Here is a 56,371-nt window from a genome sequence, read left to right on the forward strand (position 1 = left end):
TGCGAGATAGGAAGTCATGGCCGGACACAGCAAATGGGCGAACATTCAGCACCGCAAGGGCCGCCAGGACGAGAAGCGCGGCAAGCTCTGGACCCGCGCCATTCGCGAGATCATGGTCGCCGCGCGCGCTGGTGGCGGTGACCTCAGCGCCAACCCGCGGCTGCGGCTCGCGGTCGAGAAGGCCAAGGCCGTCAACCTGCCCGCCGACACCGTCAAGCGCAACATCGACAAGGCCACCGGCAACCTCGAAGGCGTGAACTACGAGGAAATCCGTTACGAGGGCTACGGCATCGGCGGCGCCGCGATCATCGTCGACACCATGACCGACAACCGCGTGCGCACCGTGGCCGAGGTGCGCCACGCGTTCGCCAAGCACGGCGGCAACATGGGCACCGAAGGCTCTGTGGCCTTCCAGTTCAAGCACTGCGGCCAGATCATCTTCGCGCCGGGCACCGAGGAGGACAAGGTCATGGAAGTGGCGCTCGAGGCCGGCGCGGAAGACGTCGTCACCGACGACGACGGCGCCATCGAGGTGCTCACCGCAGTGGGCGACTTCGAGGCCGTCAAGGCGGCGCTCGAGGCCGCGGGCCTGGCGCCCGGGGTGGCCGAGGTCACCATGCGCGCCGAGAACACCGTCGAAGTCGCCGGCGAGGACGCCGCCCGCATGCAGAAGCTGCTCGACGTGCTCGAGGACCTGGACGACGTCCAGGAGGTCTATCACAACGCGGCGCTTTCCGAATGACAGACAGGCAACAGCAACGAACGAAGGCGCGCGCATGAAGGTACTGGTCATCGGGGGAGGGGGCCGCGAGCACGCGCTCGCATGGCGGCTCGCGCAGTCCACCCGCGTGAGCCGCATCTACGTGGCGCCCGGCAACGGCGGCACCGCGAGCGACACGCGCTACGACTGCATCGACATCATCGAGCCTGCCGCGCTGCGCGAGTGGGCCATCAAGGAAAAGATCGCACTCACCGTGGTCGGCCCCGAGGCGCCGCTCGCGGCTGGCGTGGTCGATGAATTCCGCGCGCACGGCTTGCGGATCTTCGGCCCCACGCAGGCGGCCGCGCAGCTCGAGAGCTCGAAGGCCTTTTCCAAGGCCTTCATGAAGCGCCACAAGATCCCCACGGCCGAGTACGAAGCCTTCACCGATGCCGCCGCGGCGCATGCCTACATCGACGCCAAGGGCGCGCCGATCGTCGTCAAGGCCGACGGACTCGCGGCCGGCAAGGGCGTGGTCGTGGCCATGACCGCCGAGGAAGCGCACGAGGCGGTCGACTTCATGCTGGTCGACAACAAGTTCGGCGTGTCGCACAACGAAGGCGGCGCGCGCGTCGTCATCGAAGAATTCCTGCAGGGCGAAGAAGCCAGCTTCATCGTCCTGTGCGACGGCAAGAACGTCACTGCGCTGGCCACCAGCCAGGACCACAAGCGCCTGCTCGACGGCGACGAAGGCCCGAACACGGGCGGAATGGGCGCGTACTCGCCCGCGCCGGTGGTCACCGCCGAAATCCATGCGCGCGCCATGCGCGAGATCATCCTGCCGACCATCCGCGGCATGGAAAAAGACGGCATTCCGTACACGGGGTTCCTGTACGCCGGCCTGATGATCGACGCCAATGGCCAGCCCAAGACGCTCGAATTCAACTGCCGCATGGGCGACCCCGAGACGCAGCCGATCATGATGCGGCTCAAGTCCGACCTGTTCGAGGTGTTCTGGCATGCCACCGACGGCACGCTCGACCAGGTCGAGCTGCAGTGGGACCGGCGCGTGGCGCTCGGCGTGGTGATGGCCGCGCACGGCTACCCGCTCTCGCCGCGCAAGGGCGACCGCATCACCGGCATCCCGGCCGAGGCGCCCGATGCCGTGGTGTTCCACGCCGGCACGGCGCTGAACGACGGCGAGCTCAAGACCAGCGGCGGCCGCGTGCTCTGCGTGACCGTGCTGGCCGACAGCGTCAAGCAGGCGCAGCAGCGGGTCTACGAGGTCGCTGCGCGCATCAACTTCGACGGTGCGCAATACCGCAGAGACATCGGCCACCGCGCGGTGCAGCCGCGCAACCCGCCGCAGGCCTGATGCAGCAGACAGACCCGGCAGCAGTCGGCGACTACCTGCGCAAGCTCCAGCAGGAGATCGTCGCGGCGGTCGAGGCCGCCGATGGCGGCACCTGCACGCGTGACGCCTGGCAGAAGGCGCCCGGCGAAGCGCTGCAGGGCAGCGGCCTGACCTGCATCCTCGAAGGCGGCGATCTGTTCGAGCGCGCCGGCTGTGGCTTCTCGCAGGTGCGCGGGCCGAAGCTGCCGCCATCGGCCACGCAGAACCGGCCCGAACTCGCGGGCGCGCCCTTCGAGGCCATGGGGGTCTCGCTGGTGTTCCATCCGCGCAATCCGTACGTGCCGATCGTGCACATGAACGTGCGCATGCTGGCCGCGCTGCCCGAAGGCAACGACCCCGTGTGCTGGTTCGGCGGCGGCATGGACCTGACGCCCTGCTACGGCTTCGAGGACGATGCGGTGCATTTCCACACCGCCTGCCGCGATGCGCTTGCGGCCTTCGGCGACGACAAGTACCCGCGCTTCAAGACCTGGTGCGACGAGTATTTCTTTCTCAAGCACCGCAACGAGCAGCGCGGCGTGGGCGGCATCTTCTTCGACGATTTCGCCGAAGGCGGATTCGAGAACGGCTTCGCGCTGCTGCGCGCCGTTGGCAACGCCTTTGTGCCGGCCTACCTGCCGATCGTCGAGCGCCGCCGCGCAATGCCCTGGGGCGAGCGCGAGCGCGCGTTCCAGCTGTACCGGCGTGGCCGCTATGTCGAATTCAACCTCGTGTGGGACCGCGGCACGCACTTCGGCCTGCAGTCGGGCGGGCGCACCGAGTCGATCCTGCTGTCGATGCCGCCGCTGGCGAGCTGGGCCTATCGCCAAGAGCCCGAGCCCGGCAGCCCCGAAGCGGCGCTGTACAGCGACTTCATCGTGCGGCGCGACTGGCTGTGAGCACGAGCGCACCGGCCGAAGGCAGGGCGCCGCGCATCGGCGTCTTCGGCGGCGCCTTCGATCCGCCGCACAACGCCCACGTGGCGCTGGCCGGGGCCGCGCTGTCGCAGCTCGGCCTGGCCGAACTGCACGTCGTCCCGACGGGGCAGGCCTGGCACAAGACGCGCGCGTTGACGCCGGCGCAAGACCGCCTCGCAATGGCGCAACTGGCGTTCTCGGGATTGGAGGGCACCGTGGTGGTCGACAGCCGTGAAGTGTTGCGCGATGGCCCCACCTACACGCTCGACACCTTGCATGAGTTGCAGCAGGAGCAGCCCGACGCCCAGCTGGTGCTGATCATGGGCGCCGACCAGGCGCATGCGCTGCCGACCTGGCATGGCTGGCAGGCTATACTCGGCATTGCTATTGTTTCTGTAGCGTATCGCGCATTGTCGACGGGCAGCACCGCCCGTTTCGACCCGAAGATGCTGCCAGGCCTGCCGGCCGGCGCGCGTTTCGAGGCGCTCGAATTGCCCGCCATGGACACCAGCGCCACCGACATCCGGCGGCGAGCCGCGCTCGGCGAGGACATTTCCTCGCTGGTTCCGCCCGCCGTTGCACGCTATATTGACCAACACCACCTCTACCGCTCTGCCTGATGACCACTGAAGCCGCCGCCAAGAAAGACACCCAGAAACTCCAACGGGCCATCATCGATGGGCTCGAAGACGTCAAGGCGCAGGACATCCAGGTTTTCGACACCGAGCATCTCTCGCCGCTGTTCGAGCGCGTGATCGTGGCGTCGGGTTCCTCGAACCGCCAGACCAAGGCGCTCGCCTCGAGCGTTCGCGATGCGGTGCGCGAGGCCGGCTTCCCCAAGCCGCGCATCGAGGGCGAGGACAACGGCGAGTGGATCATCGTGGACTGCGGCGCCGCGGTCGCGCACATCATGCAGCCCGCCATCCGCCAGTACTACCACCTGGAAGAGATCTGGGGCGACAAGCCGGTGCGCGCCAAGCTGGGCGGCAGCAAGCCCGTGGTCGCGAAGGCTTCGGCACCGAGCGAAGACGAGACGAAGAAGCCCGCCGCCAAGCAGCCGAGCCTGCGCCGCGCGAGCGCGGCCAAGACCGCGGTCCGCGCCGCCGAGCAGGAAGCCAAGGCCGAGAAGGCCGCCCGCGCCCCCGCGAAGAAGATGGCCGCAAGGAAGTCGCCCGCGAGGAAGACTGGCACCGCCAGCGCGCGCGTGCCGGTCAAGGTGGTCGGCAAGCCGGCCGCCAAGAAGACCGCGGCCAAGAAGGCGCCTGCCAAGAAGGCGCCAGCCCGCCGCGCATGAAGCTGCTGGTGGTCGCCGTCGGGCAGCGCATGCCCGACTGGGCGCAGACTGCCTGGGACGACTACGCGAAGCGCTTCCCACCAGAACTCAAGCTCGAACTGCGGGCTGTCAAGACCGAACCTCGTGGCTCCAAGTCGCTCGAGACGCTGTATGCGGCCGAGCGCGAGCGCATCGAGGGGGCGATCGCCCGCGGCATGCGCATCGTCGTCCTCGATGAGCGCGGCACCGCACTCACCACCAAGGCGATGGCCGCGCGGCTCTCGGCCTGGCAGGGCGAGGGCGACGACGTGGCGCTCGTCATCGGCGGCCCCGACGGGCTCGATCCGGCTTTCAAGGCTGCGGCGCACGAACGCATCCGCCTGTCCGACCTGACGCTGCCGCACGCGATGGCGCGCGTGCTGCTCGTCGAGCAGCTCTACCGCGCCTGGTCGGTCAACGCGGGGCACCCCTACCACCGGGAATGACCGACGTTGTCTGCTGAATTCATCTATCTCGCATCGCAAAGCCCGCGCCGGGCGCAACTGCTCGGACAGTTCGGCGTGCGCCACGAACTGCTGTTGCCCGGACCCGACGAAGACGCGGAATCGCTCGAGGCGGTGCTGCCCGGCGAATCGCCGACGGCCTATGTGCAGCGCGTGACCGCGTTGAAGCTCGATGCCGCCGTCGCGCGACAGAAGCGACTTGCACTCGCCGACGCGCCCGTGCTCTGCGCCGACACCACGGTGGCACTCGGGCGCCGCATCCTCGGCAAGCCCGAGGGCGTGCGCGATGCCGAGCGCATGCTCGCGCTGCTGTCCGGCACCACCCACCGCGTGCTCACCGCGGTGGCGCTGCAGCAAGGCCGCCGGCGCCATGCGGCGCTCAGCGTGTCGCGCGTGCGCTTCGCTCCCATGACGAAGGCGCAGATCGCACGCTATGCCGCGAGCGGCGAGCCGCTCGGCAAGGCCGGTGCGTATGCGATCCAGGGGGCGGCGACCGCCTTCGTCGAGCACATCAGCGGGTCCTATTCGGGCATCATGGGACTCCCCATGTTCGAGACGGCGCAGCTGTTGCGGCGCGCCGGCTTCATCGTTTAAAGGTCTCATGCAAGACATCCTGATCAACTGGTCCCCGCAGGAGACCCGCGTGGCGCTGGTCGAGCACGGCGCGGTGCAGGAGCTGCACGTCGAGCGCACGCTCGAGCGCGGCCTCGTCGGCAACGTCTACCTGGGCAAGGTCTCGCGCGTGCTGCCGGGCATGCAGTCGGCCTTCATCGACGTGGGCCTCGAGCGCACGGCCTTCCTGCACGTCGCCGACATCGTGGCGCCGTTCACGCCCGGCTCGCGCCCGAGCGCGCCCGCGCCCGAGCGCGACCACCGCAACGGCGCTCCGATGGTGCCGATCGAGAAGCAGGTGTTCGAAGGCCAGTCGCTATTGGTGCAGGTCATCAAGGACCCGATCGGCACCAAGGGTGCGCGGCTGTCGACGCAGATCAGCATCGCCGGGCGGCTCTTGGTCTTCCTGCCGCAGGACAACCACATCGGCGTGTCGCAGAAGATCCCCGCCGACCAGCGCGAGTCGCTGCGCACGCGCATGCTCGCGCTGATCGAGGCCGCCGCGGCGGCCGACAGCGGCGGCGTGGTGCCGGCCAACACCGGCGGCTTCATCCTGCGCACCAATGGCGAGGACGCGTCGGACGCCGAGCTGGCCGAAGACATCGCGTACCTGCGAAAGACCTGGTCGCGCATCCGCGAAGCCTCGAGCAAGACGCCGCCGATGTCGCTGCTGCACCAGGACCTGAGCCTGCTGCAGCGCGTGCTGCGCGACATGACCAGCGAGGACACGCAGACCATCCGCATCGATTCGCGCGAGCAGTTCGAAGTGCTGCTCAAGTTCGGCCTCGAATACATGCCGCAGGCTGCCGGCAAGCTGCAGCACTACAAGGGCGAGCGGCCGATCTTCGACCTGTATTCGGTGGACGAGGAAATCGCCAAGGCGCTGGGCCGCCGCGTCGATCTCAAGTCGGGCGGCTACCTCGTGGTGGACCAGACCGAGGCGCTCACCACGGTCGACGTGAACACCGGCGGCTTCGTCGGCGCGCGCAATTTCGACGACACGATCTTCAAGACCAACCTCGAGGCCGCGCAGGCCATTGCGCGCCAGCTGCGGCTGCGCAACCTGGGCGGCATCGTCATCGTCGACTTCATCGACATGGCGCGCGACGACCATCGCGAGCAGGTGCTGGCCGAGTTCCGCAAGCAACTCGCGCGTGATCGCGTCAAGACCACGGCCGGCGGTTTCTCGCAGCTCGGCCTGGTCGAGATGACGCGCAAGCGCACCCGCGAATCGCTGGCGCACATGCTCTGCGAGCCGTGCGCGGCCTGCGGCGGCCAGGGCATCGTGAAGACCGCGCGCAGCGTCGCCTACGACGCGATGCGCGAGATCCTGCGCGAGGCGCGGCAGTTCACGCCGCGCGAGTTCCGCATCGTGGCCGCGCCGCAGGTGATCGAACTGTTCCTCGACGAAGAGAGCCAGCACCTGGCCGGGCTCAGCGACTTCATCGGCAAGCCGATCTCGCTGCAGTCGGAGCAGGCGATCGGGCAGGGGCAGTACGACATCGTGCTGCTTTGAGGCGTTGAGCGAAAGGCGGCGCGTGCCGCCGCGCCACCAGAGCGGTCAGAGCGTCGGGGCCTGGCCCGCCGGCGTCGTGCGCATCGCCGTGGTCTGCAGGCGGGCGTAGAGCCCGTCGAGCGCCATGAGCTGCGCATGGCTGCCTTGTTCGACCACGCGGCCATGTTCCATCACGACGATGCGGTCCGCATGCTGGACCGTCGAGAGGCGGTGCGCGACGATCAGCGTGGTGCGGTTCTGCATCAGGCGCTGCAGAGCGTCCTGCACCAGCCGCTCCGATTCGGTGTCGAGCGCCGAGGTGGCCTCGTCGAGCAGCAGGATCGGGGCGTTCTTGTAGAGAGCGCGCGCGATCGCCAGGCGTTGGCGCTGGCCGCCAGAGAGCTGGGTCGCGTTGTGGCCGAGCACGGTGTCGATGCCCTGCGGCAACCCCTCGACATGGCTCGCCAGGTTGGCGGCGTCCACGCACGCCTGAACGCGCGCGCGGTCGATCTCCGCATCGGCGCCGAGCGCCACGTTGGCCGCCAATGTGTCGTTGAGCATCACTACGTCCTGGCTCACCATGGCGAACTGCGAGCGCAGGCTTCCGAGCGACCAGTCGGCGATGTCGTGGCCGTCGAGCAGCACCTGCCCGCCGCTCGGCAGCACGAAGCGCGGCAGCAGGTTCATCAGCGTGGTCTTGCCCGAGCCAGACGGCCCGACGAAGGCCACGCTCTGGCCCGGCTCGATTGCCAGGATCACACCGTCGAGCGCCGGGCGCTCGTCGTCGCCGCGGTAGTTCACGCGTGCGTCCTTGAACTCGATGCGGCCCTGGGCGCGGTCCACGGCGAAACGGCCCTGCGGCTCGGTTGGCACCTCGTCGACCAGTGCGAGGCCGCGCTCAAGCGCCGCCAGGCCCCGCGTGATCGGACCGGCTACTTCGGCCAGCCTCCGGATCGGTGCGATCAGCATCAGCATGGCCGTGATGTAGGCGACGAAGCCGCCGACCGTGAAGCCCTGCTCGCCGCTCTGCCAGAGCGCGATCATCACCACCACCGACAGCGCAAGCGCGGCCATCATCTGCGTGAGCGGCGTGGTCGCGGCCTGGGCAATGGTCGACTTGACCGCGAGCCGGTTGAGCCGCTGGCTCAGCTGTTCGAAGCGCCGGGCCTGCGCCGCCTCGGCGCCATGCAGGCGCACCATGCGGTGCGCGAGCACGTTCTCCTCGACCACATAGGCCAGCTCGTCGGTGGCCTGCTGGCCCTGCTGCGTGAGCTTGTAGAGCCGCTTCGAGAACACCTTCATGATCCAGGAGATGCTCGGCACGAGGAAGGCCACGATGAGCGTGAGCTTCCAGTTGAGATAGACAAGGTAGCCCAGCAGCGCCACCAGCGTGAAGCCGTCGCGCGACAGCCCGAGCAGCGCCTGCACCAGCAGCAGCGCGCCGGTCTGCACCTCGTAGACCACCGTGTTCGACAGCGTGCTGGCCGACTGGCGCGCGAACAGCGCGAGCTCGGCGCCGAGCAGCCGCTCGAACAGCACGCGACGCAGGCGCTGCATGCCTTCGTTCGCGATGCGCGAGAGCGCGTACTGCGAGATGAATTGCGCGACGCCGCGCACCGCGAACAGCAGCAGCACCGCCGCGGGTATGAACCACAGCGGCATCTGGCCCTTGGTGAAGCCGCGGTCGAGCAGCGGCTTGAGCAGCGCGGCCATCAAGGGCTCGGTGAGCGCCGCGAGCATCGCACCGATCAGGCCCAGCGCCCACCATTGGCGCGAGCCGCCGAACCAGGTCATGAGACGCGCCAGCCGTCGGATCAGGGGAGGGCGTGCGGGGGTCTCGCTGCCGGGGGATGCTTGCATGGCCGGGAATTCTACGGGGCGCCTGTCGGCGCCCAGGATGGCCGCCGTGTAGGACCGCTTCGCCCGATACACGTTTTGTGACGGCAACGTCGAGCCAGTGTGTAACATGTGGGTCGTTGCACCGGGGAGAACTTTCTTACCCCGAAACATCTCCGAACCGCATGAACAAGCCGTTGTCAGTTTCCATTCCAACTCCTTCTTCATCGCTTTTTGCGCGCCGCTCGCTGATCGCGGCATTGGCTGCGACGCCCGTGCTGCCCGCGCTCGCCCAGTTCCGGGTCGAGGTCTCGGGCGTCGGGCTCACGCAGCTCCCGATTGCGCTGGTTCCCTTCAAGGGCCAGGACGCCTCGCCGCAGAAGATTTCCGAAATCGTCCAGGCCGACCTCGAACGCAGCGGCCAGTTCCGTGGCGTCGATGCTTCGGGCCAGGCGCTCGACGAGGCCTCGCGCCCGGATCTGTCGCTGTGGCGCCAGCGCACCGCGGATTCGCTCGTCGTCGGCAGCGTGGCGCGGCTTGGCGACGGCCGCTACGACGTTCGCTTCCGTCTCTGGGACGTGGTGCGCGGACAGGACCTCGGTGGCCAGAGCTACACCGTGCCGCAGGGCGACCTGCGGCTCGCGTCGCACCGCATCGCCGACTACGTCTACGAGAAGCTCACGGGCGACAAGGGCATCTTCTCCACCCGCATCGCATACGTCACCAAGGGCGGCAGCCGCTACTCACTCTGGGTGGCCGATGCCGACGGCGAGAACGCGCAGGCCGCGCTCGCGAGCCCCGAGCCGATCATCTCGCCGGTCTGGTCGTCCAACGGACAGCAGCTCGCGTACGTTTCGTTCGAATCCCGCAAGCCCGTGGTGTACGTCCACAACGTGGCCAATGGCCAGCGCCGTCTGCTCGCGAACTTCCGCGGCTCCAACAGCGCGCCGGCCTGGGCGCCCAACGGAAGCTCGCTGGCCGTCACGCTCAGCCGCGACGGTGGCTCGCAGCTCTATACGATTCCCGCGGGCGGCGGCGAGCCGCGCCGGCTCACGCAGAGCGCCAGCATCGACACCGAGCCGGTCTACTCAGCCGACGGCAGCACGATCTACTTCGTCAGCGACCGCGGCGGTGCGCCGCAGATATACCGGATGGGCGCCAGCGGCGGTGCCCCCACCCGGGTCACCTTCAGCGGAACCTACAACATTTCTCCTTCTGTCAGCGGCGATGGCCGGTGGTTGGCCTACATCTCACGCGTAGGCGGTGCCTTCAAACTCCACGTGATGGAATTGGCGACCGGCAATGTCACGGCCATCACCGACACGTCCGCAGACGAAAGCCCGAGTTTTGCGCCCAACAGCAAGCTCATCGTCTACGCAACGAACCTGCAAGGTCGCGAAGCGCTCATGACGACGACGCTGGACGGAAAGATCAAGGCACGGTTGGCGGGACGGGCGGGAGACATAAGAGAACCGGACTGGGGTCCGTTTCAAAAGCAATGACCAAGAGTTTTTTTGAGGAGTTCCAATGTTGAAACGTACGATTTATTCGCTGGCGATCGTGGCCCTGATTGCCGGTTGCTCGTCGGGCACCAAGCTCAACGACACGCCCGTCACTGACAGCTCCGGCATGGCCGGCGGCGCCGGCCAGCAGGGCAGCGCGAGCGCAGTGGCACCCGTCACCATCGACCCCAATGCCAGCACCGCGCAAGGTCCGATGGGCGTCGAACGGATCGTGTATTTCGATTACGACAGCTACACCGTCAAGCCCGAATTCCAGTCGGTGGTCGACGGCCATGCCCGCTTCCTGCGCGCCAACAACCAGCGCCGCATCTCGATCGAAGGCCACACCGACGATCGCGGCGGCCGCGAGTACAACCTCGCGCTCGGCCAGAAGCGTTCTGAAGCCGTTCGCCGCGCGCTCACGCTGCTGGGCGTGAACGATGCGCAGATCGAAGCTGTGAGCTTTGGCAAGGAAAAGCCGGCGGTGCAGGGTTCGGGTGAAGACGCCTGGGCGCAGAACCGTCGCGCTGAAATCCGCTACACCCGGTGATGCAGCCATCCTTGTGGCGTGGTGCGGCCCTGGCGGCCGCCTTGCTCTGCGCATCGGCAGGGTCGCAGGCTGCCTTGTTCGAGGATGACGAGGCGCGCCGCGCCATCCTCGACCTGCGCCAGCGTGTCGAGGCCATGCGCCAGCAGACCGACCAGCGCCTTGCCGACGAGAACGGTCAGCTGCGGCGCAGCTTGCTCGACCTGCAGACCCAGATCGAGCAGATGCGCGGCGACCTCGCACGCATGACTGGCCAGAACGAGCAGCTCCAGCGCACCGTCAGCGAACTCCAGTCGCGCCAGACCACCATCGACGACCGGCTCAAGCAGACCGAACCGACCAAGGTCTCGGTCGACGGCCGCGAGTTCAATGCCGATCCGAGCGAGAAGGCGGATTTCGACGCCGCACTCGGCATCTTCCGCGCCGGCCAGTTCGCGCAGGCGCAGACCGCCTTCGCCGAATTCGTCAAACGCTATCCGCAAAGCGGCTACAACGCCTCGGCGCTGTTCTGGCTCGGCAACGCGCAGTACGCCACTCGCAACTACAACGAGGCCATCGCGAACTTCCGTTCCATGCTCTCGCTCGCGCCCGACCACGCCAAAGCCCCTGAGGCCGTGCTGTCGATCGCCAACTGCCAGATCGAACTCAAGGACACGCGCGCCGCCCGGCGCACGCTGGAAGACCTGACCAAGGCCTATCCGCAGTCCGAAGCCGCACAGGCCGGCCGCGAGCGTCTCTCGCGCCTGCGCTGATCCACGGCGGAGCCCTCCGCTTGAGCGCAGCAGCAGCAAGCCTTCCCGAAGAAACCTCGCGCGCCGCCGCGGCTGTCGTCACCCACGACACCGCAGCGGCGCCTGATTTCGCGCGACGCTTCGGCGGGCTCGAGCGGCTTTACGGCGTGGCGGGCGCCGCGCGCATCCGCGGTGCGCACGTGCTCGTCGCGGGCATCGGCGGCGTTGGCTCGTGGGCCGTCGAGGCGCTGGCGCGCAGTGGCGTAGGGCGCCTGACGCTGATCGATCTCGACCATGTGTCGGAGTCGAACATCAACCGCCAGATCCATGCGCTTGAGTCCACCGTCGGCCAGGCCAAGGTCGAGGCCATGAGCGAGCGCATTGCGCAGATCAACCCCGAATGCCAGGTGCTTGCGCTCGACGAATTCGTCGAGCCGGACAACTGGCAGGCGCTGCTCGAGGCATCGCAAGCGGCCAACGGGCCCGTCACCGCTGTCGTCGACGCTTGCGACCAGGTGAAGGCCAAGCTTGCGATGGCCGCATGGGCGCGCGCCGCGCGCACGGCCACGTTCGTCACTGTCGGCGCGGCGGGCGGCAAGCGGCAGGCGCACAAGGTCGACGTCGACGATCTCTCGCTCGTCACACACGACCCGCTGCTGGCACAGCTGCGGCAGCGCCTTCGCAAGCAGCACGGCGCCCCGCGCGAGGGCCGCAAGATCGGCGTGACCTGTGTCTTCAGCCGCGAGAGCGTCGCGCCGCCCGATGCCTCTTGCGCCATCGAGGGCGACGGCTCGCTCAACTGCCGCGGCTACGGTTCGGTGGTCAGCGTGACCGCGACCTTCGGCCAATGCGCGGCAGGTTGGGTGCTCGACAAAATAGCGAGCCACGCCGCGCTATAATCTTTGGCTTTGCCGGATCGGATCCGGCAAGAGCGAAAAAAGAAGAAGTGAAAAAGAAGAAGTGAAGAGTGAGTGAATGGTTTCGGGACGTTAGCTCAGTTGGTAGAGCAGCGGACTTTTAATCCGTTGGTCACAAGTTCGAATCTTGTACGTCCTACCAGACCCACTCCAAGGTCGCCAATTGCAGCATGCAGTTGGCGATTTTTTTGGGCTTGCGTGGTGAGGCAACTTGCTGGCCCTCGATGCGTCGGCAGTTCGACACCGGCCCTCAATCCTCGTCTTCCCACTTCCCCACCACGGTGCCAAGCACCGAGAACGCCACCCGGATCGGCTCGTGCTTGGGGTTCAGCGGTAGGAGCCAGCGGCGGCCGTCTTCGTTCTTGAAGGACTTGAAGGTGATGTCGCCGGTTTCGTCGAGCCTGGCGATGATGCGGTCGCCGTCCTCGGGCGTGGTCAGTCGGGTGTCGACGAAGACGATCGACCCCGCGGGGTAGCTTTTCAGGTGCCCGCTCGGCGCGGTCATGCTGTCGCCTCGCACGCGCAGCGCGTAGGTGTGGCCGGGGCTGTGGTAGGCGATGCAGGGCATCCAGCGCTCGACAGGCACGTTGATGGGTAGGGTGCCGTTCCACGACGCAATGTCAGTCCAAGCGATGAGCGGCACGGTTCCCGGTGTGCCCGGCTCGAAGGCGGGGCCGGCGGGCGGTGTGCGTGCAATTCTGTAGGGGGCTGGCGGCTCGTTAGCGTGGTCGCGCGCGCGGCGTGACTGCTGCACTTCGTCCCACGGCGCAGGGCCGTCGCCTGTGTCGAGCCAGTGGGGGTCGACGCGGTAGGCGCGCGCCAATGCCAGCAGGCCCATCGAGCGGCCGGTGTCACCGCGCTCGATCTTGGAGATATTGGACTGTTTGACGCCTGACGCCGCTTCGGCCTGCTTTTGCGTCATCTTCGCGAACTTGCGTGCGGCCTTCGCGCGAGCGGCAATAGTCTCCATTTGGAGGATTTAATCCCACGCGAATATTCAAGTTGGCCTCTAGAATAGTTTCAGGGGAGTAAAAGCCATGAAACCACGTCAGTTGGTGCGGGCGCGCGGGACCCGCGCGCTCTGGCTGGACCGCACGTTGTGCGCGCTCGTGGCATTGCTGGCCGCTGCTGCGCTGGGCTATGGGCTGCGCAGCGGCCTGGACGGGCTGGCAGGCATGGCGCTGTCGGCGCTGGTGGCGGTCGGATGGGCCGCGAAAGTGCTGTTCGGCACGACGGCGCTCACGCGGGCGCGAGCGGTGCGGGCGGCGATAGTGCGAGCGTCGTGCGTACACGAACGCAATCCTTGATGTGCTGCTCGCCGAGCGCGCGCAGGGCGGCGTAGCCCAAAGCCGCCGAGACCAGTTGCCCGGCAATCGGTACGTACTTGGTGGCCTGCTTGGTCGTTAGCCTGATGCCGGCATGCCGCGCGAGCCGGATCAGCAGGTCGCGCGTGACGAGCCGCCCGACAAGCAGCGCGCCCACGGTGGTGGCTGCCTTCTGAATGCGCTCGCGCTGGTGCGGCGCGAGCTTTTCGACCTGCGTGGCCGAAAGCCCGAATTCGGCGCTGATCTGCGGCACGAGCCGCGAGAGCAGGGCAGCGTCGGCGGCCCAGTCGACGCCGGGGAGCGGAACGGCGCTGGCTGCTGCGGACATCAGCGCCTTGCGCCCGATGAGGCGGCGGCTGCGCTGGATGGCGGCAATCAGCGCCTCGTCACCCTGGGCCAGTTCGATCGCAGAAGGCATGCGGCAAATCTCTCCTTGGCGCGATTCTCACCCAGCCGTCAGGCAGCTGCCAGCGCCTCGAGCTGGTCCGACAGCGCCAGCCAGCGCTCTTCGAGCCGGCCGATCTCGTCGTTGAGGGCCTTGAGCCGCTTGCCGGCTTCGGCGATCTCTGCCGCCGGCAGCGGCTCGGCGAGCCGCGCCTCGAGCGCGCTGCGCTCGGTGCCGGCGGCCGCGAGGCGTTCGTCGACCTGCGCCAGCTCGCGCTTGAGCGGCCGGGCCTGATCGGTGCGCTGCTGGCGCTCCTGCGCGTCCTGCTTTCGCTGCTGCGAACTCGCCGGTGGTGCGGCGGCCGGAACTGCTGCTGCTGCTGCGGGCGGCGGCGCTGCTTCGGCTGCAGCGCTGCTGGCGGCCGCCTCCCGCACCGCCAGCCTGGCTTCTTCGCGCAGGCGCTTGGCCTCGTCGAGCAGGTAGCGCTGGTAGTCGTCGAGGTCGCCGTCGAAATCGCCGATGACGCCGCGCCCCACGAGCCAGAATTCGTCGCAAACCGAGCGCAGCAGCGCGCGATCGTGGCTCACGAGCATGAGCGTGCCCTCGAACTCATTGAGGGCCACGGCGAGCGCCTCGCGCGTGGCGAGGTCGAGGTGGTTGGTGGGCTCGTCGAGCAACAGCAGGTTGGGGCGCTGCCACACCATCATGGCGAGCACGAGGCGTGCCTTCTCGCCGCCGCTCATGGTGCCCACGGGCTGCCTGACCATGTCGCCGCTGAAATTGAAGCTGCCGAGAAAACCGCGCAGCGCCTGCTCGCCGGTCGCTTCCTTGACGCTGCTGCCGAGGTCGCGCGCCAGCCGCACCATGTGTTCGAGCGGGTTGCTCTCGGGGTGCAGCACGTCGAGCTCCTGCTGCGCGAAGTAGCCGATGTTCAGGCCCTTGCCCTCGGTGACCTGGCCCGCGAGCGCGCCCATTTCGCGCGCGATGGTCTTCACCAGCGTCGACTTGCCCTGGCCGTTGGCACCCAGGATGCCGATGCGCTGGCCTGCGAGCACGGAGCGGCTGACGCCGCGCAGGATGGTCTTGGGTTCGGCGCCCTCGATGCGGTAGCCGAAGCTCGCATTGCTGATCGAGAGCATCGGGTTCGGAATGTTGCCCGGCTCCTTGAACTCGAAGGTGAAGTCGGCCTCGGCCAGGAGCGGCGCAACCTTTTCCATGCGCTCGAGCGCTTTGACCCGGCTCTGCGCCTGCTTGGCCTTGCTGGCCTTGGCCTTGAACCGGTCGATGAACTTCTGCAGGTGCGCGATCTTGTCCTGCTGCTTGGAGAAGGCGACCTGCTGCTGCTCCATCTGCAGCGCGCGCATATCCTCGAACTTGCTGTAGTTGCCGCCGTAGCGCGTGAGCTGCGCGTTGGCGATGTGCAGGGTCACGTCGGTCACGGCATCGAGGAACTCGCGGTCGTGGCTGATGACGATCATGGTGCCGGCGTACTTCTGCAGCCAGGCTTCGAGCCAGACCAGGGCATCAAGGTCCAGGTGGTTGGTCGGCTCGTCGAGCAGCAGCAGGTCGCTTGGGCACATCAGCGCGCGTGCGAGCTGCAGGCGCATGCGCCAGCCGCCCGAGAAGCTGTTCACGGGCTGGTCGAGCTCGTGCGTCTTGAAGCCCAGGCCGAGGATCAACGCCTGCGCGCGCGGCACCGCGTCGTGCTCGCCGGCGTCGGCCAGGTGGGTGTAGGCGTGGGCCAGTTCCATGCCGAGGTCGCCATCGTCGGGGTTGGCCTCGTAGGCGGCCTCGGTGGCGGCAAGGGCCTGGCGCAGCTCGACCAACTGGGTGTCGCCGCCGACGACGAAATCGGTGGCCGACTCGTCGGTTTCGGGCATGTTCTGCGCCACCTGGGCCAGGCGCCAGTGCCGGGGCACCGAGAAGTCGCCGCCGTCCTCGTGCAGCGTGCCGTTGAGCAGCGCGAACAGGGTCGACTTGCCGGCGCCGTTGCGGCCGACCAGGCCGACCTTTTCGCCGGGATTGAGGGTGACGGTTGCGCCGTCGAGCAGAACCTTGGCGCTGCGGCGAAGAATGACGTTCTTGAGAGTGATCATGAAATAGGGGGGCCTGAACCGGGGATTATCCCGGGTGGGCGAAATGGGGCCGCCCCATGCGGGTACAGAACGCAGGGGGCGCGGAAGGTTCGCGAAAGCCGCAGAAAAAAGGCCAGGAACGGGCGCTTCTGCGGTTTCTGCGTCGTTTTTGTCTTATTTCTGCGTTCGGCTGTCCGATGCCAGCAGCGCCTCTCGCGTGAGGAGCAGCACCTGGTCTTCGCCGGCAGAGGTTTCGAGCCAGACCACTTCGAGCCGCGGGAAGGCGGCTTCGAAGTGGTCACGCTCGTTGCCGATCTCGAGCACCAGCACGCCGCGCGCGTTCAGCCGCGAAGGCGCCTCTGACAGCAACCGGCGCACGAAGTCCATGCCGTCGGTGCCGCCGGCCAGCGCCAGACCGGGCTCGGCGCGGTATTCGGCAGGCAGGGCGGCCATGCTCGCGCTGTTCACATAGGGCGGGTTGCACAGCACCAGGTCGTAGGGGTCGGGCAGGTTCTCGAGGCCGTCGGATTCGACCAGCCGGACGCGATCGTCGAGCTGGTGGCGGGTGAGGTTGATCGCCGCCACCTCGAGCGCCTCACGCGAGAGGTCGGCGGCGTCCACCGCGATGTCGGGGTAGGTCAGGGCCGCGATCACCGCGAGGCTGCCGTTGCCCGTGCACAGGTCGAGCACGCGCCGGGTGTGTTCGCCCAGCCAGTAGTCGATGCTGCCGTCGACGATCAGTTCGGCAATGAAGCTGCGCGGCACGATGGCGCGCTCGTCGACGTAGAACGGGACGCCCTGCAGCCAGGCTTCCTTCGTGAGGTAGGCGGCGGGCTTGCGCGTGGCGATGCGCTCGTCGAGCAGGGCGGCCACCTTCGCGGCGTCGGCCGGCGAAACGGTGCGTTCGGCCGCCGCGTCGATGTCGTCGAGCGGCAGCTTCAGGCGCCAAAGCACGAGCCAGGCTGCTTCGTCGAAAGCGTTGGCCGTGCCGTGGCCGAAGGCGACGCCGGCCTCTTCGAGCCGCCTGGCGCCGGCCTCGATGAGCGCGATGACCGTGCGAACTGGTGCACCCTTGGCGCTGCGCGCCTTCCCGCCAGGCGGGAGCGAGCTTGCTTGGCGGCGGTCCGGCGCGGCGCTCACTGGTGCACCCTTGGCGCTGCGCGCCTTCCCGCCAGGCGGGAGCGAGCTTGCTTGGCGGCGGTCCGGCGCGGCGCTCACTGGTGCACCCTTGGCGCTGCGCGCCTTCCCGCCAGGCGGGAGCGAGCTTGCTTGGGGCGGCCCGGCGCGGCGCTCATGGTGCCTGCGACTCGTCGAGCCGCTCCAGGGTGCGCTTGTAGATGTTCTTGAGCGTCTCGATCGCGGCGACCTCGATGTGCTCGTCGATCTTGTGGATGCTCGCGTTCACGGGGCCGAGCTCGACCACCTGCTTGCAGATCTTGGCGATGAAGCGTGCGTCGCTCGTGCCGCCGCTGGTCGACAGCTCGGTGGCGATGCCGGTCTCGTCGGCGATCGCGGCCTGCACGGCGCTGACGAGTTCGCCCGGCGGCGTGAGAAAGGGCAAGCCGCCGACGGTCCAGGCCAGCGTGCAGTCGACGCCGTGCGCATCGAGCACCGCGCGCACCCGCTGCTGAAGCGATTCGGGCGTCGATTCGGTCGAGAAGCGAAAGTTGAAGTCGATCACGGCACTGCCCGGGATGACGTTGCTTGCACCAGTTCCCGCGTGGAAGTTGCTGATCTGCCAGCTCGTGGGCTGAAACCATTGGTTGCCGGCGTCCCAGCCGCCGGCCGCATTGATGGCCACCAGTTCGGCCAGTGCGGGCGCCACGGCATGCACCGGGTTCTTCGCAAGGTGCGGATAGGCGATGTGGCCCTGCACGCCTTTCACCGTGAGCCTGCCGCTCATGGTGCCGCGGCGGCCGTTCTTGATCATGTCGCCGCAGCGCTCGACGGCCGTGGGCTCGCCGACGATGCAGTAGTCGATGGTCTCGCCGCGCGCGGTCAGCGCATTGCAGACGACCACGGTGCCGTCGACCGCCGGGCCTTCCTCGTCGCTCGTGAGCAGCAGCGCGAGCGCGAGCTTCGGCTCGGGCGTGACCTGCAGGAATTCCTCGATGGCCACGACGAATGCGGCGACCGAGGTCTTCATGTCGCAGGCGCCGCGGCCGTAGAGCTGGCCGCCGCGGTGCGTGGGCGTGAACGGATGGCTGGTCCATTGCTCGAGCGGACCGGTCGGCACCACGTCGGTGTGGCCGGCAAAGACGAGCGTCCGGGTGGCAGCCGACGCATGGCCGGGGCGGCGCACCGCCCACAGGTTGGTCACGCGGAAGTCGGCCGGCCCGCTCTCGATGGTCTCGAGCGTGAAGCCCAGCGCGGCCAGCCGCTCGCCGACGATCCGTTGGCAGCCCGCATCGTCGGGCGTGACGGAAGGGCGCGAGATGAGTTGTTCGGCAAGCTGTAGGGTGCGGGACATCGGGGCGGTTCTTCTTCTCTATCGGTTCAGAATTTCACGTCGAGCGTGATGTCGGTGAAAGTGGGTTCCTCGACCTGGTCCATGAGGCTGCGCTCGTCGGCCTGCGCCTTGGGCGCGGCGCGGTTCTGCAGGCGCCACATCAGGTTGGTGGGGGAGTCGGCATGGGCGAGGCCTTCCTCCCGCGTGATGCGGTTCTCGGTGACGAGGCGGGCGATGTCCTCCTCGAAGGTCTGCGAGCCCTCGGCCATCGACTGCTCCATGGCCTCCTTGACGCCCGAGAAGTCGCCCTTCTCGATGAGCTCGGCCACGAGCGCGGTGTTCAGCATCACCTCGAGCGCCGGCACGCGGCCGCCCGCGGGCGTGCGCAGCAGGCGCTGCGACACGATGGCGCGCAGCGCGCCGCCCAGGTCGCCGAGCAGCGTGGGGCGTACCTCGACCGGGTAGAAGCTCAGGATGCGGTTGAGCGCGCGGTAGCTGTTGTTGGCATGCAGCGTGGCCACGCACAGGTGGCCCGACTGCGCATAGGCGATGGCGGCCGTCATGGTGTCGCGATCGCGGATCTCGCCGATCTGGATCACGTCGGGCGCCTGGCGCAGCGCGTTCTTGAGCGCGACCTGCAGCGACTCTGTGTCGCTGCCCACGTCGCGCTGGTTCACCATCGACTTCTTGTTGGTGTAGGTGAATTCGATCGGTTCCTCGACCGTGAGGATGTGACCGGAGGCGTGCTCGTTGCGGTAGTCGAGCATCGAGGCCAGCGTGGTGGTCTTGCCCGCGCCGGTGGCGCCCACCATCAGGATCAGCCCGCGCTTTTCCATGATGAGCGTCTTGAGCACGTCGGGCAGGTTCAGGTCGGCAAAGCTCGGGATCGTCGACGCGATGTGCCGCACAACCACCGCATAGCTGCCGCGCTGGCGCATGGCGCTGATGCGGTAGTTGCCGGCGCCCTCGAGCATCACCGCCATGTTGAGCTCGCCGGTGCGTTCGAGCTCCTGGATCCGGGCCTCGGGCACCACTTCGGCCAAAAGCGCGAGCGGCGCGCTGGCCGGCAGCACCTGCGCGTTGATCGGCACGCAGGTGCCGTTGATGCGGATCAGGACTGGGGAGTGCGCCGAAAGATAGATGTCGGAAGCCTTGCGCTCGGCCATCAGACGAAGGATCCGTTCCATCATGTTCATCGGGCGCTCTCCTCGGGGTACTGATTGTTCTGGCGAAAAAAGAAGGATCAGTCGCGCAGCAGGTCGTTGAGCGAGGTGGTCGAGCGCGTCTTGGCGTCGACCTTCTTCATGATGATCGCCGCGTAGGTGTTGTACTTGCCGCCGGGCTTCGGCAGGCTGCCGGCCACCACGACCGAGCCGGCGGGCACGCGGCCGTAGATCACGGTGTCGGTCGCGCGGTCGTAGATCGGCGTGCTCTGGCCGATGAAGACGCCCATCGAGAGCACCGAGTTCTCTTCGACCACCACGCCTTCGACCACTTCGGAGCGCGCGCCGATGAAGCAGTTGTCCTCGATGATGGTGGGGCCGGCCTGCAGCGGCTCGAGCACGCCGCCGATGCCGACGCCGCCCGACAGGTGCACGTTGGCACCGATCTGCGCGCACGAACCGACGGTGGCCCAGGTGTCGACCATCGTGCCTTCGCCCACGTAGGCGCCGATGTTCACGTACGAGGGCATCAGGATCGCGCCCTTGGCGATGTAGCTGCCGCGGCGCGCCACGGCCGGCGGCACCACGCGCACGCCCGATTCCTTGAGTTCGGCGGCCGACAGGTGCGAGAACTTGGTCGGCACCTTGTCGTAGAAGCCCAGCGAGCCGGCCTGGATCTGCTCGTTGTCCTTGAGGCGGAACGACAGCAGAACGGCCTTCTTGATCCACTGGTGCACGGTCCACTGGCCGACCGCTTCGCGCGTGGCGACGCGCAGCTTGCCGTTGTTGAGTTCGGAGATCACGTGCTCGACGGCCTCGCGCACTTCGGCCGGCGCGGCGCTGGGCGAAAGGTTGGCGCGGTCTTCCCACGCGGCGTCGATGGTTTGTTGCAGTTGCTGGGTCATGAGAAGGTCTCGTTTGAAAAAGAGGAAATGCCGGAAGAAGGCGCTCAGCGCGCCTGCGGGCCGGCCTGCACGAAGCGCACGATGCGCTCGGCGGCTTCCACGCATTCGGCCGTTTCGGCCACCAGGGCCATGCGGATGCGGCCGCGGCCGGGGTTGGCGCCGCGGGGCCCGTGCGTCGCCTCGCGGGCCAGATAGCTCCCCGGCAAAACGGTCACATTGTATTGAGCGTAGAGCGCGCGGGCGAAGGCTTCGTCGTCGCCGCCCCACGCCTCGGGCACGCCCGCCCAGAGGTAGAAGCTGGCGTCGGGCAGGCGCACGTCGAGCACCTGCGCGAGCAGCGGCGTGACGGCCTCGAACTTGGCCCGGTACTTGGCGCGGTTCTCGACCACATGGCCCTCGTCGCCCCAGGCCGCGATGCTGGCGGCGGCCACTGCGCCGCTCATGGCGCTGCCGTGGTAGGTGCGGTAGAGCTGGAAGGCCTGGATGATCGCCGCGTCGCCGGCCACGAAGCCGCTGCGCAGCCCGGGCACGTTGCTGCGCTTGGACAGCGAGGTGAGCGCAATCAGGTTCCTGAAGTCGCTGCGGCCGAGCTTCGCGGCGGCTTCGAGGCCGCCGAGCGGCGGCGCGTCGCGGAAGTAGATCTCGCTGTAGCACTCGTCGGCCGCGATCACGAAGCCGTGGCGATCTGACAGTGCGAACAGCTTCTGCCACTCGTCCAGCGGCATCACCGCGCCGGTCGGGTTGCCGGGCGAGCAGACGAAGACGAGCTGGGTGCGCGCCCAGATGTCCTCGGGCACGCTGTCCCAGTCGACCGCGAAGTTGCGCGCGGGCACGCTCGGCACGTAGTAGGGCTCGGCCCCCGAGAGCAGCGCCGCGCCTTCGTAGATTTGATAGAACGGATTGGGCGACACCACCACCGGGGCTGTCGTGCGGCTGCCGTCGACCACCGTCTGCGCGAGCGAGAACAGCGCCTCGCGCGAGCCGTTGACCGGCAGCACCTGGGTGGCCGGATCGAGCTTCAATCCGTAGCGGCGCTCGAGCCAGCCGGTGAAGGCCGTGCGCAGCTTCGGGCTGCCGGCCGTGGCGGGATAGGCCGCGAGGGCGTCCATGCCGGCGGCCAGGGCCTCCTTGATGAAAGGCGGCGTGGCGTGCTTCGGTTCGCCGATGCCCAGGCTGATGGGCGCGAAGGCGGCATCGGGCGTGACGCCCTCGAACAGGCGCCGCAGCCGCTCGAACGGGTAGGGCTGGAGCTTGGAGAGCAGGGGATTCATGGGGTGCGATTATCGGCGACGGGTGGCCGCCGCCGGGCGGCCGGCGCGCCGGTCAGGTGCCGCTGCGGCGGTAGAACGCGAGCGACCCGGCCAGCGCCAGCAGCATCGCGCCGCAGGTGCGGTCGATCCAGCGCGCGGCGGCGGCCGTCAACAGCCGCATGGCGCGCGCGCCGACGAAGGCGTAGACCAGCATCACGGCCGCGTCGAGCGAAGCGAACAGCACCGCGATGAGGGCGTACTGCACGCCCTGCGCGGCCGCGGGATCGATGAACTGCGGCAATAGCGCCGAGCAGAACAGGTAGCCCTTCGGGTTGGTGACCGCCACCAGGAACGACTTGAAGAACACCTTGCGGCCTTCGCCGGGCATCCCGGCCGGCAGCGCGCCGGCCGATCCACGGGGCGCATCGAAACTGCCGCCCCTGGAGCGCAGCATGCGCACCCCGAGCCATGCGAGGTAGGCGGCGCCGACCCACTTGAGCATCGAGAACCAGAACTCCGACGCCGCGAGCAGTGCACCGAGGCCCAGCGCCACCGCGCCGACCAGCACGAAGTCGGACAGCACCGCACCCGCGATGCCGGGCAGCGCGCCGCGCACGCCGCGTCGCGAGCCGTTGCTGAGCGCCAGCAGCACCGTCGGGCCGGGCGTGGCGATCGCGGCCAGTGCGACGATGGAGAACAGCAGGGCGGTGGCGAGCGTCATGGCGGTGGCCTTCCTACGGGTGGGTTCAGATCTTCTTGACCAGCACCTGGCTCTTGCGGTCCCAGTTGTACTTGCGCTTGCGCGCCTCGGGCAGCCAGTCGGGGTTGACCTGCTGGAAACCGCGCTTGAGGAACCAGTGCATGGTGCGCGTAGTGAGCACGAAGATGCTGTCCAGGCCCATGGCCTTGGCGCGGTGCTCGATGCGCTTGAGGATGCGCTCGCCGTCGCCCTGCGACTGCGACTGCGGCGACACCGTGAGCGCCGCCATCTCGGCGGTGCGCGCTTCGGGGTAGGGGTACAGCGCGGCGCAACCGAAGATCACGCCGTCGTGCTCGATGACCGTGTAGTGGCCGACGTCGCGCTCGATCTCGGTGCGGTCGCGCTTGACCAACGTGCCGTCGCGCTCGAACGGCTCGATCAGCTGCAGGATGCCGCCGATGTCGTCCACCGTGGCCTCGCGCAGGCTTTCGAGCTTCTCGTCGATCACCATGGTGCCGACGCCGTCGTGCACGTAGATCTCGAGCAGCAGCGAGCCGTCGAGCGCAAAGGGCAGGATGTGGTTGCGCTCCACGCCGGCCTTGCAGGCCTTCACGCAATGCTGCAGGTAGAAGGCCGTGTCGGTGGGCTTCTGCGGCGGCGGCAGCGAGGCGAGCAGCCGCTCGGCGGCGGCCAGCGGCAGCTCGGTGTCGATCGGGTTGTCTTCGCTTTCGGGCAGTTCGCTGTCGATGCGGATGCCCGGGACCTCGGTCAGGAAGATCAGCTTGTCGGCCTGGATGGAGATGGCCACGCTGGTGGCGACGTCTTCCATCGTGAGGTTGAAGGCCTCGCCCGTGGGCGAGAAGCCGAACGGCGAGATCAGCACCATGGCGCCGAAATCGAGCGTGCGGCGGATGCCCGCGGCATCGACCTTGCGCACCAGGCCCGAATGCTTGAAGTCCACGCCGTCGACCACGCCGATCGGCCGCGCGGTGATGAAGTTGCCCGAGATCACGCGCACCGTCGAGCCCGCCATGGGCGTGTTCGGCAGGCCCTGGCTGAACGCGGCCTCGATCTCGTAGCGCAGCTGGCCCGCAGCTTCCTGCGCCGAATCGAGCGCCACCTCGTCGGTGATGCGGATGCCGTGCGAATAGCGCGCCTCGTGCCCCTTGGCCGCGAGCTGCTCGTTGACCTGCGGCCGAAAGCCGTGCACCAGCACGACCTTGACGCCCATGCTCTGGATCAGCGCCAGGTCCTGGGCGATGTTCTGCAGCTTGCCCGCCGCGATCGCCTCGCCCGCCAGCGCGACCACGAAAGTCTTACCGCGGTGCGTGTGGATGTAGGGCGCGACCGAGCGGAACCAGGGCACGAAGGTGAAGTTGAAGACGGTGGACATGGGGCGTGATTGTGCAGCCACCGATAATCGCCGGTTCCCCGATTTTCGATATCCCTTGACGACCACTACGCCTTCGCCCTCGCTTCGCATCGACTTTCCCGAATCGCTGCCGGTTTCGGCCCGGCGCGAGGAGATCATGGCCGCCATCCAGGCGCACCAGGTGGTGATCGTCTGCGGCGAAACCGGTTCGGGCAAGACCACCCAGCTGCCGAAGATCGCGCTGGCGCTGGGTCGCGGCAAGCTCAACGCGCCGCCCGGCAAGGGGCGCCTGATCGGCCACACGCAGCCGCGGCGGATTGCCGCGAGCTCGGTCGCCAAGCGCATTGCCGAAGAGCTGAAGACGCCGCTCGGCGACGTGGTCGGCTTCAAGGTGCGCTTCCAGGACCGGCTCTCGCGCGATGCCTCGGTCAAGCTCATGACCGACGGCATCCTGCTGGCCGAGACGCAGACCGATCCGCTGCTCAAGGCCTACGACACGCTGATCATCGACGAGGCCCACGAGCGCTCGCTGAACATCGACTTTTTGCTTGGCTACCTGCGTGAGATCCTGCCGCGCAGGCCCGACCTGAAGGTGATCGTGACCTCGGCGACCATCGACGCCGAGCGCTTCGCCAATCACTTCGCCTCCGCCAAGGGGCCGGCGCCGACGGTGTTCGTCTCGGGGCGCACGTTCCCGGTCGAGCAGCGCTACCGCCCGTTCGAGGAATCGCGCGAGCACGACCTGAACGACGCGATCGCCGACGGCGTCGACGAGCTCTGGCGCGACCCGCACAACGCGGGCGACATCCTGGTCTTCCTGCCGGGCGAGCGCGAGATCCGCGAGGCGGCCGACCACCTGCGCCGTCATCTCGCGCACCAGCCGCTGTTTCGCAACGCCGAGGTGCTGCCGCTGTTCGCGCGGCTGTCGGGCCCCGAGCAGGACCGAATCTTCGACGGCCACACCGGCCGCCGCATCGTGCTGGCCACCAACGTGGCCGAAACCTCGCTCACCGTGCCGGGCATCCGCTACGTGATCGACACCGGCACCGCGCGCGTCAAGCGCTACAGCTTCCGCAGCAAGGTCGAGCAGCTGCTGGTCGAGCCGATCAGCCAGGCCGCGGCGAACCAGCGCGCGGGCCGTTGCGGCCGCGTGGCGGACGGCATCTGCATCCGGCTCTACGACCAGAAGGATTTCGACGGCCGGCCGCGCTTTACCGATCCCGAGATCCTGCGCTCGTCGTTGGCGGGCGTGATCCTGCGCATGAAGTCGCTGCGCCTGGGCGACGTGGCGCGCTTTCCGTTCCTGGAGGCGCCGTCGCCGCGCGCCATCGCCGACGGCTACCAGCTGCTCAACGAACTCGGCGCGGTGGACGACGCGAACGAACTCACCGCCACCGGCGTCGAACTGGCCCGGCTGCCGCTCGACCCGCGCGTGGGCCGCATGATCCTCGAGGCGCGCACGCGCGGTGCGCTCGAGGAGGTGCTGGTGATCGCCTCGGCGCTCAGCGTGCAGGACGTGCGCGACCGGCCGATGGACGCGCAGCAACAAGCCGACCAGGCACATTCGAAGTTCGACGACGAGAAGAGCGAATTCAGCGGCTACCTGCGGCTGTGGAAATGGATCGCCGACGCGCGCGGGGGGCATGGCGACACGCATAAACTCAGCAACCGGCAGTACGAGCAACTGCTGCGCCAGAACTTCATCAACATCCGGCGCGTGCGCGAATGGCGCGACATCCATTCGCAGCTGCTCACGGTCGTGACCGAGCACAAGTGGCGCATCAACCAGGAACCGGCAGGCTACGAAGCGCTGCACCTGTCGATGCTCGCGGGCCTGCTCGGCAACGTCGGCTGGAAGCTCGAGGACGACGAGGCCTACCTGGGCGCGCGCGGCATCAAGTTCTACAAGCACCCGGGCGCGCACCTGAAGAAGAAGCCCGGCCGCTGGATCGTCGCGGCCGAGCTGGTCGAGACCACGCGGCTCTTCGGCCGCGGCATCGCCAACATCGAGCCGCAGTGGCTCGAAGAGGTGGCGGGCCACCTGCTGAAGAAGCAACTGCTCGATCCGCATTGGGAGAAGAAGGGCGCGCAAGTCGCGGCGCTCGAGCGCGCGACGCTGTACGGCCTGGTGGTGTACAGCGGGCGCCGCATCGACTTCACGCGCGTCGATCCGGTCGCGGCGCGCGAGATCTTCATCCGCGAAGCGCTGGTCGGTGGGCAATGGGACACCAAGTTCCCGTTTCTCGCGGCCAACCGCAAGCTGGTTCGCGAGGTCGAGGGCCTGGAGCACAAGTCGCGCCGGCAGGACGTGCTGGTGGACGACGAGCTGATCTTCGCTTTCTACGATGCGCAGCTGCCCGCCGACGTGGCGAGCGGCATCACCTTCGAGAACTGGTACCGGCAGGCGTCGAGGGAACAGCCGCGTCTGCTGTTCCTGAGCCGCGAAGAGCTGATGCGCCACCAGGCGGCGGGCATCACCACGCAGTCGTTCCCCTCCACGCTGCGGCTCGGCGGCGTGGATTGCGCAGCCACCTACCTGCACGAGCCCGGCGACCCGAAGGACGGCCTCACGGTCAGCGTGCCGCTGTTCGTGCTCAACCAGGTGAGCGAGGAGCGTTGCGAATGGCTGGTCACGGGCATGCTCAAGGACAAGATCCAGGCGCTGCTCAAGAGCCTGCCGCAACGCCCGCGCTCGCGGCTGGTGCCGCTGCCCGACACCGCGACAAGGCTGGCCGCCGAGCTGTCGGCGCCCGAGGTCTTCGGCACCGGCTCGCTCACCGACGCGCTGCTCAAGCGCGTGCGCGATGCCACGAGCCTCGACGTGAAACGCGCCGACTTCAAGCTCGACATGCTGGCGCCGCACCTGTTCATGAACCTGCGCATCGTCGACGAGCACGGCCGCCAGCTCGGCATGGGCCGCAACCTCGGTGCGCTCAAGGCCGAACTCGGCGCGCAGGCCCGCGGCGCCTTCCAGGCGCTCGCGGGCCTCAACGTGAAGGCCTCTTCGCCATCGACGGCGCGCGGGCCTGCGGCCGACGCCGAAGCGGGCGCGCAGTCAGCGGGCAAGGCTGCGGCGGCGCCCGCCGCGCCCAGCCTGCCAGCGGGCCAGCGCTACACGAGCTGGAGCTTCGGCGAACTGCCCGAGCTCATGGAGGTGCGCCGCGGCGCGCAGTCGCTGATCGGTTTTCCGGCGCTGCGCGACGAAGGCGATGCGGTCACGATCGAGGTCTTCGACGAGCCCGCAGTGGCTGCGGCCAAACACCGCGCGGGCCTGCGCCGGCTGTTCGCGCTGCAGCTGAAGGACGCGCTCAAGTACCTCGAGAAGAACATCCCCGACCTGCAGAAGATGTCGGTGGCCTACATGCCACTCGGCACCTCCGAAGAGCTGCGCACGCAGATCATCGACGTGGCGATCGACCGCGCCTTCCTGCAGGAACCGCTGCCCACCGACGAGCCCGCCTTCAAGCGCCGGCTCGAGGAAGGGCGAGGCCGGCTCACGCTGATCGCGAACGAGGTGGCGCGCCTGGCCGGCGGCATCCTGGCCGAATACGCGGCGGCCGCGCGCAAGATCAAGGACACGAAGCTGCAGCCCGAGTCGGTGCAGGACGCTGCGCAGCAATTGCAGCGCCTGGTCGGCAAGCGTTTCATCGCCGACGCGCCATGGAGCCAGTTGCAGCACTTTCCACGCTACCTGAAGGCGATTGTGCTGCGGCTCGACAAGCTGCGCGGTGACCCCGCGCGCGACGCCGCAAAATTGGCCGAGCTGCGGCCGCAGGAACAGCGTTACTTGCGGCTGGTCGCCGAGCGCAAGGGCGTAGTCGACGAGCGCATGCTCGAATTCCGCTGGCTGCTCGAGGAGCTTCGCGTGAGCTTCTTCGCGCAGGAGCTGCGCACGCCGCAGCCCGTGAGCGTCAAGCGGCTCGACAAGGCCTGGGGCCAGTTGCAGGCCTGAGGCGCGCCAACGAAGAAGCAGCGCCAAAAAAAAAGCCCGCGGGTGCCGCGGGCTCTTCGGTGGGTGCGATACCCAGGGCGCCTATATGCGTCCCATGAGCACCAGGATGACGACGATCAGCACGACAAGGCCCAGACCGCCGCTGGGCCAATAGCCCCAGCTCCGGCTGTAGCCCCAGCTCGGCAGCGCGCCGACCAGAAGCAATATCAGGATGATCAGCAGAATGAACGAGAGGGACATGCGTTTCTCCTGGCGTTGTTGTGATGCCCTCGATGCTGGGTGCCGAGCCACAGGAAAAACGCCGGATAGCCGCTTCTTCGGCGGTCAGGACTGTCCTACCGCTGCCCTCGGGCAGCGGGCGGGTCAGAGCTTCGCGAGCCGGTCGAGTGCCGCGCGCAGGGTTTCGTCCTTCTTGGCGAAACAGAAGCGCACCACGCGCTGGTCGAAGCCGTTGCCATAGAACGCCGACAGCGGGATCGCCGCCACACCGATCTCGCGCGTGAGCCAGAGGCAGAACTCGGCTTCCGACAGGTCACTCACCGCCGAGATGTCGACGCACTGGAAATAGCTACCTTCGCTGCGCAGCAATTTGAAGCGTGTCTTCTCGGCCAGGCCCGCCGCGAACAGGTCGCGCTTGCGCTGGTAGAACGCGGGCAGCTCGAGGTAGGGCGCCGGTGCGCCCATGTACTGCGCAAGCGCGTGCTGCATCGGCGTGTTGACCGTGAACACATTGAACTGGTGCACCTTGCGGAATTCGGCCATGAGCGGCGCCGGCGCGGCCACGTAGCCGACCTTCCAGCCGGTGACGTGGTAGGTCTTGCCGAAGCTGCTCACGATGAAGCTGCGCGCCGCCAGGCCGGGAAAGCGCGCCACGCTCTCGTGCTGCGCACCGTCGAACACCATGTGCTCGTAGACCTCGTCGGCAATCACCAGCACCTCGGTGGGCGCGAGCAGTTCCTCGAGCCGGCGCATCTCGGCCGCGGTCCAGACCGTGGCGCTCGGGTTGTGCGGCGTGTTGACGATGATGGCGCGCGTGCGCGGCGTCAGCGCGGCCGCGATGCGGTCGAAGTCGGGGCGGAAGGTGCCGGGCGTGAGCGGCACGCGCACCACGCGCCCGCCGGCCAGCTCGATGTTCGGCACGTAGCTGTCGTAGCACGGCTCGAGCACGATCACCTCGTCGTCGGCGCGCACCACGGCGAGGATGGCGGTGATGATGGCCTGGGTCGCGCCGGCGGTGACCGTGATCTCGTCGGCGGCGCTGTAGCTGCGTCCATAGACCGCCGAGATCTTGTCGGCAATGGCCTGCCGCAGCGCCGGGATGCCCGGCATCGGTGGGTACTGATTGTGGCCCGCGGCCATCGCGGCCGTGACGTCGTCGAGCAGCTTCGGGTCGCAGTGGAAATCGGGAAAGCCCTGCCCGAGGTTGACCGCGTTCTTCTCGGCCGCGAGCGCGGACATCACGGTGAAGATGGTGGTGCCCACGACGGGCAGCTTGGTGCCGATCTCCGGCGTGCGGGGGGACGAATGAAGAGTACTCATGGTGATCGTGGGGTCGGAAGTTCTGCTGCTTCGGCGTTCCTTCGTGAAACACCGCGGAACCGGTTTTGCCGGGCCGCTGGTGTTGCCCCCGGAAGGGGGTTGGCGAAGCGACACGAAGTGCGCGAAGACTGGGGGTGATCCTATAACTCGTAGTCCTGCTGGTGGCCGCTCAGGGCCTTTGCGATCAGGTTGCGGTCGAGGCGGTCGGACAGCAGCTCGGCGAACTTGAACACGAAGTTGCGCAGGTAGGCGCTGCGCTTGAAGGCTACCCGCGCGATGTTCTGGCCGAACACGTGTCCCATCGGGCGCACGACGAGGTCGGCGTTCGACTCGTCGCGCACCGCCATCTCGGCCACGATGCCCACGCCGAGGCCCAGGCGCACGTAGGTCTTGATCACGTCGGAGTCGATCGCCTCGAGCGCGATGCGCGGCGAGAGCTTCTTTTGTGCAAAGGCATGGTCGATGCGCGTGCGCCCGGTGAAAGACGGGTGGTAAGTGATGATCGGCTCGAGCGCCAGGTCCTCCAGCGAGATGCGCTCCCTGGCCGCAAGCGGATGGTCCTTCGGCAGCACCAGCACGTGCTGCCATTCGTAGCAGGGCAGGGTCACGAGATCGGCATAGTCGGCGAGCGACTCGGTCGCGATGCCGACCTCGGCGATCTCGTCGATCACCATGCGCGCCACCTGGTCGGGCGAGCCCTGGTGCAGGCTCACGTTGACCTTCGGGTACGCCTCGCGCAGCTTCGCCACCGGCACCGGGAGCACGTAGCGCGCCTGCGTGTGCGTGGTCGCGATAGACAGCGTGCCGCTGTCCTGGGCGCTGAACTGCTCGCCGATGCGCCGCAGATTGCCGACCTCGCGCATGATCAGCTCGATGCTCGCAATGACATGCTGGCCCGGCTCGGTGATGCGCTTCAGGCGCTTGCCATGGCGCGCGAAGATCTCGACGCCAAGTTCTTCCTCGAGCTCGATGATGGCCTTGGACACGCCGGGCTGCGAGGTGTGGAGCGCTTTCGCTGCCTCCGTCAGGTTCAGGTTGCGCCGCACGGCTTCCTGAACAAACTTGAACTGGTGCAGATTCATATCAAATTCCGTCTTATTGCGGAATTCATTATGCCTTTGAAGTCTATTGAAATTTCAAGGACATCAAGTTTTGCTTGCAATTCTGGCGAGCAGGTCGATCAGTTCGGGTTCTTCCCCGACGGTGCGGGCCAGGTCGAAGCGCACAGCGGGCCAAGCCTGGCGCAGCGCGTCCATCTGCAGCGGCAGGTCTTCGCGCGCATGCTTGCCCATGCCGAGGAACAGCGGAACGATCCGCAGCGCTGTGGCGCCGCTCGCGATCAGCGCGGCCGCGGCTGTGTGCACGTCGGGCGTGGCGAGTTCCATGTAGGCGCAGGCCACGCGCGCCTGCGGATCGAGCGCGGTCAGGCGGGCCGCCACCGCTTCGATCGGCTCGCGCCAGCGCGCGTCGCGCGAGCCGTGGGCCAGCAGCACGATGCCTCTTGCGTTTTCCGCGCCGGCCATCGTCGCTACCTTCGAAGCACCAGCCAGCTGAAGGCCGCCAGCGACATCACCGAGTAGATGAGCCCCGGCGCCGCCGCCGTGAGCATGGGCGACCAATTGCTCAGGTTCCCGAGATAGCCGAACACGTTGTTGAGCAGGAAGAAGCTGATGCCGATCATCACGCCGCCGAACACGTACGTGGTGATGCCGGCCTGGCGAAAGTGCAGGTAGGCGAACGGCAGCGCGAGCACCACCATCACGAGGCACGACAGCGGATAGAAGACCTTGCGCCAGAACTGGATCTCGTAGCGCTGTGCGGTCTGGCCGTTGGCGTCGAGGTGGCGGATGTAGTCGAACAGGTCGATCGTGCCCATGCGGTCGGGCCGCAGCAGCGCCACCGAAACCATCTCGGCCGTCAGCGTGGTCGGCCAGTCGAGCTGCGGCTCCTTGGTGGTCACGATGCGCGCCTTGTCGGCCGTGCTCCGGGTGTCGTAGTCCTGGGTTTCGACGTCGGTCAGCGTCCAGTGCTCGTCGTGGATGCGTGCCGAGGCGGCGACGATCTGCTTGCGCACATAGCCGTTCTCGTCGAACTCGAAGATGCGAGCGTTCTTGAGCGAGCCGTCACGCGCGATCGAGAGCACGTTCACCGCATAGGAGACGTTCTCGCGCTTCTCCTTGAGCCAGGCGCCGGTGTTGCCGACGAAAGAATAGGTGCCCTGGTAGCGTGACTTGAGCAACTGGCCGGTGCGCTCGGAGGCCGGTGCGATGTAGTCGCCGATGGCGAAGGTCAGCACGACGAAGCCCAGGCCCAGCAGCAGCAGCGTGCGCAGCGCGCGCCACGGACCGAGCCCGCTGGTGCGCAGGATGGTGTATTCCGAACTCTGCGCGAGCCGCGCCATCACGAAGATGCAGCCGATGAGCACCGTGATCGGGAGCAGCTCGTAGAGATGGCTCGGGATCAGCAAGGTCACGTAGATCAGCGCCTGCGCGGGGCCATAGGCCAGGCTCTCGGGCCGGCCGAGCGACTGCAGCTCGTCGACGAAGTCGAAGAAGAAAAAGAGGCTCAGGAAGCCGAGGGTCACGAAAGCCACGGCTTTCAGGACCTCGACGTAGATCAGGCGGCGGATGGTTTTCACGGGGACGGATCGGTTTTGGAGGACGGCAGGCCGCCGGCCATCACGCGCTCGGCCCTGCGGCGCCGGCCCCAGTTGTTGTTGCGCAGCGTCAGCCACGCGAGCGCCACGACCATGACGCCGCCGTGCAGCAGCAGCATGAACGAGCCCATGCCGAAGCGGCCGGTGCTGATCCAGCTCTGGCCGAGGTTGAGCATGTTGTAATAGACGACGAAGGCGAACAGCGCGAACAGCAGGTTGCCGCTGCGCCCCACGCGCGGATTGACGCTCGAGACGGTGAGCGCGAGCAGCACGAAATTGACCGCCGCGAGCAGCATGCCAAGGCGCCAGGCCAGCTCGCCCTGGCTCACGTCGCCGGGCTCGCGCAGCAGCTGCAGCGTGGGCTTGGCGCGCACCGGCGTGCCGTCGGTCGCGAAATCGCTGCTGCCGCCGGCGCGCGTTCCGTAGGTTTCGAACTCGCTGATCTTCAGGCCCGAGGTGGGCAGCAGCGGCCGCTCGAGCCGCTGGCCGTTGCTCAGCATCAGGTAGCGGTTGTTGCCGATGTCCTCGATGCGGCCGCTGCGAGCCGAAGTGGTGATCTGCAGGCCGCGCTCGATGGACCAGATGAACACGTTCGTCGCCGTGGCATTGTCGGGCGTGTCCTTGTCGATGAAGAACACGCGCATGCGGCCCGACGACTCACGGAATTCGCCCGGCGAGACCCGCTCGATGTCGCTGCGGCGCTCGTACTGGGCGCGCATGCCGATGGTCTGCGAATTGGCCCAGGGCCAACCGACCAGCGCCATGACGGCGATCAGCAGCAGCACGGGCCACGCGAAGCGGAACAGCGGCTTGACGAAATCGACCAGGCCGCGGCCGCTGGAAAACCAGATCACCATCTCGCTGTCGCGGTACATGCGCGAGAGAGTGCCGACGATGGCGACGAACAGGCTCAGGCTCAGGATGGTCGGCATGTAGCCGAGCACCGTGTAGGCCATCACGAGGAAGACTTCGGAGGGATTCACGCTGCCCTTAGAGGCGAGGCCGAGCGTGCGGATCAGCATCATGGTCATCACGATGGTGACCAGGACCACGAGGGTCGCTCCGAAGCTGCGCGACAGCTCCTTGCGTAAGGAAGAATGGAATAACATCGTTCGAGGAAAAAAAGGATTATGGACTTTCAGCTCAAGACCCTCACCGTCGCGCGCGCCGCGGCCGAAAAATCCGACGTCCTGATCGTGCTGGTCGGCAGTGCGCCGCTCACCACCCGGGACCCGCTCTCCGCCCTGATCGCCAGCGCCCGCAAGGCCGGCGACCTGCCCGACAAGGCCGGCAAGCTGCTCGCGCTCTACCACCCGGACGAGGTGGCGGCCTCGCGCGTGGTGCTCGCGGCCATCGGCGACGGCCAGCCCGCGTCGGTGCGCAGCGCCGTGATCGCGGCGGTCAAAGCGGCCAAGGCCCAGGCGCCCAAGCGGGTGGTGATGGTGTTCGCCCAGCAGGCCGATGGCGCCGCGGTGGCGAGTGCCGTGGCGGCCGCGGCCGATGCCAGCTACGTCTACACCACCACCAAGTCGAAAGCCTCGAACGGCGAGGGCGGGCGCAGCGTCCGCACCCTGGTGCTCGGCGTGGCCGACGCTGCTGCGGTGACCCAGGCCTTCGACGAGGCCCGCGCCACGGTGTCCGGCATCGAACTCGCCAAGGAATGGGGCAACCGGCCCGGCAATCACTGCACGCCCACGCTGCTGGGCGAGGCCGCCAAGGAACTCGGCCGGCTGCCGCGCATGAAGATCGAAGTGCTCGGCCCCAAGGAAGTACAGAAGCTCGGCATGGGCTCGTTCGCTGCGGTGGCGCAGGGCTCGGCCGAGCCGCTACGCTTCATCGTGCTGCGCTACCAGGGCGGCCCGAAAGACCAGGCGCCCGTGGTGCTGGTCGGCAAAGGCATCACTTTCGATACGGGCGGGGTCTCGCTCAAGCCGGCCGCCGAGATGGACGAGATGAAGTTCGACATGTGCGGCGCGGCCAGCGTGCTCGGCACCTTCCGGGCGCTCGGCGAGATCCAGCCGGCGATCAATGTGGTGGGCCTGGTGCCGGCGTGCGAGAACATGAACGACGGCCGCGCGCTCAAGCCCGGCGACGTGATCACGAGCATGAGCGGGCAGACCATCGAGGTGCTCAACACCGACGCCGAAGGGCGCCTGGTGTTGTGCGACGCGCTCACATACGCCAAGCGCTTCGCGCCGGCGGCCGTGATCGACATTGCCACGCTCACGGGCGCGTGCGTGGTCGCGCTCGGCGGCGTACGCAGCGGCTTGTTCACCAGCGACGACGCGCTCGCAACCGCGCTGCAGGCGGCCGGGGACGCGTCCCAAGACCGCTGCTGGCGCATGCCGCTCGACGACGACTATGCCGAAGGCCTGAAGACCAACTTCGCCGACGTGGCCAACGTGGCGGGCCGCGCCGGCGGCGCCATCACCGCTGCCAAGTTCTTGCAGCGCTTCGCCGGCGATTTCGCCTGGGCGCACCTCGACATCGCGGGCACCGCCTGGAAGAGCGGAGCGGCCAAGGGTGCCACCGGCCGGCCCGTGGGCCTGCTGGTTTCGTATCTGATGGAACGTGTGCGCAGCAGTGCCGCAGCGGCGCCCAAGGCCGCGGGCAAGAAAGGCGCCGCCGCCCCACGCAAGGCCCGGTCCGCGCAGTGACTGAGATCGGCTTCCACTTCAACACGCCGGACAAGGCCAACTACGCCTGTCGGCTGGTCCGCAAGGCCGTCAATGCGCGCGGGCTGCGCGTGGTGGTCGTGGGCGAGCCGCCGATGCTCGACGCGATCGATACCGCGCTGTGGCAGCTTTCGCCTTCGGACTTCATTGCGCACTGCCGTGCCGATGCGCCGGCGCACCTGCTGAGCCGCTCACCGGTGGTTCTCTGCGCCGAGGGCGCGGACGCCGCGTCGCTGCCGCACCGCGAGATGCTGGTGAACCTCGGGCCGGCGGTGCCGTCGGGCTTCGAGCGCTTCGAGCGGCTCATCGACATCGTGAGCAGCGAGCCCGATGACCGGCAGATCGGCCGCGCGCGGTGGCGCCACTATGCCGACCGCGGCTATCCGATCCAGCCGCACGATTTTGCAAGGAGCGCTTCCTGATGGCCAGCACGCTGCGCACGCCGCCCCGGTTCGTTCCGACCCTGACCACCGTGCTCGACCTCCCGCCCGAGCCTGTTGCCACGGCGGCCAAGCCGGCCGAGGCTGTGCCGCAGATCGACCCGGCCGAGGCGGTGGCATTGCCGCCCGCAGCCCAGCGTTCCGAGGCCGACATCGTGCGCCTCGAAGAGCAGCTTCTGCACCGCGTGCTGCAGCGCGTCGACCTCTCGCTCGAGGAGCGGCTGAGCGACACCGTGGCGGCCGCGGTGCAGCAGCAGCTCGATGCCATGGTGCCTCGCCTGCGAGAAGAAATCGAGGCCGTGCTGCGCGCTTTGGTGATCGAAGCCATGGCCGCCGAACTCTCCGAAAACCCAGGGTCTACGCCAACTTAATGCTTGTAAGGGTTCGGCTAAACTGCGCGCCAGGTCGGAGGGCGTGAGGGTGCCACTGGTCTGCGGCGCGAAACTTGCAAGGTCTGCGCGCCCGGATCACACGACCGGTTTCTTGGTTTTATATCTATCCATGTTCTGGAGGTTCTCATGCAATTGAAATGGACTGCGGTCGCATTGGCTGCAATCACGCTCGTGGCTTGCGGCAAGAAGGAAGAAGCTGCTGCACCGGCCGCTTCGGCGCCCACGGCTGCGGCCCCGGCACCTGCAGCACCTCCGGCCGATGCGCTTGTCGTGAAGATCGGCCATGTGGCGCCGACCAGCGGCCCGATCGCTCACCTCGGCAAGGACAACGAGTTCGGCGCCCGGATGGCCATCGAGGACCTGAACGCGAAGAACCTCAAGATCGGCGACAAGACTGTCAAGTTCGAACTCGTCGCCGAAGACGATGCCGGCGATCCGAAGCAGGGCACCGCCGTCGCCCAGAAGCTGGTCGACAGCAAGGTCAACGGCATCGTGGGCCACCTCAACTCCGGCACCACGATTCCGGCCTCCAAGCTCTACAGCGACGCGGGCATTCCCCAGATCTCGCCGTCGGCAACGAACCCCAAGTACACCCGCCAGGGCTTCAAGACCACATTCCGCGTGGTGGCCGACGACACGCAGCTCGGCGGCACGCTGGGCAAGTACGCCGTCGAGACGCTCAAGGGCAAGAACATCGCCGTGATCGACGACCGCACCGCCTACGGCCAGGGCGTTGCCGAAGAATTCGAGAAGGCCGCCAAGGCCGCCGGCGCCACCATCGTCGGCCACGAATTCACCACCGACAAGTCGACCGACTTCAACGCTATCCTGACCAAGCTCAAGGCCACCAAGCCCGACGTGCTGTTCTTCGGCGGCATGGACGCCGTGGGCGGCCCGATGCTCAAGCAGGTCAAGCAGCTCGGCCTGAACGTCAAGTTCATGGGCGGCGACGGCCTGTGCACCGGTGAACTGCCGAAGCTGGCGGGCGACGCCATTGGCGAAGACATGGTGGTGTGCGCCGAGGCTGGCGGTGTCGACGGCGACTTCAAGCAGCCGCTCGACGACTTCAAGGCCAGGTTCAAGACCAAGAACGGCGTCGACGTGCAGATCTATGCACCGTACGTCTACGACGCGGTCAACGTGTTGGCCGAAGCCATGGTCAAGGCCGGCTCGGCCGACCCCGAAAAGTACCTGCCCGAAGTGGGCAAGGTCGAGTACAAGGGCGTGACCGGCCCGATCGCCTTCGACGAGAAGGGCGACATCAAGAACGGCGCGCTGACGCTGTTCACGTACAAGGGCGGCGTGCGCACGCAGATCGCCGTGGTGCGCTGATTTCTGTGCCGACCGCGCGCAGCAATGCGCGCTTCGAACAAAAGGGCCTCTCGGGGCCCTTTTGTTATTTCGGAGCGCCTGCCGCGGCGCGCTCAGGCCAGCGTGGCCAGGCCCGAAGGGCGGTCGGTGTTGCAGTAGTCGATGAAGGCGTCGAGGTCGCGCGACTTGTCGAAGACGGCGTCGGCGCCCAGGGCCTCGCAGCGCGCGCGAATATCAGCTGTCACGTAGTTGCTGAGCACCACGACGCGCTGGCCCGGGCCACGGGCCGTGCAGCCCGCGAGCACGCCGAGGCCGGAGCCTTCCTTCAGGAAAAGGTCGACGATGAGCAGTTGCCAGTCTCTGGGATGTGCGGCGAGCCAAGCAAGCGCATCGGACTCGGTTTCGGCGAAGCCGACGACCTGGCCGTCGACCAGATCTTCGAGGGCCGGGACCAGGTTGTCCCTGATGGTCTTGTTGTCCTCTACGAGGAACGTGATGAGGGCCATGCCGTGGTTTCGCCTTGAGAACCAATAGCGTAACGCGCCAGATGAGTTGACAGCGTAGGAGAAGGGAGACGGAGAGTTCCGTTCGGCCGAGAAGAAAGCCCGCCGCGCGCGGTCAGTCCGCAGCCCCGGATCGGATCTGGGCCTTGAGTTCCTCGGCCTCGGCCTGGCTTTCGTCGCGCTGGGCCGTGATCTCGAGGCGCTTCTCTATTTCTTCGCCCAGCGCCGCATTCACCTCTGCCAATGTTTCGGCCGACCGGGCCAGCTTTTCTTCGAGCTGGCTGGTGTGCTCGATGGCCTGTGCCACTTCGCCGACCTGGACTTCTTCGGGTAGCTCCTGCCCGAGCACCGTGTTCACGACCGCCAGGTTGTCGGATGCCCGCTGGACATCGGCCGCAACCGCTTCCGTCTTCTCCAGTGTCCGTTCGAGCGACGCGTCGTCACGCGACGAATTTGTTTTTTGTCCGGCCATCCGGGCTCCTTTGCAGACGTGAAAGTAAGACCTTTGGATCGTACCGCCAGACGGCTGCGCCGGGCAGGGGCATCCCTGTTGCCGGAATGCAGCGGCTCGCTTGCTCGAATTCAGATGGCCGATGCGGAGGCTGGCAGAAAAGAAAAACGGGGCGCAAGGCCCCGTATTCATGACTTCTCTGGCGGAGCAGGCGGGATTCGAACCCGCGGAGGGCTATTAACCCTCACACGCTTTCCAGGCGTGCGACTTAAACCGCTCATCCACCGCTCCTGAGCCTTCGATTGTAGCAGTCGCCAAAGGGCCAATCAGGCCGGATTCGAGGGCTTGACGGTCTGGATCATGCGCATGGCGGAGGCAATGAGGGCAGAGGTTTCGCCCATGTTGCTCGGCACGATCAGGGTTGTCTGGGAATCGGCCGCGACCTTGCTGTAGGCGTCGACCGCGCGCTCGGCGACCTTGAGCTGCACCGCCTGTTCGCCGCCGGGTTGGCGGATGGCGGCGGCCACGCGTTCGATGGCGTCGGCCGTGGCGGCGGCCACGGCGGTGATGGCCGCGGCCTCGCCCTGCGCGTTGTTGATCTGGGCCTGCTTTTCGCCTTCGGAGCGGGCGATGAAGGCCTCGCGCTCGCCAGTGGCGATATTGATCTGCTCCTGGCGCCGGCCTTCCGAGGCCGCGATCAGCGCACGCTTCTCGCGCTCGGCCGTGATCTGGCGCTGCATCGCGTGCAGGATCTCCTTGGGTGGCGTCAGGTCCTTGATCTCGTAGCGCAGCACCTTCACGCCCCAGTTGAGCGCCGCCTCGTCGATGGCCGCTACCACTTGGGCGTTGATCACGTCGCGCTCCTCGAAGGTCTTGTCGAGCTCGAGCTTGCCGATCACGCTGCGCAGCGAGGTCTGGGCCAGTTGCGTGACAGCCACGATGTAGTTCGACGAGCCGTAGCTCGCACGCATCGGATCGGTGACCTGAAAGTAGAGGATGCCGTCGACCTGCAATTGCGTGTTGTCGCGCGTGATGCAGATCTGGCTCGGCACGTCGAGCGGGATTTCCTTCAGGCTGTGCTTGTAGGCAACCCGGTCGATGAACGGGATCAGGAAATTGGGGCCGGGCGTCATGGTGCCGTTGTACTTGCCGAGGCGCTCGCGCACCCAGGCGTTCTGCTGCGGCACGAACTTGACTGACTGGCTGATGAAGATGATCGCGATGACCAGGATGATGATGGGGACCGAAAATTCCATGCTGCTTTTCTCCTCGAGGGGGTTGTGTCAGATCTTGTCGACGACAAGACGGCTGCCGATGACTTCGACCACGCGGTGCTCGCCGGTGGTGGGCGCGCGACCGGCGCGCTGGACCACGGTCCACTGGGCCCCGCGGTAGCGCACGGTCGCCGTGCCGTCGGGGTTCCAGGTGTCGACGTGAAGGGTCTCGCCGATGTCCAGGTTGATGTCGCGGTTAGCCTCGGTGGGCGGCTCGGCGGGCCGCCGGCGCCGCACGGCATACCAGACGAGCACGGCGCCCACGCCGACCACGGCCGCAACGATGAGCTGGGCCATGAGCCCGGCGCCCAGGTGCGCCGCAATGGCCGCCGCCGCAAAGCCGGCCGCGAGCAGCAGCAGGTAGACGGTGCCCGAAATCAGCTCGAGGACGATCGCGGTTCCCGCTATCAGCCACCAGATGGTGGAGTTCGCCATAACTTTTCCTTCTCTCCTCAGTGTTGGATGCACGCTATTCTGGGTCATAAGCCGACGGAACCCGTCATCCGAATTCCGTACACTTCGCGGCTCATTGCCTGTCCGGAGCCCTGCTCATGAAATTCCGCTTCCCCATCGTCATCATCGACGAGGACTTCCGCTCCGAAAACACATCGGGCCTTGGCATCCGCGCGCTCGCGCAGGCCATCGAGACCGAGGGCTTCGAGGTGCTCGGCGTCACCAGCTACGGCGACCTGAGCCAGTTCGCCCAGCAGCAAAGCCGTGCCAGCGCCTTCATCCTGTCGATCGACGACGAGGAGTTCACCGTCGGGCCCGACCTGGATCCGGCCGTGCTGAGCCTGCGCAGCTTCATCGGCGAGGTGCGGCGCAAGAACGCCGACGTGCCGATCTACATTTACGGCGAAACCAAGACCTCGCGCCATATCCCGAACGACATCTTGCGCGAGCTGCACGGCTTCATCCACATGTTCGAGGACACGCCGGAGTTCGTGGCGCGCCACATCATCCGCGAGGCCAAGAGCTACCTCGAAGGCGTGCAGCCGCCGTTCTTCAAGGCGCTGATCGACTACGCGGAAGACGGCTCGTACTCGTGGCACTGCCCCGGCCACTCGGGCGGCGTGGCTTTCCTCAAGAGCCCGGTCGGCCAGATGTTCCACCAGTTCTTCGGCGAGAACATGCTGCGCGCGGACGTCTGCAACGCGGTGGAAGAACTCGGGCAACTGCTCGACCACACCGGCCCGGTCGCGGCCAGCGAGCGCAATGCAGCGCGCATCTTCAATGCCGACCATTGCTTCTTCGTGACCAACGGCACCAGCACCAGCAACAAGATGGTGTGGCACCACACGGTGGCACCCGACGACGTGGTGGTGGTCGACCGCAACTGCCATAAGTCGATCCTGCACGCGATCATCATGACGGGCGCCATTCCGGTGTTCATGAAGCCCACGCGCAACCACTTCGGCATCATCGGCCCGATTCCCAAGAGCGAATTCGAGCAGAGCGCCATCAAGGCCAAGATCAAGGCCAATCCGCTGTTGGCCGACGTCGACCACGACAAGGTCAAGCCGCGCGTGATGACGCTCACGCAGTCGACCTACGACGGGGTGATCTACAACACCGAGACCATCAAGAACATGCTCGACGGCTACGTCGACACGCTGCACTTCGACGAAGCCTGGCTGCCGCATGCGGCCTTCCATCCGTTCTACGGCGCCTACCACGCAATGGGCAAGCGGCGCGTGCGGCCGAAGGAGTCGCTGGTGTTCGCCACCCAGTCCACGCACAAGCTGCTCGCCGGCATCAGCCAGGCCAGCCATGTGCTGGTGCAGGACTCGCAGAACCGCGCACTCGACCGCGACCTGTTCAACGAGGCCTACCTGATGCACTCGTCCACGAGCCCGCAGTACGCGATCATCGCGAGCTGCGACGTGGCCGCGGCAATGATGGAGCCGCCCGGCGGCACTGCGCTGGTGGAAGAGAGCATCCTCGAGGCGCTCGACTTTCGCCGCGCGATGCGCAAGGTGGAAGCCGAGTTCGGCAAGGACGAATGGTGGTTCAAGGTCTGGGGCCCCGAGAAGCTGGTCGATGAGGGCATCGGCCGCGCCGAAGACTGGATCATGCAGGGCGAGAAGAACGGCAAGCCGACGAAGAAGAAGTCGCCACGCAACTGGCACGGCTTCGGCGAACTGGCCGACGGCTTCAACATGCTCGACCCGATCAAGTCGACCATCGTGACGCCCGGCCTCGACCTCGAAGGCAGCTTCGCGGAGACCGGCATTCCCGCGAGCGTGGTGACCAAGTTCCTGGCCGAGCACGGCGTGATCGTGGAGAAGACCGGCCTCTACAGCTTCTTCATCATGTTCACCATCGGCATCACCAAGGGCCGCTGGAACACGCTGCTCACGGCGCTGCAGCAGTTCAAGGACGACTACGCGCGCAACCAGCCGATGTGGCGGATCCTGCCCGAATTCTGCCAGCAGCATCCGGGCTACGAGCGCCTGGGGCTGCGCGACCTGTGCCAGCACATCCACCAGCTCTATGCGCGCTACGACGTGGCACGGCTCACCACCGAGATGTACCTGAGCGACCTGACGCCGGCGATGAAGCCCAGCGATGCCTTCGCGCACATCGCGCACCGCAAGACCGAGCGCGTGGAGATCGACGAGCTCGAAGGCCGCATCACCACGAGCCTGATCACGCCGTACCCGCCGGGCATCCCGCTGCTGATTCCGGGCGAGGTGTTCAACAAGAAGATCGTCGACTACCTGAAGTTCTCGCGCGAATTCAACCTGCAGTGCCCGGGCTTCGAGACCGACATCCACGGCCTGGTGGCGCGCATCGACGAGACCGGCAAGAAGCGCTATTACGCGGACTGCGTGGCGCTGCCGAAGCAAGAAGCTAAGAAGTAAGAAGCGGCGAGCGAGTGCCGGCGCGCCTCAAGAGGGCGCGTCGGTTCGGACGCGCATGAAGCGCGCGAAGCGCGGCAGCCCGCTCGCATGGGTGCCGTTGTAGCGGTAGGTGACCCAGGTTCCGACGGCCGGGGGATGGTCGCGCTGGGCATCGCTCAGGCCGCTGCCGAGCTTGAAGCGCCGGCCGTCGCGCGTTTCGACCAGCAGCGCGCCGAGCCGGCCGGCATGCCGGCCCTTGCCGCCCACATGCCCGACCACGCGCGCCTCGGCGTCCTCGTAGCTCTTGACCTTCAGCAGGTCGTTGTTCCGCTCGGCGCGGTAGAGCGAACTCCCCCGGTGCAGCATGAGCCCTTCGCCGCCCATCTTTTCGGTCTTGGCGAGCAGTGCCTGGAGCGCGGCATGGGTGGTGGCGCGTTCCTGGGGCACGGGCACCACCCAGGGCGCATCGGTGATCGGCAGCAGCTGGCGCAGGGCGGCCAGGCGCGCGGTGAAGTCGCCGCCATGGGCCGGCAGGTCGAACACCATGAAGCGCATCTCGCGCCAGGCCGCGTCATTGGGCGTCTGGCTGCGAACGGTGGACGCGGCGCGCTCGAATTGTCCGCGGCCCGCCCAGAGTTCGCCGTCGAGCGGCTGCTTGGGCAGCGGCGCGGTGAACCAGGCCGGCGCGATGACGGCTTCGCCGCCGCGGGTCCAGAGCCGCTGGCCATCCCAGAAGCCGCGCAGGCCGTCGTATTTCTCGCTGACCCAATAGTCGTCGAGCGACATGCCCGGCCGGTAGACCCCGGCGAGCATCAGCCGCGGCGGGCCGTCGGTCGCAGCGGCGGCGGTGCGCGCCACCAGCGCGCCGAGGCCGGCGAGCAGCAGCGTGCGTCGCGTCAGGGGGAGGGCGCAGCGCATGAAGATCCGGCCTGGCAGTAAGAGGAAGGGAGGGCGGGGCTTATTCCGCCATGCCCGGCACCACCCGGCTGAAGCCGCCGTCGACGTAGGTGATCTCGGCGGTCACGCCGCTGGCCAGGTCGCTCAGCAGAAAGGCGGCCACGTTGCCGACTTCCTCGATCGTCACGTTGCGGCGGATCGGCGAGGCCTCGGCGACCGCCGAGAGGATCTTGCCGAAATCCTTGATGCCGCTCGCGGCCAGCGTCTTGATCGGGCCGGCGCTGATGCCGTTGGCGCGCATGCCCTTGGGGCCGATCGCGGCGGCGGTGTAGCGCACCGAGGCCTCGAGCGAGGCCTTGGCCAGGCCCATGGTGTTGTAGTTGGGCAGCGCGCGCTCGGCGCCCAGGTAGGTCAACGTGAGGAGCGCCGCCTTCGGATTGAGATAGGGCAGCGCCGCCTTGGCCATGGCCGGGAAGCTGTAGGCGCTGATGTCGTGCGCGATCCGGAAGCCCTCGCGCGACAGGCCGCCGAGAAAGTCGCCCGCGATCGCCTCGCGCGGCGCAAAGCCGATGCTGTGCACGAAGCCGTCGAAGGTGGGCCAGGTCTGCGCCAGGTCCGCGAACAGCTTGTCGATCTGCGCGTCGTCGCCCACGTCGCAGTCGAAGATCAGCTTCGAGCCGAAATCGGCCGCAAACTCGGTGATGCGGTCCTTGAAACGTTCGCCCACGTAGCTGAACGCCAGTTCGGCGCCCTGCGCGTGGCACGCCTTGGCGATGCCGTAGGCGATGGAGCGGTTGCTCAGCACGCCGGTGATCAACAGTTTTTTGCCGGAAAGAAAGCCCATGGATCTGCCTCTTGAAAATCTTGTGCAGAATTCTCGCATGCGAGGTTGGCTGCTTCTTTTCTTGGCGCTCTCGGCGGCTCCCTCATGGGCCGCCCATGCCTACGCGCAATTCGGCGACATCAAGTACCCGCCCGGGTTCACCCATTTCGCCTATGTGAACCCCGATGCGCCCAAGGGTGGTGAGTTCAGGCTGGTGCCGCCGACGCGGCCGACCAACTTCGACAAGTTCAACCCGTTCACGCTCAAGGGCACGGGACCCGCGGGGATCGGACCGTTGATGTTCGAAAGCCTGATGACCGGCAATTCCGAGGAGCCGACCACGGCCTACGGCCTGCTGGCCGAGGACGTGGAGGTGGCGCCCGACCGGCTCTCGGCCACCTTCAGGCTCAACCCGAAGGCCCGCTTCAACGACGGCTCGCCGGTGCTGGCGGCCGACGTGGTCCATTCGTTCGTGACGCTCACGGGGCCGCTCGCCTCGCCGCAGTTCAAGACCATCTACGCCGAGGTCCGGAAGGTGACGGCGCTCGGCGAGCGCAGCGTGCGCTTCGACTTCGCGAGCCCGAACCGCGAACTGCCGCTGGTGGTCGGCGGCATGCCGGTGTTCAGCCGGCAGTGGGGCGGCGGCAAGCCCTTCGACCAGATCGTCAGCGAGGTGCCGATCGCGTCGGGCCCCTACCGCCCGGCGAGCGACCGCCTGGGCCGCGACATCACCTACGTGCGCCGCGCCGACTACTGGGGCGCCGAGTTGCCGGTGCGAAAGGGGTTCTTCAACTTCGACCGCATCGCCTACAAGGTGTACCTCGACGAGACGGCGCGCTTCGAGGGGCTCAAGGCCGGCGAGTTCGACTTCATGCGCGAGTTCACCTCTCGCAACTGGGCGCGCCAGTACAAGGGCAAGCAGTTCGACAGCGGCGAGATCGTCAAGCGCGCCTTCGAGAACCAGAACCCGGGCGACTTCCAGGGCTACATCTTCAACACCCGCAGGGACAAGTTCAAGGACGTGCGCGTGCGCGAGGCCATCGGTCTCGCGATGGACTTCGAATGGCTCAACCGGCAGCTGTTCTACGGCCTCTACAAACGCGTGCACGGCTACTTCCCGAACAGCGAGTTCCATGCCGAGGGCCTGCCCAAGCCCGACGAACTGGCGCTGATGGAGCCGCTGCGCGCCAAGCTCCGGCCCGAAGTGTTCGGGCCTGCCGCCGTGCCGGCGAGCACCGAGCCACCCGGCAGCCTGCGCGACAACCTGCGACGGGCGAGGGCGCTGCTGGCCGAAGCGGGCTGGACCTACCGTGACGGCGCACTGCGCAACGAGAAGAACGAGGCCTTCACGATCGAGTTCCTCAACGACCAGCCCTCGCTGATCCGCGTCGCCACGCCGCTGCAGGCGTCGCTGAGAAAGCTCGGCATCGCGCTGAGCTTTCGCACCGTCGACTTCTCGCTCGCGCAGCAGCGCATGGACAACCACGACTTCGACATGACGACGCGGCGGCTGCCGGGCAGCAGCGCGCCGGGCGGGGAACTGTTCGAGCTGTTCGGCGCCAAGGCCGCGGAAACCAACGGCTCGGCCAACGCATGGGGCATTGCCGATCCGGCGGTGGACGCGATCATCGGCAAGGTGGTGGCGGCAACCACGCGCCCCGAGCTCGCCACGGCCATGCGCGTGCTCGACCGCGTGCTCTCGCACGGCCATTACTCGATCCCGATGTACTACGGCAGCGACTTCCTGATCGGCTACCGGCCGGCCGGCGTGGTGCTGCCGCCGACCATCCCGCCGTACTACGATGCGGGCGACTGGGCCCTCTCGACGTGGTGGGCCTCGCCCGCCAACAAGTGAACGAGGCATCCCCCGGAATGGCCAGCTACATCCTCAAACGCCTCCTGCTGATGATCCCGACGCTGCTGGGCGTGCTGCTCATCACCTTCATGGTGATCCAGTTCGTGCCGGGCGGCCCGGTCGAGCAGATGGTGGCGCAGCTGCAGGGCCGCGACTCGGGGGGCGAACGCGCGGCCGCCGCCGGCGCGGGCTATCGCGGCCGACAGGGGCTCGACCCGCAGCGCATCGAGGAGATCAAGAAGCTCTACGGCTTCGACAAGCCCCCGCACGAGCGCTTCTGGCAGATGCTCAAGTCCTTCGCGCGGCTCGACCTCGGCCAGAGCTTCTACCAGCGCAAGGCGGTCTGGGAACTGGTCAAGGAAAAGCTGCCGGTGTCGATCAGCCTGGGCCTGTGGACCTTTTTCATCAGCTACCTGATCGCGGTGCCGCTGGGTGTGGCGAAGGCGGTGCGTGCGGGCTCGCGCTTCGACTTCGTCACCACGCTGATCGTGCTGATCGGCTATGCGATCCCTGGCTTCGTGCTCGGGGTGGCGCTGCTCGTCATCTTCGGCGGGCAACTGCAGTGGTTTCCGCTTCGCGGGCTGACTTCGCCCAACTGGGAAACGCTGAGCTGGGGCGCGAAGATCGTCGACTATCTCTGGCACATCACGCTGCCGGTGACGGCGATGGTGCTCGGCAGCTTCGCGGTCACGGCCATGCTCACGAAGAACTCCTTCCTCGAGGAAATCCGCAAGCAATACGTGCTGACCGCGCGCGCCAAGGGGCTGGCCGAACGGCAGGTGCTCTGGAAGCACATCTTCCGCAACGCGCTGATCCCGATCATCACGGGCTTCCCAGCCGCCTTCATCGGCGCGTTCTTCACCGGCTCGCTGCTGATCGAAACGCTGTTCTCGCTCGATGGCCTCGGCCTGCTGAGCTACGAGAGCGTGATCCGCCGCGACTATCCGGTGGTGCTCGGCACGCTGTTCCTGTTCACGCTCATCGGACTCGCGACCAAGCTCATTTCGGACTTGTGCTACGTCTGGGTCGACCCGAGGGTGAAGTTTGACTGACGTGCCGATCGCCTCCGTGAGCCCCGGACGCCGCGCCTGGCGCCGCTTCCGCCGCAATCCGCTGGGCTTCTGGAGCCTGGTGGTGTTCACGATCCTCGTCGTCCTGAGCCTGTTCGCAGAGCTGCTGTCGACCGACAAGCCGCTCGTCGTGCGCTACGAGGGCCAGACCTACTTTCCGGTGTTGCGCGACTACCCCGAGAAGACCTTCGGCGGCGACTTCGAGACGCCGGCCGACTACCTCGACCCGTTCATCCGCGAGCGCATCACCTCGGGCCGCAACTGGGCCGTGTACGCGCCCAACCCCTATGGACCGCAGACGCTCAACTACTTCGCCAAGTTGCCGAATCCTGCGGCGCCGTCGCGCGAGAACCTGTTCGGCACCGATGACCGCGGCCGCGACCTGCTGGCGCAGCTGATCTACGGCTTTCGGGTCAGCGTGCTGTTCGCGCTGGCGCTCACCGCCATCGGTGTGGTGCTGGGCATCGTGACGGGGGCGATCCAGGGCTTTTTCGGCGGCAAGACCGACCTGGCGTTCCAGCGCTTCATCGAGATCTGGGGTTCGATGCCCGAGCTGTACCTGCTGATCATCTTCAGCGCGATCTTCTCGCCGAGCGTGGCGCTGCTCTTGATCCTGCTGAGCCTGTTCGGCTGGATGGGGCTCTCGGACTACGTGCGCGCGGAGTTCCTGCGCAACCGCCAGATGGACTACGTGCGCGCGGCGCGGGCGCTCGGCGTGGGCAATCTGCAGATCATGTGGCGCCACATCCTGCCCAACAGCATGGTGCCGGTGGTCACGTTCCTGCCGTTCCGAATGAGTGCGGCGATCCTCGCGTTGACCTCGCTCGACTTCCTCGGCCTCGGCGTGCCGCCGGGCACCCCGTCGCTCGGCGAACTGCTGAGCCAGGGTAAGGCCAACATCGATGCCTGGTGGATCTCGCTGTCCACCTTCGGCGTGCTCGTGATCACGCTGATGCTGCTCACCTTCATGGGCGACGCGCTGCGCGATGCCCTGGACCCGCGCAAGGCAGACAAGTGAGCGACATGTCCCGACCCCAGCCACCCCTCGTCGACGTGAAGGGCCTGCGCGTTGCCTTCGGCGGCAAGGAGGTCGTGCACGGCATCGACTTCCACATCGCTGCGGGTGAAAAGCTCGCGCTGGTCGGCGAGTCGGGCTCGGGCAAGACGGTCACTGCGCTGTCGCTGCTGCGGCTGGTGCAGAACGCCGATCTGGCCGGAACCGCCACGCTGTTCAATGCGCCGCCTTCTTCGCCGAACGGGCGCGACCTGCTGTCGATCCCCGAACGCGAACTGCGCGGCATCCGCGGCAAGGAGATCGCGATGATCTTCCAGGAGCCGATGACCGCGCTCAACGCGCTCTACACCGTGGGCGACCAGATCGCCGAGGTGCTCGAACTGCACGAAGGGCTTCCCGCGCGCGCCGCACAGGAGGCGGCCGTCCGGCTTCTTTCCGACACTGGCATCCCCGAGCCCGAGCGGCGGGCGAGGGCGTTTCCGCACCAGCTCTCGGGCGGTCAGCGGCAGCGCGCCATGATCGCGATGGCGCTGGCCTGCAAACCGCGGCTGCTTTTGGCCGACGAGCCCACCACGGCGCTCGACGTCACGGTGCGCGCGCAGATCCTCGAGCTGCTCGCCGACCTGCAGCGCCGCCACGGCATGGCCGTGCTGCTGATCACGCACGACCTGAACCTCGTGCGCCGCTTCGCCGACCGGGTGGCGGTGATGGAGAGTGGCCACATCGTCGAGCACGGCGCGGTCGCCACCGTCTTCGAGGCGCCGCGGCATGCCTACACCCGCAAGCTGATCGACAGCCACCCCGAGCGCAACGTGTCGCCCGTGCCCGGCGATGCCGACGCGCGGCCGGTGCTTGAGGCCAGGGGCCTGCGCGTGGCCTATCCGATCGCGCGGCCGGGCTTCGCGGGCTGGTTCCGCAAGGGCGAGTTCGTCGCCGTGCAGGGGGCGGATTTCCGCATTGCGCCCGGCGAGACGCTCGGCGTGGTCGGCGAATCGGGCTCGGGGAAGTCGACGCTGGCGCTGGCGGCGCTCGGGCTCCTGAAGCACCGCGGCACGCTCGCGGTCGACGCCAAGGCCTGGGCTGGCGGCCGGGCCTCCGACCTGGCCCTGCGCCGCCTGATGCAGGTCGTCTTCCAGGACCCGTTCTCCTCGCTCTCGCCGCGCATGACCGTGGAGCAGATCGTGGGCGAGGGGCTGCGCGTGCATGCGCCCGAGCTCGACCGCGCGCAGCGCCGCGAACGCGCGCTGGCGGCGCTGGCCGACGTCGGGCTCGACGAAGCCCAGTTTCCGGCGCTGCTCGATCGCTATCCCCACGAATTCTCGGGCGGCCAGCGCCAGCGGCTCGCGATCGCGCGTGCGCTGATCGTCGAACCGCGCCTTCTGGTGCTTGACGAACCCACCAGCGCGCTCGACGTGACGATCCAGAAGCAGGTGCTCGGACTGCTCCAGCGGCTGCAGCGCGAGCGCGGGCTGAGCTACCTGCTTATCACGCACGACGTCGAGGTGATCAGGGCCATGGCGCACCAGGTCATCGTGATGAAGGACGGCGCGATCCTCGAAGCCGGCCCGGTCGAGCGCGTGCTCGATGCGCCGGAACACCCCTACACGCAGCGGCTCGTGGCCGCTGCCTTGCTCGAATAGAAAAAGAAGAACCCAAAGATGTCGCAGATCGGACAAGGACGGCGCGACGCCTGGCGCGCGGCGCTGGCCTGCATGGTGACGCTGGCGGTGGCGATGGGCCTGGGGCGCTTCGCTTTCACGCCCATGCTGCCGATCATGCTGCACGAGGGAAAGCTCTCGCTGCAGGGCGGAGGGGTGCTAGCTTCTCTCAATTACCTTGGTTACTTCCTCGGTGCAGTCAGTTGCGCAGCGATCGCCATTCCGGCCCGGCGCATGGTGCGCGGCGGTCTGGTCGCGACGGCGCTGCTGCTGGTCGGCATGGGGGTGCTGCACAGCTTCATCGGCTGGGGCGTGCTGCGCACGGCGGCCGGCGTGATGAGCGCCTGGGTCTTCGTGTTCGCGTCGGGCTGGGGGCTGCGCCGGCTGGCCGAAACGAATTTGCCGACGCTGGCCGGTGTGATCTACACCGGTCCGGGCATCGGCATCGCGGTGACTGGCTTGCTCGGTGGGGCGCTCGGGCGTTGGGGTTCTGAGGCAGGATGGATTGGGCTTGGCCTCCTTGCGGCGGCGCTGGTGGCACTGATCTGGCGGGTCTTCGACGACGGCGAGGCGCCCGCTGCCGGCGGCGCGGCGGCAGGAGTACCAGTCGCGCCCGGCTTTGCCGCGCCAGCGTCGGCGCGCGGCGATGCGGCCTGGCTCGTGGCGCTCTACGGGCTGGCGGGTTTCGGCTACATCATCACCGCGACCTTCCTGCCGGTGATTGCCCGCCAGGCATTGCCCGGCTCGACCTGGCCCGACCTGTTCTGGCCGCTGTTCGGGCTTGCGATCATTCCGGGCGCCCTGATCGGCGCGCGGGCGCCCCAGCATTGGGACAACCGGCTGCTGCTCGCAGTCGCGTACGCGCTGCAGGCGCTCGGCGTGGTGCTGTCGGTGGCCTGGCCAACCATCGTCGGTTTTGCGCTTGGCAGCCTGCTGCTCGGCATGCCATTCACCGCCATCACCCTTTTCGCCATGCGCGAAGCGCGCCGCCTGCGCGGCAATGCGGCGGCCGGATTGATCGGCTATGCCACGGCTTCGTACGGTGTCGGCCAGATCGTCGGCCCATTGTTTGCCGCGCCGCTGGCACAGCGAACCGGCACTTTCGAGCTGCCGCTGCTGGTTGCGGCAGCGGCGCTGGCGCTCGGCGCGGCGCTGTTTGCGCGGGTCTGGGCCAAATCCCGGTGCCGGGTAGCGTTTTGAAGCGCGCCAGCCCCTTCATTTGTCATTGGAATAGCATATAATCCGAGGCTCACGACCAAACGGGCGGGTACCAACCGCCCGTTTTTTTTGGTCTGTCCGAATTCAATGCGTGGCACCCGTGGCGGGCGGGTGGCGCGCATATACGTTTTTATTCAAGGCATTTTCAAACACGTGGCATTGCAGCAGACAGTGGAACAAACCGTTGCCGGACTCGGCTACGACCTGGTCGAGATCGAGCGCTCGGCCGGGGGATTGCTGCGCGTGACAATTGATTTGCCCTGGACCGCCCCCACTTCCGAAGCCTTGGCTGCTGGTATGCCCGAGCCCTTCGTGACGGTGGAAGACTGCGAAAAAGTCACACGCCAATTGCAGTTTGCGCTCGAAGTCGACGGCGCCGAATACAAGCGGCTCGAGGTTTCCTCGCCGGGTATTGACCGCCCGCTGCGCAATGCGCAGGATTTCGAGCGCTTCGTGGGTGAAGTGATCGACATCACGCTGAAGGCGCCGATGGGTGCGGCGGCTGCCGGGCAGGTGTCTGCCAACCGCAAGAAATTCCGCGGCACGCTGGAGCGTGTCGAGACGGCCGAAGGCGCCGCGGGCTGGCAGATCGTCTGGAGCGATGCGCCCGAGCCCAAGCCTGGACAAAAAGTGAGCAAGAAGCGCGCGCCTGCACCGCTGCGCGCGCTGGGCTTCTCGCTGGACGAGCTGCGCGAGGCGCGGCTCGCACCCATTGTGGATTTCAAGGGCCGCAGGGCCAAGACCCAGCAGGGTTCGACGGATATTGACGACGGAACGAATGTTCCGGACTGACTGAAGGAGAGTGGTGGCATGAATCGCGAAATGTTGATGTTGGTGGATGCGATCTCGCGCGAGAAGAACGTCGAACGCGACGTGGTCTTCGGCGCGGTCGAATCCGCGCTGGCGCAAGCCACCAAGAAGCTCCACCAGGGCGACGTGGACATCCGCGTCTCGGTCGACCGCGAAAGCGGCGACTATGAAACCTTCCGCCGCTGGCACGTCGTCCCGGACGAGGCCGGCCTGCAGCTGCCCGACCAGGAGATCCTCCTGTTCGAAGCCCGCGAGGAAATGCCCGACATCGAGGTCGACGAGTACATCGAGGAAGCGGTCGACTCCGTGCCGATCGGCCGCATCGGTGCGATGGCCGCCAAGCAGGTCATCCTGCAGAAGATCCGCGACGCCGAGCGCGAGATGCTGCTCAATGACTTCATGTCGCGCGGCGACAAGATCTTCGTGGGTACCGTCAAGCGCCTCGACAAGGGCGACATCATCGTGGAGGCCGGCCGCGTCGAAGGGCGCCTGCGCCGCAGCGAGATGATCGCCAAGGAGAACCTGCGCAACGGCGACCGCGTGCGCGCCATGATCATGGAGGTCGACCTCACGCTTCGTGGCGCGCCCATCATCCTCTCGCGCTCGGCACCCGAGTTCATGATCGAGCTGTTCCGCCAGGAAGTGCCCGAGATCGAGCAGGGCCTGCTCGAGATCAAGAGCTGTGCCCGCGATCCCGGCTCGCGCGCCAAGATCGCCGTGCTCTCGCACGACAAGCGTGTCGACCCGATCGGCACCTGCGTCGGCGTGCGCGGCACCCGCGTCAATGCCGTGACCAACGAGCTCGCCGGCGAGCGCGTGGACATCGTGCTGTGGAGCGAGGACCCGGCCCAGTTCGTCATCGGCGCGCTGGCCCCGGCCAACGTGTCGTCGATCGTGGTCGACGAGGAAAAGCACGCCATGGACGTGGTGGTCGACGAGGAAAACCTCGCGATCGCCATCGGCCGCGGCGGCCAGAACGTGCGCCTCGCTTCCGACCTCACGGGCTGGAAGATCAACATCATGGACGCCAACGAGTCGGCCCAGAAGCAGGCGAGCGAAACCGATGCGAGCCGCAAGCTCTTCATGGAAAAGCTCGACGTCGACGAGGAAATCGCTGACATCCTGATTTCCGAGGGCTTCACCAGCCTCGAGGAAGTGGCCTATGTGCCGATCTCCGAACTACTGGAGATCGAGTCGTTCGATGAAGATACGATCAACGAACTCCGTTCGCGCGCCAAGGATGCGCTGCTGACGATGGAAATCGCCAAGGAAGAGGGCGTCGAGACCGTCTCGCAGAATCTGCGCGACCTCGAAGGCCTGGACCCCGAGCTGATTCCCAAGCTGGCCGAGGCGGGTGTTCACACCCGTGACGACCTGGCCGACCTCGCGGTCGATGAACTCACCGAGATCACCGGCCACAGCGCCGATGACGCCAAAGCCCTCATCTTGAAAGCCCGCGAACACTGGTTCGCCGGCCAAGAGTGACGGTCATGGAGGCACGAAACCAATATGTCCAGTACCACTGTCGCCGAGTTCGCGCACGAACTCAAGAAGACTCCCGAAACCCTGCTTGACCAGCTCAAGAGTGCGGGCGTGCCCAAAGCGGCCGCCACCGACGCGCTCACCGAGGCTGACAAGCAGCGCCTGCTCGGCCACCTGAAGGCCGCGCACGGCACTGTCGAGCCCGAGCGCAAGAAAATCACGCTGACCAAGAAGTCGACCAGCGAGATCAAGCAGGCCGATGCCATGGGCCGCGCCCGCACGATCCAGGTCGAGGTGCGCAAGAAGCGCACCTTCATCCAGCGCGACGATGGCCCCGCGGTCGCGCCCGAAGCGCCGCCGGCTGCCGAGGCGCCCGCCGAGGCCCCCGCCGCACCCCGCATCGACGAGACCGAACTGGCCCGCCGCGAGGAAGAGGCGCGCCGCCAGGCCGAGCTGATCCGCCGTCAGGAAGAAGAGCTCGTCGAAAAGCGCCGCCTGCGCGAGGAAACCGAAGCCCGTGCACGCGAACAGGCCGAGAAGGCCGAGCGCGCCGAACAGGCCGAACAGGAAGCCGCACGCGCCGCCGCCGAGAAGAAGAAGGCCGCCGATGCCGCCGCTTCGCCTGCGAAGGAAACGGCCGCGCCGGCGCCTGCGCCCGCCGCAGCCGCTGCCGAGCAGCAGGCCGCCGACGACAAGGCGGCAGCGCAGGCAGCCGCGGCCCAGGCCAAGGAAGACGCGAAGGCCAAGGCCGCCGCCGAATCCCAGGCCCGTGCCGACGAAGAAGCCGCCCGCGCCCGCGATCTCGACGAACGCCGCCGCAAGGCCCTCGCCGAGGCCGAAGCCATCCGCGCGATGATGAATGCGCCGGCCCGTGTGCTGGTGCCGCACAAGGCGCCCGAAAAGCCGCAGCCCGAAAAGGCGGCGGTCAAGGGCACGCTGCACAAGCCGGCTGCGCCCGCGGCCCGCCCTGGTGCGCCCGCCGCGCCGGGTGCTGCAGCACCCGCTGGCGCAGGCAAGGAAGTCAAGTCGGCCAAGCTCTCGTCGAGCTGGGCCGGCGATCCTGCCGCCAAGAAGAAGGAAATCAAGACCCGCGGCGATGCGAGCGGCGGCGTTGGCCGCGGCAACTGGCGCGGAGGCCCGCGTGGGCGCCGCGGCGGCAACGACCGCGGAGGCCATGAAGACCATGTGCAGGCCGCACCGGTCGAGGCGCGCATTATCGAAGTGCACGTGCCCGAGACCATCACGGTGGCCGAGCTCGCGCACAAGATGGCCGTCAAGGCCCAGGAAGTCATCAAGCAGCTCATGAAGCTGGGCCAGATGGCGACCATCAACCAGTCGCTCGACCAGGACACCGCCATGATTCTGGTGGAGGAAATGGGCCACAACGCGGTGGTTGCCGCGCTGGACGACCCCGAAGCCTTCACCGACGAGGACGTGTCGGCGCAGCAGGCAGAAGCCCTGCCGCGCGCACCGGTCGTGACCGTCATGGGCCACGTCGACCACGGCAAGACCTCGCTGCTGGACTACATCCGGCGCGCCAAGGTCGCCTCGGGCGAAGCCGGCGGCATCACGCAGCACATTGGTGCGTACCACGTCGAAACCGAACGCGGCATGGTGTCGTTCCTTGACACCCCGGGTCACGAGGCGTTCACCGCCATGCGTGCCCGCGGTGCGCAGGCCACCGACATCGTCATCCTCGTGGTGGCGGCCGACGACGGCGTCATGCCCCAGACCAAGGAAGCCATCAAGCACGCGAAGGCGGCTGGCGTGCCGATCGTGGTCGCTATCAACAAGGTGGACAAACCCGACGCCAACCTGGACCGCGTGAAGCAGGAACTGGTGGCCGAAGAGGTCGTGCCTGAAGAGTACGGCGGCGACGTGCCGTTCGTGCCGGTGTCGGCCAAGACCGGCCAGGGCATCGACAACCTGCTCGAGCAGGTGCTGCTGCAGGCCGAAGTGCTGGAACTCAAGGCGCCGGTCGATGCCGCCGCCAAGGGCTTGGTCATCGAAGCCCAACTCGACAAGGGCCGCGGCCCGGTCGCAACCGTGCTGGTGCAATCCGGCACGCTCAAGACCGGCGACGTGGTGCTGGCGGGCTCGACCTATGGCCGCGTGCGCGCCATGCTCGACGAAGACGGCAAGACCATCAAGACCGCGGGTCCTTCGATTCCGGTCGAGATTCAGGGCCTGACCGAAGTGCCGCAAGCGGGCGACGAGTTCATGGTGATGAGCGACGAGCGCCGTGCGCGCGAGATCGCCACCTACCGTGCCGGCAAGTTCCGCAACACCAAGCTGGCAAGGGCCCAGGCCGCGAACCTGCAGAACATGTTCACCGACCTCTCGGCCGGCGAAGTGCAGACGCTGCGCATCATCATCAAGGCCGACGTGCAGGGCTCGCAGGAAGCGCTGGCCCAGTCGCTGCTCAAGCTGGCGACCGAAGAGGTCAAGGTGCAGATCGTGTACGCCGGCGTGGGCGGCATCAGCGAAAGCGACATCAACCTCGCGATCGCGTCGAAGGCCGTCGTGATCGGCTTCAATGTGCGCGCCGACTCCGGTGCGCGCAAGCTGGCCGAAGGCAACGGCGTGCAGCTGAACTACTACAGCATCATTTACGACGCCGTGGACGAGATCAAGGTCGCGATGTCGGGCATGCTGGCGCCGGAGCGCCGCGAGGAAATCATCGGCTCGGCCGAGATCCGTACGGTGTTCGTGGCTTCGAAGATCGGCACGGTCGCGGGTTCGTACGTCACCTCAGGTTCGGTCAACCGCAGCGCGCATTTCCGCCTGCTGCGCGACAACGTGGTGATCTACACGGGCGAGGTCGACTCGATCAAGCGCATGAAGGACGACGTGCGCGAAGTCCGCGAAGGCTTCGAGTGCGGTATCAAACTCAAGAACTACAACGACATCAAAGAGGGCGATCAGCTCGAGTTCTTCGAGATCAAGGAAATCGCCCGGACGCTCTAAGCGCTCGATGCGAGGAACGCCATGCCCAAGAGAAAAGCTGCCGCCCCCAACCGCGCCTTCAAGGTGGCCGACCAGATCCAGCGCGATCTGACGGAGCTGATCGCGCGCGAGTTGAAGGACCCGCGCGTGGGCATGGTCACGATCCAGGCGGTCGAGGTCACGCCCGACTATGCGCACGCGAAGATCTACTTCAGCATGCTCACGGGCGACGTGACCGAGACCACCGACGCGCTCAACCAGGCCGCGGGCTTCCTGCGCAACGGCCTGTTCAAGCGCCTCCACATCCACACCGTGCCCACGCTGCACTTCCTGTTCGACCGCACCACCGAGCGTGCGGCCGACATGAATGCGCTGATTGCGCAGGCCGTCGCTTCGCGTTCGAAAGACGACTGACGATGAACGCGCCACGCACACGGGTGCAGCGGCGCCCTGTGCATGGGGTGTTGTTGCTCGACAAACCGCTGGGGCTCTCCAGCAACCAGGCCTTGCA

52 protein-coding genes and 2 tRNA genes (1 of these 54 running past the window's edge) are annotated in these 56,371 nt (G+C 67.3%); 30 read left to right on the forward strand and 24 right to left on the reverse strand.

Translation table 11 applies throughout. From position 1 onward, the window contains the following. Positions 1-16: 16 nt before the first annotated feature. The 8 genes from AC3A6G_RS09960 to rng are packed head-to-tail and all read left to right on the forward strand — an operon-like array spanning position 17 to position 6,914. Positions 17-742 carry a YebC/PmpR family DNA-binding transcriptional regulator gene (locus AC3A6G_RS09960; protein WP_487873607.1) on the forward strand — a complete coding sequence of 242 codons (726 nt, stop codon included), beginning with the start codon at positions 17-19 and terminating at the stop codon, positions 740-742. Positions 743-776: 34 nt separating this feature from the next. Further along, entirely contained in the window at positions 777-2,075 is a 1,299-nt protein-coding gene (gene purD / locus AC3A6G_RS09965; RefSeq protein ID WP_487859240.1) for a phosphoribosylamine--glycine ligase, read from the forward strand. Next, the gene (gene hemF / locus AC3A6G_RS09970) at positions 2,075-2,992 is read left to right on the forward strand and encodes an oxygen-dependent coproporphyrinogen oxidase (RefSeq protein ID WP_487859239.1); all 918 of its coding nucleotides are present in this window, start codon (positions 2,075-2,077) and stop codon (positions 2,990-2,992) included. The genes purD and hemF overlap by 1 nt, the downstream gene beginning before the upstream one ends. Further along, a complete protein-coding gene (gene nadD / locus AC3A6G_RS09975) occupies positions 2,989-3,630 on the forward strand; it encodes a nicotinate (nicotinamide) nucleotide adenylyltransferase (protein WP_487873608.1) in 642 nt (213 codons plus the stop codon). Before hemF ends, nadD begins: the two co-directional genes overlap by 4 nt. After that, positions 3,630-4,304, forward strand: coding sequence for a ribosome silencing factor (gene rsfS, locus AC3A6G_RS09980; RefSeq protein WP_487859237.1), 675 nt, complete (start codon positions 3,630-3,632; stop codon positions 4,302-4,304). The genes nadD and rsfS overlap by 1 nt, the downstream gene beginning before the upstream one ends. Continuing rightward, a complete protein-coding gene (rlmH, locus tag AC3A6G_RS09985) occupies positions 4,301-4,768 on the forward strand; it encodes a 23S rRNA (pseudouridine(1915)-N(3))-methyltransferase RlmH (protein WP_487859236.1) in 468 nt (155 codons plus the stop codon). The genes rsfS and rlmH overlap by 4 nt, the downstream gene beginning before the upstream one ends. A 6-nt stretch (positions 4,769-4,774) precedes the next feature. After that, entirely contained in the window at positions 4,775-5,380 is a 606-nt protein-coding gene (locus AC3A6G_RS09990) for a Maf family protein (protein WP_487859235.1), read from the forward strand. 7 nt (positions 5,381-5,387) lie between these two features. Then, on the forward strand, positions 5,388-6,914 hold the full coding sequence (rng, locus tag AC3A6G_RS09995) for a ribonuclease G (RefSeq protein WP_487859234.1): 1,527 nt from the start codon (positions 5,388-5,390) through the stop codon (positions 6,912-6,914). 45 nt (positions 6,915-6,959) lie between these two features. Here the strand turns inward: rng and msbA are convergent, their stop codons facing one another. Continuing rightward, positions 6,960-8,753 (reverse strand): lipid A export permease/ATP-binding protein MsbA, encoded by a 1,794-nt coding sequence (gene msbA, locus AC3A6G_RS10000; protein ID WP_487859233.1) that lies wholly within the window; start codon positions 8,751-8,753, stop codon positions 6,960-6,962. 161 nt (positions 8,754-8,914) lie between these two features. Here msbA and tolB point away from each other — a divergent pair, with 161 nt between their 5' ends. The 5 genes from tolB (at position 8,915) to AC3A6G_RS10025 (ending at position 12,568) form a co-directional block, all read left to right on the forward strand. Then, entirely contained in the window at positions 8,915-10,231 is a 1,317-nt protein-coding gene (gene tolB / locus AC3A6G_RS10005) for a Tol-Pal system beta propeller repeat protein TolB (protein WP_487859232.1), read from the forward strand. 25 nt (positions 10,232-10,256) lie between these two features. Continuing rightward, on the forward strand, positions 10,257-10,781 hold the full coding sequence (gene pal / locus AC3A6G_RS10010; RefSeq protein WP_487859231.1) for a peptidoglycan-associated lipoprotein Pal: 525 nt from the start codon (positions 10,257-10,259) through the stop codon (positions 10,779-10,781). After that, on the forward strand, positions 10,781-11,530 hold the full coding sequence (gene ybgF / locus AC3A6G_RS10015; RefSeq protein ID WP_487859230.1) for a tol-pal system protein YbgF: 750 nt from the start codon (positions 10,781-10,783) through the stop codon (positions 11,528-11,530). The genes pal and ybgF overlap by 1 nt, the downstream gene beginning before the upstream one ends. A gap of 20 nt (positions 11,531-11,550) precedes the next feature. After that, positions 11,551-12,408 carry a tRNA threonylcarbamoyladenosine dehydratase gene (locus tag AC3A6G_RS10020; protein ID WP_487873609.1) on the forward strand — a complete coding sequence of 286 codons (858 nt, stop codon included), beginning with the start codon at positions 11,551-11,553 and terminating at the stop codon, positions 12,406-12,408. Positions 12,409-12,492: 84 nt separating this feature from the next. Further along, positions 12,493-12,568: transfer RNA gene (locus tag AC3A6G_RS10025), tRNA-Lys, on the forward strand. Between the two features lie 108 nt (positions 12,569-12,676). Here the strand turns inward: AC3A6G_RS10025 and AC3A6G_RS10030 are convergent. After that, entirely contained in the window at positions 12,677-13,396 is a 720-nt protein-coding gene (locus AC3A6G_RS10030; RefSeq protein ID WP_487859228.1) for a helix-turn-helix domain-containing protein, read from the reverse strand. Positions 13,397-13,463: 67 nt separating this feature from the next. On the opposite strand from AC3A6G_RS10030, the gene AC3A6G_RS10035 reads away from it, so the two are divergent. Then, positions 13,464-13,733, forward strand: a complete 270-nt coding sequence (locus AC3A6G_RS10035; RefSeq protein WP_487859227.1) for a hypothetical protein — start codon at positions 13,464-13,466, stop codon at positions 13,731-13,733. Here the strand turns inward: AC3A6G_RS10035 and AC3A6G_RS10040 are convergent. The 9 genes from AC3A6G_RS10040 to argA all read right to left on the reverse strand — a co-directional run bounded on the left by AC3A6G_RS10040 (position 13,666) and on the right by argA (position 24,071). Then, positions 13,666-14,169 (reverse strand): hypothetical protein, encoded by a 504-nt coding sequence (locus AC3A6G_RS10040; protein WP_487859226.1) that lies wholly within the window; start codon positions 14,167-14,169, stop codon positions 13,666-13,668. The genes AC3A6G_RS10035 and AC3A6G_RS10040 overlap by 68 nt on opposite strands. A 38-nt stretch (positions 14,170-14,207) precedes the next feature. After that, entirely contained in the window at positions 14,208-16,232 is a 2,025-nt protein-coding gene (locus AC3A6G_RS10045) for an ABC-F family ATP-binding cassette domain-containing protein (RefSeq protein WP_487859225.1), read from the reverse strand. Between the two features lie 153 nt (positions 16,233-16,385). Further along, positions 16,386-17,261 (reverse strand): 50S ribosomal protein L3 N(5)-glutamine methyltransferase, encoded by an 876-nt coding sequence (gene prmB / locus AC3A6G_RS10050; protein WP_487859354.1) that lies wholly within the window; start codon positions 17,259-17,261, stop codon positions 16,386-16,388. 241 nt (positions 17,262-17,502) lie between these two features. Then, positions 17,503-18,681 carry a succinyl-diaminopimelate desuccinylase gene (gene dapE / locus AC3A6G_RS10055; protein ID WP_487859224.1) on the reverse strand — a complete coding sequence of 393 codons (1,179 nt, stop codon included), beginning with the start codon at positions 18,679-18,681 and terminating at the stop codon, positions 17,503-17,505. A 26-nt stretch (positions 18,682-18,707) separates the two neighbouring features. Then, positions 18,708-19,856: a PilT/PilU family type 4a pilus ATPase gene (locus tag AC3A6G_RS10060; protein WP_487859223.1), complete on the reverse strand. Its 1,149-nt coding sequence runs from the start codon at positions 19,854-19,856 to the stop codon at positions 18,708-18,710. A 47-nt stretch (positions 19,857-19,903) separates the two neighbouring features. After that, positions 19,904-20,728 (reverse strand): 2,3,4,5-tetrahydropyridine-2,6-dicarboxylate N-succinyltransferase, encoded by an 825-nt coding sequence (gene dapD, locus AC3A6G_RS10065; RefSeq protein WP_487859222.1) that lies wholly within the window; start codon positions 20,726-20,728, stop codon positions 19,904-19,906. Between the two features lie 44 nt (positions 20,729-20,772). Beyond that, positions 20,773-21,999, reverse strand: coding sequence for a succinyldiaminopimelate transaminase (gene dapC / locus AC3A6G_RS10070; protein ID WP_487859221.1), 1,227 nt, complete (start codon positions 21,997-21,999; stop codon positions 20,773-20,775). Between the two features lie 52 nt (positions 22,000-22,051). After that, positions 22,052-22,699 carry a LysE family translocator gene (locus tag AC3A6G_RS10075; protein ID WP_487859220.1) on the reverse strand — a complete coding sequence of 216 codons (648 nt, stop codon included), beginning with the start codon at positions 22,697-22,699 and terminating at the stop codon, positions 22,052-22,054. A gap of 25 nt (positions 22,700-22,724) precedes the next feature. Further along, positions 22,725-24,071: an amino-acid N-acetyltransferase gene (gene argA, locus AC3A6G_RS10080; protein ID WP_487859219.1), complete on the reverse strand. Its 1,347-nt coding sequence runs from the start codon at positions 24,069-24,071 to the stop codon at positions 22,725-22,727. 55 nt (positions 24,072-24,126) lie between these two features. Here argA and hrpA point away from each other — a divergent pair, with 55 nt between their 5' ends. Further along, positions 24,127-28,002, forward strand: coding sequence for an ATP-dependent RNA helicase HrpA (gene hrpA, locus AC3A6G_RS10085; protein ID WP_487864412.1), 3,876 nt, complete (start codon positions 24,127-24,129; stop codon positions 28,000-28,002). Between the two features lie 81 nt (positions 28,003-28,083). On the opposite strand, the gene AC3A6G_RS10090 is transcribed toward hrpA, so the two are convergent. The 6 genes from AC3A6G_RS10090 to lptF form a co-directional block, all read right to left on the reverse strand. After that, entirely contained in the window at positions 28,084-28,242 is a 159-nt protein-coding gene (locus AC3A6G_RS10090) for a DUF3309 family protein (RefSeq protein WP_487859217.1), read from the reverse strand. A gap of 123 nt (positions 28,243-28,365) precedes the next feature. Continuing rightward, positions 28,366-29,541: a pyridoxal phosphate-dependent aminotransferase gene (locus AC3A6G_RS10095; protein ID WP_487859216.1), complete on the reverse strand. Its 1,176-nt coding sequence runs from the start codon at positions 29,539-29,541 to the stop codon at positions 28,366-28,368. A 140-nt stretch (positions 29,542-29,681) separates the two neighbouring features. Next, the gene (locus tag AC3A6G_RS10100) at positions 29,682-30,623 is read right to left on the reverse strand and encodes a CysB family HTH-type transcriptional regulator (RefSeq protein ID WP_487859215.1); all 942 of its coding nucleotides are present in this window, start codon (positions 30,621-30,623) and stop codon (positions 29,682-29,684) included. 63 nt (positions 30,624-30,686) lie between these two features. Further along, positions 30,687-31,064 (reverse strand): sirohydrochlorin chelatase, encoded by a 378-nt coding sequence (locus tag AC3A6G_RS10105; protein WP_487859214.1) that lies wholly within the window; start codon positions 31,062-31,064, stop codon positions 30,687-30,689. 5 nt (positions 31,065-31,069) lie between these two features. Continuing rightward, positions 31,070-32,179, reverse strand: a complete 1,110-nt coding sequence (lptG, locus tag AC3A6G_RS10110) for an LPS export ABC transporter permease LptG (protein WP_487859213.1) — start codon at positions 32,177-32,179, stop codon at positions 31,070-31,072. Then, positions 32,176-33,306, reverse strand: a complete 1,131-nt coding sequence (lptF, locus tag AC3A6G_RS10115) for an LPS export ABC transporter permease LptF (protein ID WP_487859212.1) — start codon at positions 33,304-33,306, stop codon at positions 32,176-32,178. The genes lptG and lptF overlap by 4 nt, the downstream gene beginning before the upstream one ends. 21 nt (positions 33,307-33,327) lie before the next feature. Between lptF and AC3A6G_RS10120 the strand changes: the two genes are divergently transcribed. The 4 genes from AC3A6G_RS10120 to AC3A6G_RS10135 all read left to right on the forward strand — a co-directional run bounded on the left by AC3A6G_RS10120 (position 33,328) and on the right by AC3A6G_RS10135 (position 37,036). Beyond that, entirely contained in the window at positions 33,328-34,854 is a 1,527-nt protein-coding gene (locus AC3A6G_RS10120; RefSeq protein WP_487859211.1) for a leucyl aminopeptidase, read from the forward strand. Then, on the forward strand, positions 34,851-35,294 hold the full coding sequence (locus AC3A6G_RS10125; RefSeq protein WP_487859210.1) for a DNA polymerase III subunit chi: 444 nt from the start codon (positions 34,851-34,853) through the stop codon (positions 35,292-35,294). The genes AC3A6G_RS10120 and AC3A6G_RS10125 overlap by 4 nt, the downstream gene beginning before the upstream one ends. Continuing rightward, positions 35,294-35,683: a hypothetical protein gene (locus AC3A6G_RS10130; RefSeq protein WP_487859209.1), complete on the forward strand. Its 390-nt coding sequence runs from the start codon at positions 35,294-35,296 to the stop codon at positions 35,681-35,683. The genes AC3A6G_RS10125 and AC3A6G_RS10130 overlap by 1 nt, the downstream gene beginning before the upstream one ends. Positions 35,684-35,830: 147 nt before the next feature. Beyond that, positions 35,831-37,036: a branched-chain amino acid ABC transporter substrate-binding protein gene (locus AC3A6G_RS10135; RefSeq protein ID WP_487859208.1), complete on the forward strand. Its 1,206-nt coding sequence runs from the start codon at positions 35,831-35,833 to the stop codon at positions 37,034-37,036. Positions 37,037-37,128: 92 nt separating this feature from the next. Here the strand turns inward: AC3A6G_RS10135 and AC3A6G_RS10140 are convergent, their stop codons facing one another. The 5 genes from AC3A6G_RS10140 to AC3A6G_RS10160 form a co-directional block, all read right to left on the reverse strand. Then, positions 37,129-37,521, reverse strand: coding sequence for a response regulator (locus AC3A6G_RS10140; RefSeq protein ID WP_487859207.1), 393 nt, complete (start codon positions 37,519-37,521; stop codon positions 37,129-37,131). Positions 37,522-37,633: 112 nt separating this feature from the next. Further along, positions 37,634-37,990, reverse strand: coding sequence for a hypothetical protein (locus AC3A6G_RS10145; protein WP_487859206.1), 357 nt, complete (start codon positions 37,988-37,990; stop codon positions 37,634-37,636). A gap of 179 nt (positions 37,991-38,169) precedes the next feature. After that, positions 38,170-38,260 (reverse strand) — tRNA-Ser (locus tag AC3A6G_RS10150). Positions 38,261-38,295: 35 nt separating this feature from the next. Further along, positions 38,296-39,225, reverse strand: a complete 930-nt coding sequence (locus AC3A6G_RS10155) for an SPFH domain-containing protein (RefSeq protein WP_487859205.1) — start codon at positions 39,223-39,225, stop codon at positions 38,296-38,298. A 27-nt stretch (positions 39,226-39,252) separates the two neighbouring features. After that, a complete protein-coding gene (locus AC3A6G_RS10160) occupies positions 39,253-39,678 on the reverse strand; it encodes an NfeD family protein (RefSeq protein WP_487859204.1) in 426 nt (141 codons plus the stop codon). A 116-nt stretch (positions 39,679-39,794) separates the two neighbouring features. Between AC3A6G_RS10160 and AC3A6G_RS10165 the strand changes: the two genes are divergently transcribed. Next, a complete protein-coding gene (locus AC3A6G_RS10165; protein WP_487859203.1) occupies positions 39,795-42,107 on the forward strand; it encodes an Orn/Lys/Arg family decarboxylase in 2,313 nt (770 codons plus the stop codon). A gap of 27 nt (positions 42,108-42,134) precedes the next feature. On the opposite strand, the gene AC3A6G_RS10170 is transcribed toward AC3A6G_RS10165, so the two are convergent. Together AC3A6G_RS10170 and fabI are read right to left on the reverse strand one after the other, a co-directional pair. After that, positions 42,135-43,004, reverse strand: coding sequence for a DNA ligase (locus tag AC3A6G_RS10170; RefSeq protein ID WP_487859202.1), 870 nt, complete (start codon positions 43,002-43,004; stop codon positions 42,135-42,137). A 40-nt stretch (positions 43,005-43,044) separates the two neighbouring features. Further along, positions 43,045-43,827, reverse strand: coding sequence for an enoyl-ACP reductase FabI (gene fabI / locus AC3A6G_RS10175; RefSeq protein ID WP_487859201.1), 783 nt, complete (start codon positions 43,825-43,827; stop codon positions 43,045-43,047). 37 nt (positions 43,828-43,864) lie between these two features. Here fabI and AC3A6G_RS10180 point away from each other — a divergent pair, with 37 nt between their 5' ends. The 10 genes from AC3A6G_RS10180 to truB form a co-directional block, all read left to right on the forward strand. Then, a complete protein-coding gene (locus tag AC3A6G_RS10180) occupies positions 43,865-45,661 on the forward strand; it encodes an extracellular solute-binding protein (RefSeq protein WP_487859200.1) in 1,797 nt (598 codons plus the stop codon). A gap of 17 nt (positions 45,662-45,678) precedes the next feature. Beyond that, positions 45,679-46,713: a microcin C ABC transporter permease YejB gene (locus tag AC3A6G_RS10185; RefSeq protein ID WP_487859199.1), complete on the forward strand. Its 1,035-nt coding sequence runs from the start codon at positions 45,679-45,681 to the stop codon at positions 46,711-46,713. A gap of 1 nt (position 46,714) precedes the next feature. After that, on the forward strand, positions 46,715-47,749 hold the full coding sequence (locus AC3A6G_RS10190; RefSeq protein WP_487859198.1) for an ABC transporter permease: 1,035 nt from the start codon (positions 46,715-46,717) through the stop codon (positions 47,747-47,749). 5 nt (positions 47,750-47,754) lie between these two features. After that, positions 47,755-49,386: an ABC transporter ATP-binding protein gene (locus AC3A6G_RS10195; RefSeq protein WP_487859197.1), complete on the forward strand. Its 1,632-nt coding sequence runs from the start codon at positions 47,755-47,757 to the stop codon at positions 49,384-49,386. A gap of 18 nt (positions 49,387-49,404) precedes the next feature. Then, positions 49,405-50,604 (forward strand): YbfB/YjiJ family MFS transporter, encoded by a 1,200-nt coding sequence (locus tag AC3A6G_RS10200; RefSeq protein WP_487859196.1) that lies wholly within the window; start codon positions 49,405-49,407, stop codon positions 50,602-50,604. Positions 50,605-50,775: 171 nt separating this feature from the next. After that, positions 50,776-51,414, forward strand: coding sequence for a ribosome maturation factor RimP (rimP, locus tag AC3A6G_RS10205; protein ID WP_487859353.1), 639 nt, complete (start codon positions 50,776-50,778; stop codon positions 51,412-51,414). Between the two features lie 18 nt (positions 51,415-51,432). Then, positions 51,433-52,917, forward strand: coding sequence for a transcription termination factor NusA (gene nusA, locus AC3A6G_RS10210; protein WP_487859195.1), 1,485 nt, complete (start codon positions 51,433-51,435; stop codon positions 52,915-52,917). Positions 52,918-52,941: 24 nt separating this feature from the next. Further along, positions 52,942-55,881, forward strand: a complete 2,940-nt coding sequence (infB, locus tag AC3A6G_RS10215) for a translation initiation factor IF-2 (protein WP_487859194.1) — start codon at positions 52,942-52,944, stop codon at positions 55,879-55,881. A 21-nt stretch (positions 55,882-55,902) separates the two neighbouring features. Further along, positions 55,903-56,274: a 30S ribosome-binding factor RbfA gene (gene rbfA, locus AC3A6G_RS10220; protein WP_198784014.1), complete on the forward strand. Its 372-nt coding sequence runs from the start codon at positions 55,903-55,905 to the stop codon at positions 56,272-56,274. 2 nt (positions 56,275-56,276) lie between these two features. Further along, positions 56,277-56,371, forward strand: the beginning of a protein-coding gene (gene truB, locus AC3A6G_RS10225) for a tRNA pseudouridine(55) synthase TruB (RefSeq protein WP_487859193.1). It continues 862 nt past the right edge of the window; 95 of the gene's 957 nt are visible here — the first part of the coding sequence; it begins with the start codon at positions 56,277-56,279; its stop codon lies beyond the right edge, outside the window.

The organism is Variovorax sp. Soil_C_26, from assembly GCF_057657075.1.

Excerpts from the sequence above, each read along its gene's own strand:
- AC3A6G_RS09960 (WP_487873607.1), top strand. The coding sequence starts at position 17 with ATGGCCGGACACAGCAAATGGGCGAACATTCAGCACCGCAAGGGCCGC.
- purD (WP_487859240.1), top strand. The coding sequence starts at position 777 with ATGAAGGTACTGGTCATCGGGGGAGGGGGCCGCGAGCACGCGCTCGCA.
- hemF (WP_487859239.1), top strand. The coding sequence starts at position 2,075 with ATGCAGCAGACAGACCCGGCAGCAGTCGGCGACTACCTGCGCAAGCTC.
- rsfS (WP_487859237.1), top strand. The coding sequence starts at position 3,630 with ATGACCACTGAAGCCGCCGCCAAGAAAGACACCCAGAAACTCCAACGG.
- rlmH (WP_487859236.1), top strand. The coding sequence starts at position 4,301 with ATGAAGCTGCTGGTGGTCGCCGTCGGGCAGCGCATGCCCGACTGGGCG.
- rng (WP_487859234.1), top strand. The coding sequence starts at position 5,388 with ATGCAAGACATCCTGATCAACTGGTCCCCGCAGGAGACCCGCGTGGCG.
- msbA (WP_487859233.1), bottom strand. The coding sequence starts at position 8,753 with ATGCAAGCATCCCCCGGCAGCGAGACCCCCGCACGCCCTCCCCTGATC.
- tolB (WP_487859232.1), top strand. The coding sequence starts at position 8,915 with ATGAACAAGCCGTTGTCAGTTTCCATTCCAACTCCTTCTTCATCGCTT.
- pal (WP_487859231.1), top strand. The coding sequence starts at position 10,257 with ATGTTGAAACGTACGATTTATTCGCTGGCGATCGTGGCCCTGATTGCC.
- ybgF (WP_487859230.1), top strand. The coding sequence starts at position 10,781 with ATGCAGCCATCCTTGTGGCGTGGTGCGGCCCTGGCGGCCGCCTTGCTC.
- AC3A6G_RS10030 (WP_487859228.1), bottom strand. The coding sequence starts at position 13,396 with ATGGAGACTATTGCCGCTCGCGCGAAGGCCGCACGCAAGTTCGCGAAG.
- AC3A6G_RS10035 (WP_487859227.1), top strand. The coding sequence starts at position 13,464 with ATGAAACCACGTCAGTTGGTGCGGGCGCGCGGGACCCGCGCGCTCTGG.
- AC3A6G_RS10040 (WP_487859226.1), bottom strand. The coding sequence starts at position 14,169 with ATGCCTTCTGCGATCGAACTGGCCCAGGGTGACGAGGCGCTGATTGCC.
- AC3A6G_RS10045 (WP_487859225.1), bottom strand. The coding sequence starts at position 16,232 with ATGATCACTCTCAAGAACGTCATTCTTCGCCGCAGCGCCAAGGTTCTG.
- dapE (WP_487859224.1), bottom strand. The coding sequence starts at position 18,681 with ATGTCCCGCACCCTACAGCTTGCCGAACAACTCATCTCGCGCCCTTCC.
- AC3A6G_RS10060 (WP_487859223.1), bottom strand. The coding sequence starts at position 19,856 with ATGAACATGATGGAACGGATCCTTCGTCTGATGGCCGAGCGCAAGGCT.
- dapD (WP_487859222.1), bottom strand. The coding sequence starts at position 20,728 with ATGACCCAGCAACTGCAACAAACCATCGACGCCGCGTGGGAAGACCGC.
- dapC (WP_487859221.1), bottom strand. The coding sequence starts at position 21,999 with ATGAATCCCCTGCTCTCCAAGCTCCAGCCCTACCCGTTCGAGCGGCTG.
- AC3A6G_RS10075 (WP_487859220.1), bottom strand. The coding sequence starts at position 22,699 with ATGACGCTCGCCACCGCCCTGCTGTTCTCCATCGTCGCACTGGCCGCG.
- argA (WP_487859219.1), bottom strand. The coding sequence starts at position 24,071 with ATGTCCACCGTCTTCAACTTCACCTTCGTGCCCTGGTTCCGCTCGGTC.
- AC3A6G_RS10090 (WP_487859217.1), bottom strand. The coding sequence starts at position 28,242 with ATGTCCCTCTCGTTCATTCTGCTGATCATCCTGATATTGCTTCTGGTC.
- AC3A6G_RS10095 (WP_487859216.1), bottom strand. The coding sequence starts at position 29,541 with ATGAGTACTCTTCATTCGTCCCCCCGCACGCCGGAGATCGGCACCAAG.
- AC3A6G_RS10100 (WP_487859215.1), bottom strand. The coding sequence starts at position 30,623 with ATGAATCTGCACCAGTTCAAGTTTGTTCAGGAAGCCGTGCGGCGCAAC.
- AC3A6G_RS10105 (WP_487859214.1), bottom strand. The coding sequence starts at position 31,064 with ATGGCCGGCGCGGAAAACGCAAGAGGCATCGTGCTGCTGGCCCACGGC.
- lptF (WP_487859212.1), bottom strand. The coding sequence starts at position 33,306 with ATGTTATTCCATTCTTCCTTACGCAAGGAGCTGTCGCGCAGCTTCGGA.
- AC3A6G_RS10120 (WP_487859211.1), top strand. The coding sequence starts at position 33,328 with ATGGACTTTCAGCTCAAGACCCTCACCGTCGCGCGCGCCGCGGCCGAA.
- AC3A6G_RS10130 (WP_487859209.1), top strand. The coding sequence starts at position 35,294 with ATGGCCAGCACGCTGCGCACGCCGCCCCGGTTCGTTCCGACCCTGACC.
- AC3A6G_RS10135 (WP_487859208.1), top strand. The coding sequence starts at position 35,831 with ATGCAATTGAAATGGACTGCGGTCGCATTGGCTGCAATCACGCTCGTG.
- AC3A6G_RS10140 (WP_487859207.1), bottom strand. The coding sequence starts at position 37,521 with ATGGCCCTCATCACGTTCCTCGTAGAGGACAACAAGACCATCAGGGAC.
- AC3A6G_RS10145 (WP_487859206.1), bottom strand. The coding sequence starts at position 37,990 with ATGGCCGGACAAAAAACAAATTCGTCGCGTGACGACGCGTCGCTCGAA.
- AC3A6G_RS10155 (WP_487859205.1), bottom strand. The coding sequence starts at position 39,225 with ATGGAATTTTCGGTCCCCATCATCATCCTGGTCATCGCGATCATCTTC.
- AC3A6G_RS10160 (WP_487859204.1), bottom strand. The coding sequence starts at position 39,678 with ATGGCGAACTCCACCATCTGGTGGCTGATAGCGGGAACCGCGATCGTC.
- AC3A6G_RS10165 (WP_487859203.1), top strand. The coding sequence starts at position 39,795 with ATGAAATTCCGCTTCCCCATCGTCATCATCGACGAGGACTTCCGCTCC.
- AC3A6G_RS10170 (WP_487859202.1), bottom strand. The coding sequence starts at position 43,004 with ATGCGCTGCGCCCTCCCCCTGACGCGACGCACGCTGCTGCTCGCCGGC.
- fabI (WP_487859201.1), bottom strand. The coding sequence starts at position 43,827 with ATGGGCTTTCTTTCCGGCAAAAAACTGTTGATCACCGGCGTGCTGAGC.
- AC3A6G_RS10180 (WP_487859200.1), top strand. The coding sequence starts at position 43,865 with ATGCGAGGTTGGCTGCTTCTTTTCTTGGCGCTCTCGGCGGCTCCCTCA.
- AC3A6G_RS10185 (WP_487859199.1), top strand. The coding sequence starts at position 45,679 with ATGGCCAGCTACATCCTCAAACGCCTCCTGCTGATGATCCCGACGCTG.
- AC3A6G_RS10195 (WP_487859197.1), top strand. The coding sequence starts at position 47,755 with ATGTCCCGACCCCAGCCACCCCTCGTCGACGTGAAGGGCCTGCGCGTT.
- AC3A6G_RS10200 (WP_487859196.1), top strand. The coding sequence starts at position 49,405 with ATGTCGCAGATCGGACAAGGACGGCGCGACGCCTGGCGCGCGGCGCTG.
- nusA (WP_487859195.1), top strand. The coding sequence starts at position 51,433 with ATGAATCGCGAAATGTTGATGTTGGTGGATGCGATCTCGCGCGAGAAG.
- infB (WP_487859194.1), top strand. The coding sequence starts at position 52,942 with ATGTCCAGTACCACTGTCGCCGAGTTCGCGCACGAACTCAAGAAGACT.
- rbfA (WP_198784014.1), top strand. The coding sequence starts at position 55,903 with ATGCCCAAGAGAAAAGCTGCCGCCCCCAACCGCGCCTTCAAGGTGGCC.